The organism is Rhodovarius lipocyclicus (genome assembly GCF_009900765.1).
GTDB classification, from domain to species: Bacteria; Pseudomonadota; Alphaproteobacteria; order Acetobacterales; family Acetobacteraceae; genus Rhodovarius; species Rhodovarius lipocyclicus.
Genome location: NZ_JAAABL010000004.1, coordinates 55,437 through 111,143, shown reverse-complemented (window position 1 = coordinate 111,143; position 55,707 = coordinate 55,437). Strand labels below are relative to the sequence as shown.

Sequence of the window (55,707 nt, the reverse complement as noted above, 5' to 3'; positions counted from 1 at the left end):
TGCCGGGTGTAGCGAGGAGACGGACAAGAGCCATATTCTGATCAAAACAGTTCTCGGGGCTGATGGGGCGACGTTTGCGAAGACCTTTGCATCATGGGGAACCATCGTGCCGAGATCGAAGATCGAGCTACGCCATGTGCGTTACATCATCGCCGCTGCGGAAAGCGGCAGCTTCCGGCGCGCCGCGCAGGACCTCGGTGTCGAGCAATCGGCAATCAGCCGGCGCATCCGGGATGTCGAGGATGAGATCGGCGCCCAGCTCTTCCGTCGTCACAGCGCCGGTGTCCACCTGACCGAGATCGGCAGGCAGTTTCTCCGCCAAGCCAGCCCTGTCGCACATCAGATCGGTTCGGCGCTCGAAAGCGCGAGGACGATCGCGGCTGCAGGGCGACATCTCAGGATCGGCGTCTTCGGGCCATTGACCATGGGGTTTCTGTCGGAGCTCTTTGGAGCCTTTCGGCAAGACAGGCCGGGCACGCGGCTGCAGTTCAGCGAGGCAAGTTCGCCTGAGCTCATCGCAGCCGTGCGGCGCAGGCAGCTGGATGTCGGTGTTGTTGCCGAAGCTTCGCCCGGACGGGGCTATGCCATGACGCATCTGTGGAACGAGCCCGTCTACCTGGCGATGGCGGAGAGCGACCCGCTCGCCGATCGGAAGGCGGTTCGATGGTGTGATCTGCGCAATCATCACTTCGTGGTGACCGACTTGCCGACGGGCGACTTCGCGAAGGCTTATCTTGAGCGGCAGCTCATGGCTCCGCGCGATGCGCTGCGCATCGAGCAATTGTCCGTGACGCGGGAGTCGTTGATGCAAATCGTCGCCCATGGCGGCGGCGTCACCATCGCGGGCAGCGCGCATGTCCGTTTTGGCCTTTCTGGCATCACCTTCCGCCTGATCGAGGACGCCATGCTTCGCTATGGCGCGGTCCATCCGAGCGGGTCTCTGCCAAGGGATCTCGAACGTCTGCTGACGCTGGCGAAGTCCCTATCGGAGAGAGACCAGGCATGGTTCACCCGGCAGCGGCTCATCCGTCCTGAGCATCGGCGCGGGCCGCGCGTTGACCGCCTTCGCGGCGCGCGCGGGCGAACCCTCGATCGGTTGCAATGAAGCGCTCGAGCATGGGCACGATCAGCCTCAACGGGTCGCCGATGGTCTGGCCTTGTTCGCGGCCGAGTGCTGCGGCGTAGGCGACGAGGTCCCGATGCAGCGGCGCAGGGAGTTCAATCGTCACCTTCACCGGCTTGTCGTCGATGATCTGGCCGAGCTTCAGCTTACTCATTACAACCCTCCATACGGTTCGAGCACGAGGTCGCGGGTGACGATGACGCGGACGGGAAATCCCGGCCGGATCGTCAGGGTCGGCGCGACATTGAGCTGCCGACGGATGATCTGCTGGCCAGCATCGTTGATCGTGTCCTGTGCACCGTTCCGGATCGCCCGGAGCAGCCGATCCTGATCGTCAACGGCCAGTTCGGCGCCGACCGACAACAGGGTCGACAGGCCGGCAGCCTTGGCGAGATCCCACCAGTGATAATCAACGCCATCCTGAAGACCCGCATAGCCTTGCGCGTCGGCTCCGGGCTGACGTTCCAGGACGATCGAACGGCCGTTCGGGAGGATGAGCCGCTTCCAGACGAGCAACACCCGGCGCTGACCGAAGCCAACGTCGTTGCTGTACTCGCCGATCAGCCGCGTGCCCTGCGGGACAAGCAGGATGCGCCCGGTCGGGCTGTCGTAGACATGCTCCGTCACCTGCGCGGTGATCTGGCCCGGCAGGTCCGACCGGATGCCAGTGATCAGCGCCGCGGGTATGACGGCGCCGGTCTGAAGCACATAGGGCGATGCCGGACCCATCACGCGATCTGGCGAGACCGTGCGCCGGTCTACGCCCGCATTCAGGAACGCGAGCTGGCGATCCTGTGCCGTGGGCGCGCCTGGCTGGCCCGGAAGACCCAGCCCAGTCAGGTTCGGGCTGCCTGGTCCGCCGGCTGTCGCAATCGGAGCTGCGACGCGCGCCTCCGTCTGGAAGAAGACGCGGCTCGTTCGGGCAGCTTCTTCTTCCGCGCGCCTGCGCTGCTCGACCGGATCTACGGCGGGCGCTGCCGCCATCGGCGGCGTGACGGGCTGGCCACGATTCTGCGCTTCGAGGATGGGTCGCCCCAGATCTCCGGGCAGCGGAGGCCCGAGCACGGGACCGGTATAGTCGCGAGGCAGTCCGGCAAGGCCATCTGCGGTTCGCCGGTTTTGCGTGGAGTAAAGCTCCTCACTGGCCGGGCCGATATTGCGCGTCTGAAGCGCATAGATGAGCGCGCCACCGACCCCGAGTGCGGCGACGAGACTGATGCCGCCCAGCACCTTTCGTGAAAGCCGGGTGACCCGGGGTGGTTCGGCGCGCAGCCGCATGGGTGCAGCGGCGTCGCCTGTTGGTGTGCCGACCAGCGGTGCGTCGACTTCGCCCTGCGTATCGCGCTCGCTCATGACGCGGGCCTCCCATCGGTGCGAACGATCCGGACCGTCTGCTGGCGCTCGCCACTGCCGAGACGGAGCTCGGCGGCGCCGAACAGGCGGTCGACGATCAGGATGTTCTGGTGGATCCGGCTGTTGGCGATCTGCGGTTCGCCATCCGCGCCGATGACGAAGAGCGGCGGCATCTCGCCCTGAACGATCCCGCGCGGAAACTCGACATAGACGCGGCGCCCGTCGTCGTAGACCGAGATCGGTCGCCACGGCGGCGTGTCGCCCGTGAGGCCGTAGCGATAGTTCCGTGCCGCAACGGCCGGGATCACTGGCGTGGCGGGCACCGCCTGTCTCTGCGAGGCGGGCGGCTGCGGATAGGCCCAGGCGACGGCCGGCATATAGGGGCGTTCGCCTGAGCGCAGCTCGATCATGTAGGTGCGCCGGTCGGTGGTGATGACCAGGTTCGTCGTGATGTCCGGCCGTGTCGGCTTGACCAGCACGTGAACGCGGCGGGTGATGCCCGAGCCGCTCTCGGTGTCGCCGATGATCCAGCGTGCCGTGTCGCCCGCAGCAATAGGGCCGGCGCCGGTCAGGCTTTCGCCTGGTTCCAAAGCGATGTTGGTGATCTGCCCGGGTGCTGCATAGACCTGATAGAGCGCGCCCTCGCTCCAGGGATAGATCTGAATCGAGTTGTAATAGCCCTCGCGGCGTGGCTCGACGCGCGCGGCGGCATTGGCATTCTCCACACGACCGGCCGGCGTCCCGGCGGCAGCGCCACCGCGCGCGGGTGTCCAGGCTGGCGGCGTGTGAAGCGGCCGTGGTGGCGCCTCCGTGACGGCAGCCGGCACAGGGGGAAGCGGCGGCACTTCGGTGTCGTAGCTTATCTGTGGCGGTCGGTTGGTCGCGCAGCCGGCCAGCGCCAATCCGGAGATCAGCAAAAGCGCAGAGCCGGATAGGCGGAAGCCGCGGATCGCGGATCGGCGGAGATGAGCTCTCATTGCCCCAGCTCCCGCGACCAGTTGATGGCGTTGACGTAGATCCCAAGCGGATTGGCCCGCAGCCGCTCGGCGTCGCGCGGGGGTTGGATCACGATGGTCAGGATGGCGGTCCAGCGCTGTGTCGTGGAGAGCTGGCCGTTCTCGTACTGGCGTTCGGTCCAAGCGACACGGAAGCTGTCGGGCGAAGCGCGGATCACGCTCGACACCTCGATCGACACCTGCTGCTTGCCGACGCGGGTGAAGGGGTCATTGGCCCGGGCGAAGTCATTGAGTGCGGCCGCACCGCGATCGGTCGTGAACTCGTAGGCGCGCAGCCAATTCTGCCGCACGACGATGGCGTCGGCCGGGATCGAGCGAACCTGCTCGATGAACCGCGCCAGATGCCAGGCCACCTGCGGATCGGTGGGGCGATAGTCGGCCTGCGCTGGCGCGACCGCCTGCGCCTGGCCGAGATTGTCGACTTGCACCACCCACGGGACGATGGTCCCGCGCGCCGACTGCCAGACCAGCGCGGCGGCGAAGCCGGCGGAGAGGATCAGGCAGCCGAAGGCCATGAAACGCCAGTTTCGGGCCTGGACACGCGCCGATCCGATCCGATCGTCCCATATCTGCGCCGCGCGCTGATAGGGTGTCTCGGGCTCGGGCGTCTTGCCATAGTGGGTTGCGGGTCGCTTGAAGAAGCTCATGTGCGGTCGCCTCCGGAGAGATTGATGGAAGAGCCGCCGCCGTGGCTGTCGCCCGATCGGATCGCGTGTGCCGCGAGCGTGACGCCGTGGCTCATGGTCTGCCCACGCCGCATGCGCTGCGCCCACGCCGGCGGGCTGGCGGCAGCGCCTGTGGCTGGCGGTGCGGCATCATTGGCGACCGTGCCCATGCTCGAGGAGCCGCCGGTGGCGCCAAAGCCGGTCTTGACGCCGTCGGCGAAGCTGGAGCGAACGCTCTGCGCGGCCCGGCGCAGTGGAGAGGCTGCCGCGCCGCCGGCAGCTCGTGCGACGCCGCCGAGGCCCGACGCGACGCCGGCGGCGCCCGACTGGCCGAGGGAACCGAGACTGTAGGCCGCGGAGGCGGCTCCCGCTGCGCTGGCTCCGCCGCGCACGGCAGCGGCGCCGCCGGAAATGGCGCTCGCGCCACCGCGCAGGGCGAGCCCGGCCGCGCCGCCAGCAGCCATGGCCGCGCCCCCCGCCACAAGGCCGGTGCCGATGGCGGAACCGGCGCCGAGTTGCGGGCCACCGGACACGATGCCGTTGGCGATACCGGGACCGAAGATGCCGAGGCCGAGAAGAGAGAGTGCGGCCAGCACGACGGCCATAGCGTCGTCGATAGTCGGTGGCTGACCGCCGAAACCTGCCGTGAACTGACTGAACAGAGTCGAGCCGATGCCGATGATGACGGCGAGCACCAGAACCTTGATCCCCGACGAGATGACGTTGCCCAGCACGCGCTCGGCCATGAAGGCGGTCTTCCCGAACAGGCCGAACGGGATCAGGACGAAGCCGGCCAGCGTGGTTAGCTTGAATTCGATCAGCGTGATGAAGAGCTGGATCGCGAGGATGAAGAAGGCGAGCAGCACCAGCGCCCAGGCGAAGAGCAGGCAGGCGATCTGGATGAAGTTTTCGAAGAAGGCGATCCAGCCCATCAAGTTCGAGATGGATTCGAGCAGCGGCCTTGCCGCATCGAGGCCCGTCTGCGCGACGCGGCCCGGCCGCATCAGGTCCTGGATGGAAAAGCCCGTGCCGGAGGCCTGAAGGCCGAGGCCGGCGAAGCTTTCGAAGACGATCCGCGCGAGGTTGTTCCAGTTCCCGATGATGTAGGCGAAGACCCCCACAAACAGCGTCTTCTTCACCAGACGCGCGATGATGTCGTCGTCCGCGCCCCAACTCCAGAACAGGGCGGCCAGCGTGACGTCGATGACGATCAGCGTCGTCGCAATGAACGCCACCTCGCCGCCGAGCAGGCCGAACCCGCTGTCGATGTAGGAGGTGAAGACTCCGAGGAAGTTGTCGATGACGCCGCTGCCGCCCATGGCTCACCGCCCTTCGTCGGCGCGACGCGGCGCGGTGCGGGTGCCAAGGAAGCGGTCGCGGGTTTCGGCCCAGACGCGCAGGCACTCGCTGTCCCTGGCTGCGGCTTCCCCCATTTGCTGGCAGCGACGCTGGCCCTCGCGAAGCGGGTCCGGGGCATCCTCAAGCATGGGCGTCGGCCGAACCGCTGGCCTTTCCTCCTTCCGGGTCATCTCGATCGCCGTTGCCGTGATCGCAACGGAGACGAAGATGATTGCGCCCACGCGGGCCAGCGTCTTGCCGTCCATCCCGTCGCCCTCAGTTGCCGTTCGGGAACATTCGGGCGTTTCCGGGCTGATAGCCGGAGCCGGGCGTCAGGAACCGCCGGCGCTGTTCTCGGCCCTGTTCGGCGGCAGCGGCCCGCTCAGCATCGACAAGTGCCTGCGCTCGGCCGTTCGCGGCGACGACGGCGACCAGGTCTGCGAGTTGCTGCGCCTGCAGCGCGAGCAGCTGGTTGCCGGCTTGGGTGGCCTGAAGCGCGCCGGTCGCGCCCTGGCTCTGCCCGACCAGAGCCGCGATCTCGGCGCGGTTGGTGTCGATGTTGCCGACGACACCGGCCTGTACGCGGAGTGCGTCCTGAAGGCCGCCGACTGTGTTCTGCCAGCGCGAGCGAGCATCGGCCACGAGCCGCTGATCTGACGTCGACAGCGAGATGTTGCCGTATTGGCTCTGGAAGGCCTGATCGATCTGCTGCACGTCGAAGGCGATGCGCTGTGCCTGACCCAGAAGCGCTTGCGTGCGCTGCACCGATTGCTGGAGCTGCTGAAGCGAGGAATAGGGCAGGCTCGCGAGATTGCGGGCCTGGTTGATCAGCATCTGCGCTTCGTTCTGGAGGCTCTGGATCTGGTTGTTGATCTGCTCGAGTGCCCGCGCCGCCGACAGGACATTCTGGACATAGTTGGTCGGATCATAGACGACCCACTGCGCCGCTGCCGGGGAGACGAATACCGGCGAGAAGGCGACGGGCAGCGACAGGATGGTTGCGGCGCAAAGGGCCGCGCGAGAGCGTCTGATCATCATGATTTGGGCTCCAGGTTGGTGAGATCGGGGATAAGGTCGGCAGCCCAGCCGACATCGCGGGCGCGCAGCCAGGCGGGCAGGAAGCCGTCGCGGCCATGCTCGGCGAGGATCGTCTCGATGGCAGCCTGATCGGTTTTCGAGGATACCGCGCAGAGCGCGAGGGCGACTTCGGAGAGCCCCAGCTCGAACAGCCGGTTGCCGCGCCGCGACTGGCAGTAATAGTCGCGCTTGGGTGTCGCCCGGCTGAGGATCTCAATCTGGCGGTCGTTCAAGCCGAAGCGCCGGTAGATCGCCGTGATCTGGGGCTCGATCGCGCGTTCGTTCGGCAGTAGCAGACGCGTCTGGCAGCTTTCGATGATGGCCGGCGCGATCGCGCTGCCGTCGATGTCGGCAAGCGACTGCGTGGCGAAGACGACGGACGCGTTCTTCTTGCGCAGCGTCTTCAGCCATTCGCGCAGTTGCGCCGCGAAGCCGTCGTCGTCGAGCGCGAGCCAGCCTTCGTCGACGATCAGGAGCGTGGGCCGTCCATCCAGACGGTCGCCGATCCGATGGAAGAGATAGGCGAGGACCGCCGGCGCCGCGCCGCCGCCGATCAGCCCCTCGGTTTCAAAGGCCTGGACCGCGGCGCCCCCGAGCTGCTCGCCTTCCGCATCCAGCAGCCGCCCGTAAGGACCGCCCACGCAATAGGGTCTCAGCGCCTGCTTGAGATCATTCGACTGAAGAAGGACGGCAAGGCCGGTCAGGGTGCGCTCTGTGATCGGCGCGGACGCCAGCGAGGTCAGCGCCGTCCAAAGATGTTCTTTCACCTCCGGCGTGATCGTGACGCCCTCGCGGGCTAGGATGGCGGCGATCCAGTCGGCTGCCCATGCGCGTTCGTGGGTCTCGTGAACGCTCGCGAGTGGTTGGAGGGACACCGACGACGCGGCGCCGTCCGTCAGGCTACCGCCGAGGTCGTGCCAATCGCCTCCCATGGCGAGCGCGGCTGCGCGGATCGAGCCGCCAAAGTCGAAAGCGAAGACTTGGCTTCCCGGATAGCGCCGGAACTGAAGCGCGATAAGCGCGAGCAGCACGGACTTGCCCGCGCCGGTCGGTCCGACGACCAGCGTGTGGCCGACGTCGCCGACATGCAGCGAAAAGCGAAACGGCGTGCTGCCCTCCGTCTTGCCGTATAGCAGCGGCGGCGCACCGAAATGCTCGTCCCCTTCCGGCCCGGCCCAGACTGCGGAGAGCGGAATCATGTGGGCGAGGTTCAGGGTTGAGATCGGTGGCTGCCGGACGTTGGCATAGACGTGGCCGGGCAGCGAACCGAGCCAGGCATCGACGGCATTGATGGTCTCGGCCATCGCCGTGAAGTCGCGGCCCTGGATCACCTTTTCCACGAGGCGCAGCTTCTCGTCGGCGGTGCGCGGATCGGCATCCCAGACGGTGACGGTGGCGGTCACATAGGCCTGACCGGCAAAGTCGGCTCCTAGTTCCTGCAAGGCCATGTCGGCATCGGCCGCCTTGTTCGCTGCGTCCGTATCAACGAGCGCAGAGACCTCGTTGGTCATTACCTCTTTCAGGATTGCGGCGATCGACTTGCGCTTGGCGAACCACTGCCGCCGGATGCGTGTCAGCAGTTTCGTGGCGTCGGTCTTGTCGAGCAGGATCGCCCTCGTGGACCAGCGATAGGGAAAGGCGAGCCGGTTGAGATCGTCGAGAATTCCAGGCGTCGTCGCCGTCGGAAAGCCGTTGATCGTCAGCACGCGCAGATGGGCAGCGCCGAGCCGCGGCTCGAGGCCGCCGGTCAGCGGCTCATCGGCGAGAAGCGCATCGAGGTAGATCGGCGTTTCCGGAACGCGCACGCGGTGGCGCTTCGTGGACACTGTCGCGTGCAGGTAGGTCAGGGTCTCGGCGTCATCGAGCCACCGGCATTCCGGCATGAAACCGTCGACGAGCTGGAGAACCCGGTTTGTGCGGTCAATGAAGGCCGCGAGGGCTTCATGGGGATCGACGCCGGATTGTTGGCGGCCCTCGTAGAGCCAGGTCTCGGCCCGTGCGGCGTCCTCGGCGGACGGTGACGACGGCTTCCTGGATGAGCTGTTCGAGGCGGCGCAGCGCGCCGAGCGCAGTGCCGGCGTGGATCGTGCCGATCCCGCCGGGATGGCCAGTGCCCCAGGCCTTCAGGAGATCGAGCGCCTCTGACCCACGCACTTCGCCGATCGGGATCCGATCCGGCCGCAGCCGGAGTGAGGAGCGCACCAGGTCGGACAGCGTCGCAACACCATCCTTGGTGCGCATGGCGACGATGTTCTGCGCCCGGCATTGCAGCTCGCGGGTGTCTTCGATGACGATGACGCGGTCGGTCGTCTTCGCGACCTCGGCCAGCAGGGCGTTGGTCAGCGTGGTCTTGCCGGTGCTGGTTCCGCCGGCGACGAGGATGTTGGCGCGCGCTGCGACCGCCTGCCGGAGAATGGCGGCCTGGTCTGCCGTCATGATGCCGGCGGCGACATAGTCGTCGAGCGTGAAGACGGCGACGGCGGGCTTGCGGATCGCGAAGACCGGAGCCGTCACGACCGGCGGCAGCAGGCCTTCGAAGCGCTCGCCGGTTTCGGGGAGCTCGGCCGAGACGCGCGGCCGACGGTCATGCACCTCGGCGCCGACATGGTGGGCGACGAGGCGGACGATACGTTCGCCATCGGCCGCCGAAAGTCGTTCCCCCGTATCGGACAGTCCGTCAGAGAGCCGGTCGACCCAGAGCCGCCCATCCGGGTTGAGCATGACCTCGACGATCGCGGGGTCTTCCAGGAATCGGGCGATCGCAGGCCCCAACGCTGTGCGCAACATGCGTGCGCCGCGTGAGGCTGCTTCCGATTGCTGATGGTTGACCGCCACGTCGTCCCCGTTCGCTTGCGGATCCGCGCGACGCGCGGCCCTGGATCGGGGATGAGTAAGAAAGGCAGGAATTGGGGCGTTGCAACAACGCTCAGGGGGTCATCGTACTGTGGCGAATAAAGACAGGTGATCGGCGGAGCTGCGTCGAGCCACGGCAGCGTCTGGGTGAACCGATTTGGACGATTTCCCGAGCGGGAAAAATTCAGGCTAGGGAGCTAGCCTGAGGCACAAGCTTTCCCGAGCGGGAAATTCTTATAGACATTCTTCAGAAATCCATGATACTTTCCCGTTCGGTAAATATCATGGCCAGACGCAACCTCACTACCGCCGAGATCGGCGACATCGTCCGAACCACCCGCAAGGCCGCTGGCCTGCGGCAGGACGAGCTTGCGGGTGCAGCGGGCGTCGGCCTGCGCTTCATCGTTGATCTCGAGGCCGGCAAGCCAACCGCGCAAATCGGCAAGACGCTTCAGGTCCTGTCTACGCTCGGATGTTCGCTTGATATCACACCGCCGCCCAACCCCAAAGGAGCGCGGAAGGGATGACGCGCACCCTCGATATCTGGTGGGATGGGCGCCTGGTGGGCCAGTTGACGCAGGACCAGCATGGTGAACTCGGCTTTGCCTATGCGCCGGATTGGCTTGACGATGAGGCGGCGCAGCCCTTGTCCGCCTCACTGCCCAAGCGGGCGGAACCGTTCAGTCGCCGCGAGTGTCGCCCGTTTTTCGGCGGTCTCCTGCCGGAGGAAAGCCAGCGCGACGCCGCGGCTCAGGCACTCGGCGTGTCGCGCGCCAATGATTTCGCCCTTCTTGATCGCCTCGGTGGCGATGTTGCGGGCGCGCTCCAGCTTCTGCCACCCGGCGAGTCACCGACCGCTCTGGCCCCCGACCAGCAGCCAATCCCGCTTGCCGATGCCGGGCTGATCCGGGTGCTGGACGCGCTGCCCGTCCGCCCGCTGCTCGCGGGCGAGGAAGGGTTGCGCCTTTCGCTCGCCGGCGCGCAATCTAAGGTGCCAGTGGTGCTGGTGGACGGGGCGGTGGCGCTGCCTGCGCCGGGCCAGCCGACGACGCATATTCTCAAGCCCCCGATATCGCGTTTCACGGCCACGACCGAGAATGAGGCCTTTGTCATGCGCCTTGCGGCCGCAATCGGCCTCGATGTTGCGCCGGTCGAAGCGCGCACCGTTCAGGATCGGTCGTTTCTGCTGGTCCAGCGCTACGACCGCACCATCGGCGATGATGGCATTGTGCGCCGGATCCATCAGGAGGATTTCTGCCAGGCGCTCGGCGTGCCACCGGAGACCAAATATGCCAGCGAAGGCGGCCCAACCTTCAAGGATTGCTTCGCGCTGCTCCGCCGTGTCGCCGCAAGGCCTGCTGTCGACGTGCTGAAGCTTCTCGACGCGGTGATCTTCAATGTGATTGCCGGGAACGCCGACGCACACGGCAAGAATTTCTCGATCCTCTACGACGCCGAAGGCCCACGCCTCGCCCCGCTGTATGACCTGCTGGCAACCGTTGCCTATCCCGATCTCTCGCCGAAATTCGCCATGAAGATCGGGAAACGGGCGACGCTTGCCGAACTGGACGCGAAGGGGTGGGCAGCATTTGCGACGGACGCGGGACTGGGCCTGCCCTTGATACGACGGCGGGTTGCGGAGATCAGCAAAGGCATGATTGCGCGAACAGGCGAGGTTGCCGCCGAGTTGGTCCGCCCTGGCTTCGATCGGACGGCCATCGAAAGTCTTGCCGCGATGGTCCTCGAACGAGCGGAGCGCTGCGCGCTGACGGTGGCGGAATCCGGCCGCTCGGCCAGCCAACTGCGCGATGGAGGGAATGTCGAAGGGAGCAATGGCCAATGACATTTCTCTACTTCGCGTATGGTTCCAACATGTTGCCGGCTCGACTGCTTGGCCGCTGCCCGTCGGCGAAGGTCGTCGGGACGGGAGTTGCACGCGCTTGGAATCTTGCGCTCTCGAAGGCGAGTAAGGACGGCTCAGGAAAAGCGACCCTGGTTACCTCCCCGAATTCCGCCGTGCCGGGGGTCATTTTCGAGATTGATCTGGCCGAACGAGAGCAGTTGGACCGGCACGAGGGAGTAGGCTCTGGCTACCGGCGCGACGACGCTTTCGCCGTCGAGGGAAGCACCGTTCCGACGAGCAGCTATCTGGGCACCTCGTTGGACCACACATTACGGCCTTTCGATTGGTACCTCGCGACCGTCATTGCCGGCGCCGAATATCATGGGCTGGACACAGCTTATGTCGCCGCGCTGAGGGGCACGCGCTCCGTCGAGGATGCCGAATTGGGTCGAAGGACCCGCGTCGAAGCCATTAAGGCGATGCGGCAGCATGGCATTGACGATTACCGAACGCTCCTTGAAGCGCTCCGATAGGCCATTCCGACGGCTAACTTAGCCATCTGGTGCATCCATTCCGCTGATATCGTCCGGAATCTCCCTCAAGAAGCTCTGCCCCTTCTGCAGGCGCCGCCCCAGCGTTTCGATGAATCCCTCGTAGCGCTCACGCCCCTTGGCCTGCGCCGACGCCTGAGCATCGTTCGGTAAGGGCGGCGTGATCGTCAGCCAGAAGCGGACGAACAGGGCGAGTGTCTCTGCTGTGACGCCGAGGTCGCGCTCTAAGCGCTGGACCTGGCGCGACAGGCGATCGAGGCGGCGCGCGAACGCGGCCTCGCGCTTGTCCGCGCCATCGGGTGACAGGAATGACGCAACCGCTGCCTCGACGACCGCGGAGCGGGAGAGTTTCTTGCGGTCGGCGAGATCGGCGATCTGGCGGAGCATCTCGGGCGGGAAATAGACGTTCATCCGGTCGCGCATGGTTGCCTCACAGATCGATGCCGTCATTGGGATCGAGCGCGACCTGCCGCGCCACGCCGCGCATCTGCTGCCGCAGCGCCTGCCGCTGCCGCGCCGCGTCCTCTGGCTCATCATCGAGCATGATCGCGAACTCGTCGGCCGCAGCAGGTCCGGTTGTTTCCTTGGCGATCGCGACATGGTCGGGCAGCTCCGGCTCGCGCCGCAGCCCGCCATTGGCTGCGTCCTCCGCCTTGTCGAGCTCAGCTGCGAGCACCGCGTCGGGCCGCTGTGGCTTCAATTCGGACCAGGCGTCCTTTCGGGTTGAACGCCCGCATTTTGCCGGCTCGGGCGATGGCAGGATGCGCTCCTTGAAGCGGTGATCCTCGAAGTAACGGGCCTTCTTGGCTCGGATGGGATGGACCCCGGCGGCCATCACGATTTCATCCGTCGCCGGTAGCTGCATCACCTCGCCAGGGGTGAGGAGCGGCCGTGCCGTCTCCGAGCGCGAGACCATCAGATGACCGAGCCAGGGGCTGAGCCGATGCCCGGCATAGTTCCGCATCGCCTTCATCTCGGTCGCGGTGCCGAGCGCGTCGCTCACGCGCTTGGCGGTGCGTTCGTCATTGGTGGCGAAGCTCACGCGCACATGGCAGTTGTCGAGGATCGCGTTGTTCGGGCCATTGCCGCCGAGGGACAGGGCCTGGCGGAAGGTAAGCCAGCCTTGGCTTGGGAAACCATGAGAGATCACCGCGCCCCACAGGATCAGCACGTTGACCCCGGAATAGCCGCGCCCGGTTGCCGCGTTGGTCGGCATGGCGAGCGGCGCCTTGGCCGCTGTCGTCCCCCAGGGCTGGACCCAGGGAAGCCGCCCGGCTTCCAGTTCGGCCAGGATCTTGCCGGTGATTTCGTCATACAGGCTCGTCCGGTCGGCGTTCGGCCGGCCGCGTGGATCACGTTTCGACATCGCGGGTCTCCGCGACGGGTGCCGGAAGCCTCTCTCCCAGCCTTCAACCCGTCACGGCACAGCCGGCCTACACTCTCACTCTCGGGGGCGTTGCGGGGGGCACTCCCCGCAGAAGGGGTCGGCAGAGACAAGGCTCGGCCGCAGGGGAAGGCTTTCCCCTCGAGTGCCATATCACCCGCTGGCAATACCAATCAGCGGAGTGCAGACTACAAATCTGCCGATCCTTCAGATGACCTCTGGGTCGCTGCTCTTGAAGGAAATGTGGTTTCCGAAGCGCCTGCCCAATGACGCGAGATGGGATTCAGACGTGCATCATCGCGTTCATGAAGCAGCGGAAGGCGGCATGGTGCGGAAGCCGGTGGCTAGTTCAGAAAGGACCGGCTCGAGGCGGATTTGCAAGTCGCTGAGCAGACTGGCTTCCATGTCCTCGCCCGCCAGATTTTGCAGGTAGTTAAGTAGATCATCCTGGCGTGGCTGTCCGAATGCCAGACGATAAACGGTGAGACTGCGTTTTAGCCAGGCGAGACGCGCGACCTCCCGACTGAACGGCAACATCGGCACTCGCCGTTCGATCCGCACGGAACCTTCGTAGATCCAGTATGGGATGATATCGCTGTCGATCGACGCTTCGGATCGCGCGCGTTCAAACATCAGCTTCCACGGATCGTCAGGAGATTTCCCGCTTCCCCGAACCACAGAAGCTTGGCGCTCGGCGAGGTTGAGGCGCACCGCGTGGCCTTTGAAGCGGTGGACGCGGCCTTCCCGCTGTTCGAGGTCTACCGGGTTGCCTGGCAAATTCCAATGATAGACGCGATAGCAATAAGGATGGAAATCCAATCCCTCTGGCAAGCTTGCTCAAGTCTCTCGAAAGGCAGCAAGTGCCCAGGGCGGGCGGCGGCATCATCCAGCCAGAATGGTACGCACATCTGCGTCGGCGCGCAGTCGAAATCGAGGCGGCTCCCGAGGTCCTGACTTCCAACTGGCTCCGGATTTTAAGGATGCCGGACACGCTCAATCATCTTGTGCCGAACAATCGGGCAAATGAGGCAGTACTGCGCAAGCTTGGCGCGTCCTTCGAATACCCGATGGCCGAGTTCGGCGATGGATTCCTAACTTTCGCTGGCCCGATGGACCTGACGGAACATTTCGAGACGGTGGGGCCGTTTCGCGTCGAGCGTGACTTCGATGTTCTCGATCTCCTTGAGAACGGGTCACCAGACGCGGGGATCGAAAGTCGCGATGCCCGGTCGATCATGATGAATCTCTTGCGCCAGGCATGGGAGAAGCATTGCGCCCGCCAAGGGCTTCTTGCTCATTCGTTCTCGAGCGGACTGTCCTTCCACGTTGGCGAGAAAAGATTGGGCCTCAAGAAGCGCGTCTCATGGGGGCGCCAGGGTCAGAGCCGCAATTCAATGCTACGCGGTGTCGCCCGCAAGAAGATCTGGGAATACGGTGTAAGCGTCATTCCCAGCCTCTTTCCTTACCCTCATATGCGGCTCAAGGGTCGTGTGCTGTTCTCTGACATCGGCGAGCAAAACAAGCCGATCGCTATTCCAGACCCCAAGACTCAGTTTCGCCTTCGGCGTTCGATCTGTTCGGCTTGGCGTAACAAGGCTTGGCATGGGCGTGTGATGGCCTTCATGGAGCTGTTGGCTGGCGACAGCCCGTATGTCGACCTTGCCGTCGGCTCGGGCGGCAGCATCACTCTCGATGCGATGCCGATCCAGTTCACAGCGCCTGTGACCGCGCGCCAGACCAACAGACTGGGAGAGGATGCGGAAGAAGCGGATCCCACAACGCTAGGCGGCCACTTCGAGGAGGAGGACGCTTGATCGAATTTTCTGAGAAATCCGTTCCGGTTCTCTACATTCCGGAACCACCGCTGGGATTCGGGCATGGACAGGCTTCGGATCATCCGAAGGACGGCCTTACGCTTTACGGGCCTGCGTCAAAGCCTGATCGTCCGCAAATTACGATAGGTGCGGTTGGTACAAAACATGGCATAGACCTTCTTTGCCGCTGGCTCGATGCGATCAGCAACCCCGTCGCAATTCCGCCTCGGGGTCAGCGCGACAAAGAGTTTCGGCTTCATCTGTCTGATTTTCCCGGTCTCGAGGAGGCCTTCGGCATCCGCGCCGATCCCGGCGCTATGATTAAGTGCGAGATTGATCCTGCGGATATCCGTGCTGCGATTGCGATCGAGAACCATCACGAGGCGGTGGCCACCACAACTAAGCTTTTCATCGACCCTATTGAACGCCACGCGAAAAATGAGGAGCGGACGGTAGACGTTTGGGTCTTCGTTGTGCCGGAAATCGTCTTCGAAACCTGCCGCCCAGTTGCGGGTCAGCGTCGCAAGGTCGAGCTCCAAAAGGGGGAATTGTCTAGGCGCCAGAAGGGGCGCGTCGACCTCCCTCTACTGGCCGGGATTATTGATGACACGCTTGAAGCAGTGTTCGATGACATTCCCGACTTCCACCGTCAGGTCAAAGCGAAGCTTTTGAAGATGGGCATTACATCTCAGCTTATTCGCGAAACAACACTTGCTCCTGAAGAGTTCGTGAACAAGGCGGGATATCCGAAACGTGGCACTCAGGATTCCGCCACTGTCGCTTGGAACCTAGCTACAGGCCTGTTCTACAAAACGCAGGCGGAACCCCCGTGGAAGATCGCTCGCATGAGGCCAGGCGTCTGTTACGTCGGCTTGGTTTTCAAGCTCCTTCCCAATCACCCTGACAATCACGCTTGCTGTGCTGCCCAGATGTTCCTCAGCGAAGGAGACGGAGTCGTCTTTCGGGGGGCGAACGGGCCATGGCAGACCGAGAACAAAGAGTTTCACCTCAGCGAGCTGGCGGCCGGCAAGCTGATCAAGACCGTACTAGATACCTACAAGCAACGTTTCGGAACCTACCCGAAAGAGCTGTTCATTCACGGCCGAACCAAGTTCAACGACGCGGAATGGGAGGCTTTCAGCAAGGCTGCTCCCGAAGGGACCAACATCGTGGGCGTGCGTATCCAATCGACTCATGGCGACACCAAGCTCTTCCGCGACGGGGATTATCCGTGCCTGCGAGGCACGGCGATCCAACTCGGAGATAAAGACGCCTATCTGTGGACCACGGGATATGCGCCACGCATTGACACCTATATTGGCCCAGAGACGCCGAACCCGTTGTTCGTGACTGTGCTCCGCGCGAGCGGTGACTATCCCTCCATCGAGACGGTGCTGGCAGACATACTGGGTCTCACGAAAATCAATTACAACGCCTGCAATTTCAGCGACGGGTTGCCGGTCACCATTCGTTTCGCGGACAAGGTCGGCGAAGTGCTAACTATGGGCAGCGCTACGGGAGCAGAGCGACAGCCGTTCAAGTTCTACGTTTAGGGGCGTCGGACGTGCGCTGGCCACCTTTGCTGTTCCCGGGCTACTCGATCCGAAGACTGAGTCCTGTTATGGAGGAATGGCGGTACTTTCAGGCGGCCGCCGGAGTTGCGCTGGGCAGGCAAAAAACGGGTCTGAGGGGCGATTGACCTCGATAGATGCCGGAACCGCGAAAATATTTTTTCTAGCAGTTTTTTCAATGAAATCAAAAGCGTAGCATTTTAACGGCCTCACAGTCGGAAAATGACCGTCGGACCGAGTACTTACCATCGAGTTTTCAAACACTTATGCGAGATTCAGACAATCGAGTGGGAATAACCCTCCCGGCCCGTGTCGCGGCGTAGCCGCGCCATGGGCCCAGGCCCCCGCCGCAATGGCTGGCGACATCCCCCATTTGAATGATAAGTCATGCGCAGCTCCCCGCGCGCTTCCCAACCGGCGTGAGATGTCCCCTGACCTGAAAGACCGTGCCATGACGGCTGTCCTGTCCGCTTACCAATCCTTGGTGCTCAGCCTGCTGCGCGCCATCTCCGGCCTGCTGCTGCTGCAGCACGGCACCTTGAAGCTGCTGGATTTTCCCGCCGCCCACCCGCCCGCCGTCGTCTTCGGCAATCTCATGTGGTTCTCCGGGGTCATCGAGCTCGTCTGTGGCGTGCTGATCACGCTGGGCCTGTTCACCCGTCCGGCGGCCTTCCTGGCCTCCGGTTTCACGGCGGTGGCCTATTTCATGGTGCATGCGCCCCGCAGCTTCTACCCGATCCTGAATGGCGGCGAGCTGACAGTGCTGTACAGCTTCGTCTTCTTCTACCTGGTCTTCGCCGGGCCGGGGCCGATCAGCCTGGATGCCAAGCTGCGCGGCAAGTAGGGCAGGGGGGCTTCAGCCCTCTCCCCGCGCCAGCCGCTCCTCGATCTCGCGCACCGTCTGCGTCAGCGGCTCCAGGCAGCGGGCCACCCCGTCCTCCTGCCCCACCACCCGGGCCATCCAGATCACGGACAGGCCGCCCAGCACGCGCCCCTGGTGGCGGATGGGCAGCGCGACAGAGCCCGTATGCGGCCAGCGCGCGCCGCCCTGGCGCAGCCCATGCCCGCGCCGGCGCGCCACCGCCACGGCACGCCCTGCCGCCAGCGCCGCGCGCGCCCCATCGGCCAAGCCCGCCGTGGCCAGGCCGATCAGCTCCCGCGCCTCGTCCTCCGGCAGGGCGGCCAGATAGGCCAGCCCGGCTGAGCTCTCCAGCAACGGGATCTCGCGCCCGGCCATGTTGCGGTCGATCGAATAGGGCGCGATGCGGTGGGTGGTCTCGCGGATCACCAGATGCGTGCCCTCCAGCGTCATCAGGTCACAGGGCCAGTGCAGGCGGCGGGTCAGCGCCTGCATGGCGGGGGCCGCCACCGCGCTGATCCATTGCTCGTCCTCGAACCCGTCCGACAGGCCGCGCACCTTCAGCCGCGGCTTGAAGCGGTCGTCGGAGGGGCTGCGCGCCACATAGCCTTCCTCCAGCAAGGTCTGCAGCAGGCGGTAGATGGTGGGGCGGGGGATGCCCGTGTCGCGCGCCAGTTCCAGCGCGGTGGCGGCGCCGCGCCGGTTCAGCGCCTCCAGCGCCGCCAGGCCGCGCGCGAAGCCGCGCACGGGCTTGGGTTGTCGCATGGTTCCCTCCCTGTCCACTCAGTGGACATTCCGCAGCGAAGCTTTGCACCGCGCCCCGCTTCCTGGGAAGCATCCCCCCAACACAGGGAGGAAACCGCCATGGCGCCAGAAAGCGCGTGGGATGAGTTGCCGCGGGTGGATGTCGCCATCATCGGCTATGGCCCGGTGGGCGCCACGCTGGCGAACATGCTGGGCCAGCGCGGCCTGTCGGTGCTGGTGCTGGAGCGCGAGGCGGCGGCCTATCACCTGCCGCGCGCGGTGCATTTCGACGATGAGGTGATGCGCGTCTTCCAGTCCATCGGCCTGGCGGAGGCGATCGAGCCCACCACCCATGTCTCGCCCGGCATGCGCTTCGTGGACGCCACGGGGAAGCTGCTGCTGGACTGGCCGCGCCCCACCACGCGCGGGCCCCAGCATTGGTACGCGAGCTACCGCTTCCATCAGCCGGAGCTGGAGGAGGTGCTGCGCCAGGGCGCCGCGCGCTTCCCCAACGTGGCCGTGCGCGCCCGCACCGAGGTCTTCGCGCTGGACGATGCCCCCGGCCAGATGCTGATCCGCGCCGAGGATCTGGCCAGCGGCCGGCTGCTGCGCATCCCCGCCCGTTACGTGGTGGGCTGCGACGGCGCGCGCTCCACCGTGCGCCGTTTCATGGGCGCGGCCATGGAGGATCTGGGCTTTCACGAACCCTGGCTGGTGGTGGATGTGCTGCTCAGCCGCCCGCGCCCCGATCTGGGCGATGCCAGCGTGCAGCATTGCGACCCGGCGCGCCCGGCCACCTATGTGCGCGGCACCGGCAACCGCCGGCGCTGGGAAATCGCGCTGCTGCCCGGAGAGGACGCGGCCGCCATGTGCCGGCCCGAGAATGTGTGGCGCCTGCTCGCCCCGTGGATCACGCCGGAGGACGCGGCGATCGAGCGCGCCGCCGCCTATGTGTTCCATTCCGCCATCGCCACGCGCTGGCGGGCGGGCCGGCTGCTGCTGGCGGGCGACGCCGCGCATCTGACCCCGCCCTTCCTGGGGCAGGGCATGTGCGCGGGCATCCGGGATGTGGCGAACCTGGCCTGGAAGCTGGCCGCCGTGCTGGGCGGCGCGCCTGAGGCACTGCTGGACAGCTACCAGTCCGAACGCTCCCCGCATGTGCGCGCCTATATCGAGCAGGCAGTGCGCCTCGGCGGCTTGATCAACACCCGCGCGATGGAGGAAGCCCTGGCGCTGGGCGGCGGCACCGCCCGCATCGCCAGCATCAAGCCCCGGCTGGGCCCGGGCCTGGCCGCGGGCTGGGCCGAGGCCAGCGGCACCATCGCGCCGCAGCCGCGCCTGTCCTGCGGGCGGCTGCTGGATGAGGCGGTGGGCGGCGATTTCGCCCTGCTGGCCCGCCCCGGCGTCGAGGCGCCGGGCGCCATCACCGACCCCGCCGTGCAACCCTTTCTGGAGCAGGCCGGCGCCATTGCCGTGGTGCTGCGCCCCGACCGCTACATCCTGGGCGCCGCGCGCGATGCCCAGGAATTGCAGACCCTTCTCAACGCCATCCCGGCGGGTGCCGAGGCCCGCCGTCAGTTCGGAGACGCCGCATGAAACTTCTTTCCTACATCACGGCCGAGGGCCAGGCCGCCTATGGTGCCGTCAAGGGCGATGGCGTGGTCACGCTGTCGGGCCGGCTGGCCGCCCCCACGCTGCGCGCACTGCTGGCCCTGCCCGATGGGCTGGCGCTCGCCGCCGCCCTGGTGGCCGCGCGGCAGCCGGACGTGGCGCTGGCGGGGCTGACCTATGCCCCCGTCATCCCCGACCCCGACAAGATCATCTGCGTGGGCCTGAACTATCACGACCATGTGCAGGAGACGGGGCGCACCGTGACCGCCAACCCCGCCCTGTTCGCCCGCTTCGCCGGCAGCCAGATCGGCCATGGCCAGCCGCTGGTGCGGCCCCATGCCTCCAACGAGTTCGACTATGAGGCCGAACTCGCCGTCATCATCGGCAAGGGGGGGCGGCACATCCCGGCCGAGGCCGCGCTGGCCCATGTCGCGGGGTATTCCTGCTACAATGAAGGCTCGATCCGCGACTATCAGCGCCACACTAGCCAGTTCCTGGCGGGCAAGACCTTCGCGGGCACCGGCGCCTTCGGCCCCTGGATGGTCACCGCCGACGAGATCCCGGACCCCACCGCCCTAACCCTGGAGGGCCGGCTGAACGGGCAGGTGGTGCAGCACACCTCCGTGGGGCAGTTGATCACGCCCATCCCGCAGCTGATCGCCTATATCTCCACCGTGCTGCCGCTGCTGCCGGGCGATGTCATCGTCAGCGGCACCCCCGGCGGCGTGGGCGCCAAGCGCACCCCGCCCTTGTGGATGAAGCCCGGCGATGTGGCCGAGATCGAGGTCAGCGGCATCGGCATCCTGCGCAACCCGGTGGTGCAGGAGGGCGGCACATGAGCCCGATCGCCCTCGGCTATATCGGCATCCGGTCGGGCCATCTGGACGATTGGGGCGGCTTCGCCACCAGGCTGCTGGGCATGCAGGCGCTGGATAGCGCCGCCAGCAGCCGCGCCTTCCGCATGGATGACCAGGCCCAGCGCCTGATCGTCAGCCGCGACAAGGCGGAGGGGCTGGCCTTTCTGGGTTGGGAGATGGCCGACGCGGCGGCGCTGGACGCCTTCGCCGCCCGGCTGTCCGACCAGGGCGTGGCGGTGGAGCGCGGCAGCCGCGCCCTGGCCGCCGAGCGCCAGGTGGCGGACCTCATCGTGTTCCACGACCCGGCGGGCACGCGGCTGGAGGCGTTTCACGGCGCCATCCGCGCCGACACGCCCTTCGAGCCCGGACGCCCCATCTCGGGCTTCCGTACCGGGGCGCTGGGCATGGGCCATGCGGTGCTGCATGTGGCGGATGCCACGGCGCTGCTGCCCTTCTACCGCGACATCCTGGGCTTCCATGTCAGCGATTACGGGCTGAAGCCCTATCCGCTGTACTTCTTCCATGTGAACGGCCGCCACCACAGCTTCGCCATGGTGGGCTCCGGGCGCGTGGGCATGCACCATTTCATGGTCGAGCTGGGCATGCTGGACGATGTGGGCCAGGGCTATGACCTGGCGCAGCTGGAGGAAGGGCGCGTGGCCTACACGCTCGGCCGCCACACCAACGACCACATGACCTCCTTCTACGCCAACAGCCCCTCCGGCTTCTTCGTGGAATACGGCTGGGGCGGGCGGGTGATCGACCCCGCCACCTGGCAGCCGCACGAGACCTTCGACGGCCCGAGCTTCTGGGGCCACGAACGCCTGCACCTGTCCCCCGAGCAACGGAAGCCCCTGCGCGACATGCGCCTGGCCGCCGCCGCCAAGGGGCTGCGCGCGCCGGTGGAATTCGGCCCCGGCTGCGCCTGGCTGGAACAGGCCATGCGCCAGCACTGACGCGACCCGGCGCGGGGGCCGCGCCCGTCCAGGACAAGCAACAACGAGGAAACCTCCCTATGATCAACCACCGCATGCTGCTGGGGATCAACCGCCGCATTCTGCTGGGCGCGCTGGGCGCCGCCCTGGTCTCGCCCGCCTTGGCCCAGCCCATCACCGTCACCCTCATCGTGCCCTTCTCCCCGGGCAGCGTGATGGACATCATGGCCCGCGGCTTCGCGGACCCGCTGCGCGTGGCGCTCGGCACCGGTGCCAATGTACTGGTGCTGAACCGAGAGGGTGCGGGGGGCGGCGTCGGCGCCGCCGCCGTGGCCCAGGCCCGCCCCGATGGCAGCACCGTGGCCTTCGCGCCCTCCGGCATGATCACCACCCTGCCGCATCTGGTGCAGGGCCTGCCCTATCGCTTCGAGGGGTTCGAGGCCGTCTGCCAGAATTTCGAGAACATCTTCGTCCTGGCCGTCGGCGCCCAATCCCCCTACCGCGACACCGCCTCCATGCTCGCCACCGCCCGCGCGCGGCCAGAGACGGTGACCTGGGGCGATGCCGGCGTGGGCACCGTCGGCAACCTGATCGGCCGCCAGCTGGAGCAGCTGGGCGGCGTGCGCATGTCCCATGTGCCCTACCGCAACCAGGGGCAGATGATGCTGGATGTGCAGTCTGGCGCGCTGGACGCCGTGATCACCACCTGGGCGACCGTGCGCGACAGCGGGCTGCGCGTGCTGGGCGTGGCCGCCGACCAGCGCCAGGCCAGCATCCCCGGCGGCCCGACCTTCGCCGAGCTGGGCCTGAATGTGACCTCACGCGGCTTCGGCGGGCTGTGGGCCCCGCGCGGCCTGCCGCGCGACGTGGCCCGCCGGCTGGAGACCGCCTGCCTGGAAGCCGCGGGCAGCCAAGCCTACCGCGACGCGATGGAACGCATCGGCCAGGTGGTGGCGCCGCTGGGGGCGGAAGCCTTCGCCGTCAGGCTGAGGGAGGAAGAACGGGACGCGAAGGGGATGATCGAGAGGATGGGGCTGCGGGTGCCTTGATGGGGCGTATGAGGCCGAAGCGCCCATAGATTCCGCCTTTGGTGGGGGGGGCCGAGGGGGGCAAGCCCCTCTCGGTGGAGCCCCCCCTCACCACAACCCGGCCAGGATCTCGAACGACCGCAGCCGCGCCTGATGGTCCCAGATCTGTGCCGTCACCATGAATTCGTCCGCGCCGGTGCGCGCGGCCAGTTCCTCCAGCCCTTTGCGCACCGTGTCCGGCCCGCCCACCACGGAGCAGGCCAGCGCGTTCTCCAGCATGGAGCGCGCGTAGGGGTCCAGGCTCTCGCCATAGCCGGGCTTCGGTGGGGGCAGCTTGCCGGGGCGGCCGGTGCGCAGCCGCACGAAGGCCTGCTGCAGGGAGGTGAACAGCAGCCGCGCTTCCTCATCCGAATCGGCGGCGAAGACGTTCACGCCCAGCATCACCCGCGGTTCGGCCAGCCGTTCCGAGGGACGGAAGCGCGTGCGGTACACCTGCACCGCCTGGTGCAGCTGCGCCGGCGCGAAATGGCTGGCGAAGGCATAGGGCAGGCCCAGTGCCGCCGCCAGCTGCGCGCCGAAGGTGCTGGAGCCCAGGATCCACACCGGCACCTCCAGCCCCGCGCCGGGCACGGCCTGCACCGCCTGGTCCGGCTCGGCGGGGCGGAAATAGGACAGCAGCTCCACCACATCCTGCGGGAAGGCGTCGGCGTCGCTGGCCAGGTTGCGGCGCATGGCGTGGGCGGTGCGCTGGTCGGTGCCGGGGGCGCGGCCCAGGCCCAGCTCGATGCGCCCGGGGTGCAGGGCGGCCAGTGTGCCGAACTGCTCCGCGATCAGCAGCGGCGCGTGGTTGGGCAGCATGATGCCCCCCGCGCCGAGCTTGATCGTGCTGGTGCCGGCCGCGACATGGGCCAGGGCCACCGCGGTGGCGGCGCTGGCGATGCCCGGCATGTTGTGGTGCTCGGCCATCCAGAAGCGGCTGTAGCCCAGCGCCTCCGCATGGCGGGCGAGGTCGCGCGAATTGCGCAGGGCCTGCCCGGCATCGCTGCCTTCGGGCACGGGGGACAGGTCGAGGATGGAAAGGGGAACCATCCCTGCCATATGGGGCGCTGCGCCCGGCTGGGGAGGGGCCAAAAAAAGAAGCCCGCCTGACCCAGAAGGGCGGCGGGCGAAGTCATACAGGGAGGCTTCACGTCTGGGAGACGAAGGATCCGAAGACCCTATCGACCCGTAAGGGCCGATGACCACTGTGTAATGCCAATCGTTTGCATGCGGTTGTGACAAGGCCGGGCGCCTGCCATGCAGTGCGCGCATTGCAGCGCGAAAACGGCAACGGCCTGGAGCGTCATGCTCCAGGCCGTTGAATTTTCACCATTTGCTCGCGGCTTGGCGTCAGCTGCTGTGCAATTGGGCCAGTTCGGACATGAGGAAGTCCCGGAACACCGCCACGCGCTTCGAATTCCGCATTTCCTCGGGATATACGAAATAGGCGTTGACCTTTGGCGTCTTCAAGTCGGGCAGCACCTGCACCAGCCCGTGCAGATCGCTCCCCACATAATCGGGCAGGGCGGCCAGGCCCAGGCCGGACTGCACGGCGCGCATGATGCCGGTCAGGCTGTTGATCTCCACCGCCGGGCGGCGCGGGCCGCCGGGGCGGCGCCCCACCTCCGCCAGCCAGTTGATGCCGTCGATCGGCGGGCGGTAGTCGCCCCAGATCAGCACCCGGTGCGCGTCCAGATCCTCGGCGCGCTGGGGCATGCCGTGCTGCTTTAGATATTCGGGCGACCCGAAGATCTGCCAGTTGAAGCTGGCGATCTGGCGCTGGATCAGGTCCGGCTGCTTGGGCGCGTGCAGGCGGATGGCCACATCGGCCTCGCGCATCGCCAGGTCGAGGTCCGCGTCATCCAGCAGGACGGAGATGTTCACCTCCGGATGCGCGTTCAGGAATTTGTGCAGGCGGGGCGCCAGCCACGCGCTGCCGAAGCCCGCCGTGGTGGTGATCTTGAGCCGGCCGGCGGCTTTCTCGCGGCCCTCGGTCAGCAGCGCCTCGGTCATCGCGAGCTTGGCGAAGACGTCGCGCACGGTGCGGTTCAGCGTCTCCCCCGACTCGGTCAGGATCAGGCCCCGCGCGTGCCGGTGGAACAGCGGCACGGAGAGCGATTCCTCAAGCGCCTGAATCTGCCGCGAGACGGCGGATTGGCTGAGGTTCAGGCTCTCACCCGCGTGGGTGAAAGAGCCGGCTTCGGCGACGGCATGGAAGACGCGAAGCTTGTCCCAGTCGAGCGGCATCAGGCGGCCTGTCTTTCCCCACTATGAGCCGCGGCGAGGAAGCGTTCGGCATCCAGCGCGGCCATACATCCGGTACCAGCCGCGGTCACGGCCTGGCGATACGTCTTGTCCTGCACGTCGCCCGCGGCGAAGACGCCGGGCACGGACGTGCGCGTGCTGCCCGGTTCGGTGATCAGATAGCCCTCGGAATCCATCCCGATCTGTCCCTTGAACACGGCCGTGGCCGGATCATGCCCGATCGCGACGAACAATCCATCAACAGAAAGCTCTGAAAACGCACCAGTCACGGTATCGCGCAGCTTGAGCGCCCGCAGGGCGGGGCGCGCGGCGTCCGTCGGCAGGGCTTCCGCCACCTCGGTGTTCCACAACACGGAGACATTGGGCAGCGCGAGCAGGCGCTGCTGCAGGATCTTTTCGCTGCGCAGGCTGTCGCGGCGGTGGATCAGCGTCACGTGCTCGGCCAGGTTGGCCAGGTACAGCGCTTCCTCGGTCGCGGTGTTGCCGCCGCCGACCACGGCCACGCGCCGGCCCCGGAAAAAGAAGCCATCGCAGGTCGCGCAGGCGGAAACGCCGAAGCCGGACAATTGTTGCTCACCCGGAATGCCCAGCCAGCGCGCCTGCGCGCCGGTCGCGATCACGATGGTCTCGGCCACATACAGGTCGCCGCTGTCGCTTTGGCAGCGGAAGGGGCGCTGGCTGAAATCCACGGCGGTGATGATGTCGTACTGCATCGCCGTGCCCATGTGCTCGGCCTGGGCGCGCATCTGCTCCATCAGCCAGGGGCCCTGCACGGCTTCGGCGAAGCCCGGGTAGTTTTCGACATCGGTGGTGATGGTCAGCTGCCCGCCGGGCTGCAGCCCGGCCACCAGCATGGGTTTCAGCCCCGCGCGCGCGGCGTAGATCGCCGCCGTGTAGCCGGCAGGGCCGGCGCCGATGACGAGAAGCGGGGTGTGATGGGTGGTGGCCACGGAGGTTTCACTCGGCAGGAAGGGTGGGATCAATGAAACAGGATGAATCGTTGACCATCATCAATATTCTTCCTGCATGCCCGCCCTGCAAGGATTCTGGAAGCCGAATCGGTCGATCGGCTTGAACCGAAGTGCGTTCGCAAGGATATTGCGCCTGGATGCGCCGTGGCGCAACGAAATATGGTTGAACAATGGCGGACGCACCAGAAGCTGAACTCGACGACGTAGACATGCACATTCTCGCGGAACTTCAGCAGGATGGACGCATCACCAATGTGGAACTGGCCCGCCGCGTCGGCCTCTCGGCGCCCCCATGCCTGCGCCGGATGCGCCGGCTGGAGGAGGTGGGGATCATCCGCGGCTACCACGCCGATGTGGCCCCGGAACCGCTGGGTTATGAGATCACCTTCTTCGCGCTGGTCGGGCTCGACAGCCAGAAGCAGGCGGTGCTGGACGGCTTCGAATCCGAGGTCACCGGCTGGCCGGAGGTGCGGGAGTGCCACATGATCCGTGGCGGCGGGGATTTCCTGCTGCGCCTGGTCGCGCGCGACACCGCGCATGAGAACCAGCTGACCAGCCGCCTGACCGGCGCGCCCATGGTCAGCCGGGTGCAGACCCTGCAGACCATCCGCACCGCCAAGCAGAGCGCGGGCGTGCCCGTGGGGCCGGAACCGGTCTGATAGCACCGGTCGATTGCTCGACCGCCGCTATCAGCCTTTGCCCTGCCCTCAAACGCCGGGCGCGAACCTCCGGTTCGCTTGGCTTCGCCGGACTGCCGGCGGGCCGCATCCGCGGCCTTGGCACGAGTCCAGGCCTCGTGCCGTTGGTATGAGTGGCCCCAGCCTGCTCCGGGCCATCACCCCCGGCTGAAGAACGCCTGCACGCCGGCCGGGTCCACCGCTTCCAGCGTCGCGGGCTGCCAAGCCGGGCTGCCGTCCTTGTCCACCAGCACGCTGCGCACGCCCTCGCGGAAATCCGGGTGCTCGTGCACCACGCGGCCGGTCAGCAGCAATTCCTCATCCAGGCACTGGCGCAGCGTCATGGTGGCGCCGCGCCGGATCAGCTCCAGCGACACCGACAGGCTGGTGGGGGACATGCGGCGCAGGGTCTTCACCTGCTCGGCCGCCCATTCGCCGCTGTCCGCCTCCAGCGCCGCGATGATGGCCAGCATGGACCCCTGGGCGAAGGCATGGTCGATCAGGGCGCGGTGCGCGGCGAAGCTGGCGGGCGGCGGGCTCTCGGCGAATTGATCCAGTACGCTGGCGTCGCCGGTCCGCGTCAGGGCCTCCCGCAGCTCGGGCAGTTTCGCCGAGGGGACGTAATGGGTGGCCAGCCCCGTGTGCACGCCATCCGCGCCCCGCAGCCGCGCGCCGGTCAGCGCCAACCAGGTGCCCAGCTGCCCGGGCAGGCGCGGCAGCACATGGCTGGTGCCGACATCGGGGAACAGCGCGATCGCGGTCTCGGGCATCGCCAGCAGCGCCTTTTCCGTCACCACCCGCGGGCCGTTATGCACAGCGAGGCCGATGCCCCCGCCCATGCACACGCCGTCGATCAGGCTGATCCAGGGCTTGCCGAATTCGGCGATGCCCTGGTTCACGGCGTATTCCTCGGTGAAGAAGGCGCTGACCGGGGCGCGGTCGCCGGCGATCGCGGCCTCACGCACCGCGCGCACGTCGCCGCCCGCGCAGAAGGCCTTGCCGCCCGCGCCTTCGAGGACGACGAGCTTCACCGCCGGGTCATGCTTCCAGGCATCGAGCGCGCCCTGGAATTCGCGGATCATGCCGAGCGAGAGCGCGTTCAGCGCCTTGGGGCGGTTCATCAGCAGCGTGCCCGCCTGGCCTTCGCGCTTCATGATCAGTTCCGCTTCGGACATCCGGTCCCTCCTTGCTGGTTGGTGCTGGGGTAGCATGGGGGGGCGGGGGTGCAAACTTCGCGGTGCGGGGGGCTGCCAAAACTTCTCCCGAAACTTCTCTGGGAAATCCGGTGTCCGTGCCCATAATCCCGCTGATTCCGAAGGAGGAACCAATGCCTTTCACCTCGAACCGGCGCACCTTGCTGCTGGGTGCGGCCGGGCTGTCCGGCGCCGTCATGGCTGCCCCCCGCCGCGTCTTCGCCCAGGCAGCCGCCCCCACCGCCGCCCCCACCGGGCCACACAGCCTGGCGCCGCTGCCCTATGCCGCGAACGCCAATGAAGCCGCCATCGACGCCATGACGATGGAGATCCATCACGATCGCCACCACGCGGCCTATGTCGGCAACCTCAACACCCTGCTGCAAGGCCAGGACGCGCTGGCGGGGCTGGCGCTGGACGATCTGCTGCTGAACCTGTCCCGCGCGCCGGAGGCGATCCGCACCGGCCTGCGCAACAATGCGGGCGGGCATGCCAACCACACCATGTTCTGGCAGATCATGGGCGGGCAGGGCGGCGCGCCGAGCGGCGAGGTGGCCGAGGCCATCACCCGCGACCTCGGCGGTTTCGACAAGTTCCGCCAGGATTTCAACGGCGCCGGCCTGCGCGTGTTCGGCAGCGGTTGGGTGTTCGTGACGGTGACCAATGCGGGCCAGCTCGCGCTCGTCACCCGCCCGAACCAGGACACGCCGCTGATGGACGGCGTGCGGGTGCTGATGGGCAACGACGTGTGGGAGCATGCCTATTACCTGCGCTACCAGAACCGCCGCGCCGACTACCTCAACGCGTGGTGGAACGTGGTGAACTGGGCGAAGATCAACGAGCGCTACGCGGCGGCCAAGGCCGGCACATTGCGTATTTGATACCGGCGGTCGAATGCTTCGACCGCCGGTATCAGCCTTTGCCCGCCCTCAAACGCCGGGCGCGAACCTCCGGTTCGCTGGGCTTCGCCGGACTGCCGGCGGGCCGCATTCGCGGCCTTGGCGGCGGTCGATGCCCTGGGCCTTTGGCAGGATACCCTGCGCTCAACGGGCGGCGAGCCAGCGGCGCGCCGCCTCCTCCGACGCCAGCGGCGCGTGCGGGTCGCTGATCCAGGCCAGCACGTCGTGGGCCACCTGCCGGCGCACCGCGTCGCGCAGCAGCAGGTGCCAGCCGCTGGGGTAATGCAGGATGCGGCGGTCCGCGCGATCCGGCAGGCCGCGCAGGATGCGCCGCGCGATGCGGGTCGGGATCACCTCGTCGCGCCCGCCGGTCAGGATCAGGCTGGGCACGGCGCAGCAATCGGGCAGGGCGTCGCGGGCGGCGTCCATTGCGTCCAGCACGCCGGTCACCAGGTCCATGCGGGGCGCGCGGATGGTCAGCGGGTCGCGGCCGAAGCGGCGCAGCGCGGCCTCATTGTCGCTGGCCGACAGGCCGCCGGCGGTGGCGGGCATGCCCAGGGCGGGGGCGATGGCGGCCAGCCCATCCACCACCCAGGGGGCGATGGCCGGCAGCTCCCGCCGGGCCGCGATGGCAGGGGCGGAGGCGATGACGCCCTGGATCGGCAGCGCTTCCCGCGCGGCCACGATGGCCACGGCCCCGCCCAGGCTCTCGCCCAGCAGGAACAGCGGCACGCCGGGGTGGCGGGCGGCGATCAGCCGGGTGGCGGCGCGGGCATCGGCCACCAGCGTGTCCATACCGGGCCAGTAGCCGCGATGGGGCGCATAGCCGAAGCCGCGCTGGTCATAGGCATAGAGCAGCACGCCGCCGGCATTCAGCAGCGGCGCCGCCTCCAGCCAGGCATTGCCGCCATGGTCGCCGAAGCCATGGACGGCCAGGATGATGGCGCGCGGCGCACCTTCGGGTGTCCAGCTGCGCAGCGGCAGCTCCGCGCCATCGGCCATGACCAGCGCCTCGGTGGGGGTGGGGCCGGCGGGGCGTGGCGGGGGCGGCGCGGGCGCCAGCGCCCAGGGGCTGGGCGGCGAGGGCAGGGGCGGCGGGGTGAAGGCCCGCAGCGCCGGGGCCTGGGTGGCCGGTCCGGCCGGGAAGCGCTGGGGCGCGCAGGCGGCCAAAAGGAGCATGAGGAGCAGGGCAGGGCGGAGCATCCCCCCGGATATGGGCCGGTTCCCCGCCCGCCGAAACCCGGCTATGACCAGCGCAGAAGGAGAATCCCTCCATGCGTGATGCGCTCATGACGGGCTATGGCCCGAAGCTGATCCCCGGCGTGACGCCGGAGGACAGGATCACCGTCGCCACCCGGGTGGTGAATTGCGATGGCGGCGGCGGCACGCTGGGCCACCCGCGCGTGGCGCTGCGGATCGTGGACCAGCAGGTGACCTGCCCCTATTGCAGCCGTACCTATGTGCTGGCCGCCGACGCGGCGGAGGATCATGGGCACTGAGCCCCCAGCATCCGGGGCCAACAGCGCGGACGCCCCGCCCGAGCCCCCCAAGGGCCCGGCGGATGCCCCGCATCTGATCCTGATCGACGGCTCGGGCTATATCTTCCGGGCCTTCCATGCGCTGCCGCCGATGACGCGGCCGGATGGCGTGCCGGTGAATGCCGTGTTCGGCTTCTGCCAGATGATCGGCCGCTTCCTGGAACAGCATGCCGCCACGCATATCGCCGTGGTGTTCGATACCGCGCGGCAGACCTTCCGCAACGATTTCTACCCCGCCTACAAGGCCCACCGCCCCGACCCGCCCGAGGAGCTGATCCCCCAATTCGCCCTGATCCGGGAGGCCACCCAGGCCTTCGGCGTGGCCGGGCTGGAACTGGCGGGCTATGAGGCCGATGACCTGATCGCGGCCTATGCCAAGGCGATGGAAGCCCAGGGCGGGCGCGTGACCATCGTCTCCTCCGACAAGGACCTGATGCAGCTGGTGCGCGATTCCGTGCAGCTGCTGGACCCCATCAAGCAGAAGCCCATCCGCGCCCCCGAGGTGATGGAGAAGTTCGGCGTGACGCCGGACAAGGTGGTGGAAGTGCAGGCCCTGGCCGGCGACGCCACCGACAATGTGCCCGGCGTGCCCGGCATCGGCATCAAGACCGCGGCGCAGCTGATCACCGAATACGGGGACCTCGAAACCCTGTTGGCCCGCGCCGGCGAGATCAAGCAGCCCAAGCGGCGCGAGACCCTGCTGGAGAACGCCGAGAAGGCCCGTATCTCCCGCCGGCTGGTGCAGCTGGATGCCGACGCCCCGCTGCCCGCGCCGATCGAGAGCCTGGTGGCCCGCGCGCCCGACACCGGGCGCCTCGGCGCCTTCCTGCGGGAGCAGAATTTCCGCTCGCTGGTGGCCCGGCTGGGGCTGGGCGATGCGCGCGCCTCCATCCCCACCCGCGTGTCCTCCGGCCCCGCCCCGGTGGTGGAGGTGGACCCGGCGGCCGCCTCCTATGGCCCCTACGAGACCATCCTGACCGAGGAGGCGCTGAAGGCCTTCCTGGCGGGCGTGCAGGGCGTGCTGGGCTTCGACACCGAGACCGACAGCCTGGACGCGCTGAAGGCCCGGCTGGTGGGGATTTCCATCGCCTCCGCCCCCGGGCGCGCGGCCTATATCCCGCTGCGCCATGGCAGCAACGACATCTTGAACCCGGCCCCCGTCCAGCTCTCGCTGGAGGCGTGCCTGGCCCTGCTGCGCCCGGTGCTGAGCGATCCCGGCACGCTGAAGATCCTGCACAACGCCAAGTACGATCTGGAAGTGATGGCGCGGCCCGAGAATGGCGGCGTCATGATCGGCCCGGTGGATGACACCATGCTGATCTCCTACTCCATGGATGCCGGCCGCTGGTCCCAGGGCATGGACCCGCTGAGCGAGCAGCATCTGGGCCACACCCCCGTCAGCTTCGACAGCGTGACCGGCAAGGGCGTGAAGCGCATCACCTTCGACCTGGTGCCGCTGGACCAGGCCACCGCCTATGCCGCCGAGGATGCGGACGTGACGCTGCGCCTGTGGCTGAAGCTGAAGCCGCTGCTGCGCACCGAGAACGCCCTGGCGCTGTATGAGCAGGTGGAGCGCCGCATGGTGCCCGTCCTCGCCGCCATGGAGACGGACGGCATCAAGGTGGACGGCGTGGAGCTGCGCCGCATCGGCGACGATTTCGCCGGCCGGCTGGCGACGCTGGAGGCCGAGTGCCACCGCCTGGCCGGGCGCGCCTTCAACGTCGCCTCCCCCAAGCAATTGGGGGAAATCCTGTTCGACGAGATGGGGCTGAAGGGCGGCAAGAAGGGCAAGACCGGGGCCTATTCCACCGATGCCCGCGTGCTGGAGGACCTGGCCGCCCAGGGTGCCGAACTGCCCAAGGTGGTGCTGGAGCACCGCCAGTTGGCCAAGCTGAAATCCACCTATGTGGAGGGGCTGGCCACGGCGCTGGCCGCCGATGGCCGGGTGCACACCGATTTCTCCATGGCCGTGACCAGCACCGGCCGGCTATCCTCCACCGAGCCGAACCTGCAGAACATCCCGGTCCGCACGCCGGAGGGGCTGCGCATTCGCGAGGCCTTCATCGCCGAGCCCGGCCATGTGCTGATGAGCGCCGACTATTCGCAGATCGAATTGCGGCTGCTGGCGCATATGGCCGATGTGCCCGCCCTGCGCGATGCCTTCGAGAAGGGGCAGGACATCCACGCCCGCACCGCGTCGGATGTGTTCGGCATCCCGCTGGAGGCGGTGGACAAGGAATCCCGCCGCCGCGCCAAGACGGTGAATTTCGGCATCATCTACGGCATCAGCGCCTTTGGCCTGGGCGCCCAGCTGGGCCTGCCGCCCGGCGAGGCGCGGGCCATCATCGACGCCTATTTCCGCCAATACCCCGGCATCCGCGCCGAGATGGAGCGGCTGAAGGACGAGGCCCGGATCAAGGGCCATGTCCTCAGCCCCTTCGGCCGCAAGCTGTGGATCCGCGATATCGGCGCCAAGGACGCGATGCTGCGCCAGGGCGCCGAGCGCCAGGCGATCAACGCCCCCTTCCAGGGCGGCGCCGCCGAGATCATCAAGCGCGCCATGGTGCGGGTGCCGCTAGCGCTGCAGCGGGCCGGGCTGTCCGCCCGCATGCTGCTGCAGGTGCATGACGAGCTGGTGCTGGAAGTGCCGGAGGCGGAGCTGGACGCCACAGCCATGCTGATGAAGCATGTCATGGAAGGCGTGGCAGCGCTTCGCGTGCCCCTGGTTGTGGAAGTAGGCTCCGGCAAGAATTGGGCGGAAGCACACTAGGCACATGGCCTTCACAAGAACGGAGCGTGGAACGCTCGGCGTGATCGCCGGCGCGCATGCGGTGAGTCACATCCATCTGCTGGTCATCCCGCCGCTGTTCCCGCTGTTGCGGGACCTGCTGGGGGTGGGGTTCCTCGAACTCGGCTTCGCGCTGACGGTGGCCAATATCATCTCCGCCGCCACCCAGGCGGCCGTGGGGATGATGGTGGACCGGCTCGGGCCGCGCCGGGTGCTGATGGCGGGGCTGCTGCTGGGGGGCTCGGCCTTCGTCCTGCTGGGGCTGGCGCCCAGCTATCCGATGCTGCTGGTGGCCTCTGCCATGTATGGGCTGGCCAATGCCGTGTACCACCCGGCCGACTACGCCATCCTGGGCGCCACCATGGCCGAGGAACGGGTGGGGCGGGCGTTCTCCTTCCACACCTTCGCGGGCTATGTCGGCGGCGCGGTCTCTCCGGCGTTGATGCTGGGGGCGGCCTATGCGCTGGGCGTGCCGGGCGCACTGTTCCTGGCCGGGGCGCTGGGGCCGCTGGCGGCCCTGCCGCTGCTGCGCGGCGCGCTGGCCGAGCGCCCGCAGCCCCGGCCCGCCCGGGTGGCCGGCGCCCCCCGCCTGCTGAACGGTACGGTGCTGGCGCTGACCGGCTTCTTCATCCTGATCGCGCTGTTCAACAGCGGCATCCAGAATTTCGCGGTGCCCGCCTGGGCGATGCTGGATGGGCTGTCGCTGGCCGCCGGCAACACGGCCCTCACCGCCTGGCTGGCCATGAGCGCCGCGGGCGTGCTGCTGGGCGGCGTGGTGGCGGACCGCACGCGGCGGCACGGGCTGGTCGCGGCCGGGGGCTTCCTGGCGGCCGGGCTGCTGCTGCTGGTCGCGGGCTTCGCCGCCCTGCCGCCGGTGGCGCTGGCGCTGGTGATGGGGGCCAGCGGCTTCCTGTCGGGCATGATCATGCCGTCGCGCGACATGCTGGTGCGCGCGGCGGCGCCCCCGGGGCAGGCGGGGGCGGTGTTCGGCGTGGTCAGCACCGGCTTCAACCTGGGCGGCATGATCGGGCCGCTGGGCTATGGCTGGCTGCTGGACCGGGGCCAGCCCTCGATGATGTTCGCGGCGGCGGCGGGCTGCGTGGGCCTGGCCGTGGCGATGGCGCTGTGGCAGGAGCACCGGGCCTCGGCCCGGCGCGGCGCGCTGGTGGCGGCGGAGTAGGGTTTCAATAGCAGCTCAGCCGCGCCACCGCCCGCACCGTGCCGTCGGTCATGCCGGGCTTCAGCACATTCGCCAGCGCGATGGTGGTGCGCTGCCCGGCCGGCAGGCGGAACATCTGGCCCTCGACGAAGTTCTGCTGCACGGGCGGCGCCTGGAACCGCACGCTGAAATTCTGCTGCGCGGCCGACAGGTTGCGCACGGCGATGGAGATCGTGACCAGATCGGAACCGCGCGGGTCCCTCGGCACGCGCTGGGTGCCGGTGGTCACCTGATCGATGGAGAGCAGGCCGGCCTGCACGCAGTCGGTCTGCGCCAGCGCGGCGGCGGAGAAGCCCGCCAGGGCGGCCAGGGTCAGAATACCGGTGCGGATCATGGGATGGGCTCCTGCCTCTCAGGGACAGGCGGAGCATGACATGGCATGGGCGCCATGGGCGATAGGGCGGTGCCTATCGCGGCGATCGGGAGGGACAGGCCCTCCCGTCCGGTCTCAGCGCTGGCCGCGCCGGTGGGTGATCTGCTGCACCCGGGCCACCTGGCGGCTGGCCTGGGCGGCGGTACGGGCCGTGCCGGGGCGCTGCGCGGCGCCGCGGCCATGGTTCGCCGGGCGGGTGTAGCTGACGCGGCGGAAGCCATCGTCCAGGCTGGCATAGGCCGGGGCCTCGCCATTGTCCGGGCGGTTGTGGATGAAGCCGAAGGTCGGGTAGGCGCGACCGTGCAGCGAGGGGTCGTGGCCGACCTGCACCCGCACCTGGGTCCAGCTATTGTCGTCGGAGACGTCGATCACCGAGACATTCTGCATAACGGAGCCACGGCGGATGCCGGGGCCACCCCAATTGGCATGGTCGATCAGGATCTGGCGGTTGTTCACCACGCGGGAGACCACGGCGACGTGGCCGGAGCTCATCCCGCCCGAGGAGGCGAAGGCCAGCACGGCGCCGGCTTCGGGGCGGCGGCTGCGGGCGTAGCGGCCGGCGGCGTTGTGCCACCAGTCACGGCCATTGCCGCGCACATCCATGCCGGTGACCATGCGCACATAGGGAACGCAGGAAATGCCGCCCCAGTTGGTGACGCCGGCGCGGCGCACCGCGTTGCGGCCGCGCTGCTGGGCCGGGCGGCCATGCAAGGCGGCCTGTGGCCGGGCCGCGTTGCGGGAGGCCTGCTGCTGGGTGGTCGTCTGCCCGGACCGCGCAGCCTCCGCCGCTTTGAACGGCGTGGTGATGGCAAGCCCAAGGCAAAGGCTCAAAGCCAGCATAGAAACCCGCATGCAGCCCCCTTCTGAAGCCACGGACCAAACGGCCCGCTTCCCGGAAACGTGTTTGTGACAGGCGGCATCTGGGGGCAACCACGCACAATGATACAAGCCGAAATCCGTCGTGATTTGTCGGATCGCCCTGTGGATAACTTGCGGGGATAGGATCAATATCCTTACTGCGTCCGGACTAAACCCGAAGGCCACAGTGTGGTGGCGCAAATGCCACAGCTTCGGCGCGACTCACGTACCGCGCTGCAACATCAACGTCTCACCGACCTCCGGGATGCGGAAATCGGCGGAATTCTTGCACTTTTGTAAACGCTCCGCCGGTTCCTCCATCGCCTCCTGGGTCAGTTTGAACACGCCGTGGTGCATGGCGATGGCGGTCCGCGCCCGCAGCGCGCGCTGCGCCTCCACGGCCTGTTCGGGGGTGATATGCACCGCCTGCATAAACCAGAACGGCTCATAGGAACCGATAGGAATCAACGCTGCATCGAAGGGGCCCAGTGTCTCGCCGGTCACTGACAGATGCGACCCCCAGGCGGTATCTCCGACAAAACACAACCGGAACCCGCAGGGCAGTTCCAGCGCGAAACCGCCCCACAGGCTGCGGCTGTGGTCGAAGGGCGTGCGGGCCGCGAAATGCCGCGCGGGGGTGAAGGTGGCGCGCGCGCCATGGGGCAGGGGGGTGCTCTGGCCCCAATCCAACTCGATGGCGCCGGGGATGCCCCAGCGCGCCAGCCGCGCGGCATTGCCCAGCCCCGTGGCGATCACCGGCGCATCCCGCCGGTGCAGCGCGGCCAGGGTCGGCCGGTCCATATGATCGTAATGCGCGTGGGAGAGCAGCACGGCGTCGATGCGCGGCAGCGCGCCCCAGGCGATGCCCGGCGCCCGCACCCGCCGGGGCCCGGCCCAGCTGACGGGGGAGCACCGCTCGGACCACACCGGGTCCGTCAGCAGCGTCACCTCCGGCGTGCGGATCAGGAAGGTGGCGTGGCCCACATGGGTGATCGCCACCTCGCCCGGCCCGGGGTCCGGGCGCGGGTGGTCGCGGTTGGGCAGTTGGCGTGGCCAGGGCGTGCCGCGGCCCTCGGCCACCATGCGCAGCAGGGCGCGCAGGGGCTGACCGCCCCGGCTGCCATCGGGGTTCAGGAACCGCCCGTTCCGGCGCGGGGCGGGCCCCAGGGTCACCCCTTCACGCCCAGCCGGCCCGCCATTTCCTGGATGAACTGCCAGGCGACGCGCCCGGAGCGCCCGCCGCGCGTCACCGACCATTCCACGGCCGCGCGGTGCAGCTCCTCCTGCCCGATCGGCAGGGACAGCGCCGCCGCATAGCCGTCGATCATGGCAAAGAAGGTTTCCTGGTCCGTATTGTGGAAGCCCACCCACAGCCCGAACCGGTCGGACAGCGAGACCTTCTCCTCCACCGCCTCGCCGGGGTTGATGGCGGTGCTGCGCTCATTCTCCATCATGTCCCGCGGCATCAGGTGCCGGCGGTTGGAGGTGGCGTAGAACAGCACATTGGCCGGCCGCCCCTCGATCCCGCCATCCAGCACCGATTTCAGCGCCTTGTAATCGGCGTCCTCGCGCTCGAAGGACAGGTCGTCGCAGAACACCAGCGCCCGGCGCTCCTGCCCGCGCAGGATGTTCAGCAGCTCCGGCAGGGTGGAGATGTCCTCCCGCTGGATCTCGATGAGGGCCAGGCTGCCGGGGTAGGCGGCGTTCGCCTCGGCGTGGGCGGCCTTCACCAGCGAGGACTTGCCCGTGCCCCGCGCGCCCCACAGCATGGCGTTGTTGGCCGGGAAGCCCTGCGCGAAGCGCAGCGTGTTGGTCAGCAGAATCTCCTTCTGCCGATCGATCCCCTTCAGCAGCACGAGATCGACGCGCGACACCCTGGGCACCGGCGCCAGCCGCGCGGGCGGGCCCGGGTGCCATACGAAGGCATCGGCGCCGGTCAGGCTGGGCGTTTCCTCCTGGCGGGGCGCCATGCGCTCCAGCGCCTCGGCAATGCGGAGAAGAAGGGCGTCGTTCAGGCTGCTCATCCCCCTGCTTTGGCGGCAATCGGGCCATTCATCAAGCGGCCGCGCTTGACGGGGGCAGGCGTGCCGTTAGGTTCCGCCCAAATCTCCGGAGCCAAAAACCATGTTCATCTCGCCCGCCTACGCCCAGGACGCCGCACCGGGCGCCGCCGGGATGGTGATGCAGCTCGCGCCGCTGGTCCTCATCTTCGTGGTGTTCTACTTCCTGCTCATCCGCCCACAGCAGAAGAAGGCCAAGGAACACCGCGCCATGCTGGCCGAGCTGAAGCGCGGCGACCGCGTGGTGACCGCCGGCGGCATCGTGGCCGAAGTGAAGAAGGTGACCGAAGGCTCCGACGAGATCGAAGCCGATATCGCCCCGAACGTGCGCGTCACCCTGGTGCGTGGCACGATCCAGAGCGTGATCCGCCCGCAGCCGGCGAACGATACCAAGGCCTGATTGAGGGCGCTGCCCTCAAACTCCCGTTGAGGGGGAAATGACTTTCCCCCTCAAGCTCCCCCATTACTTTCCGTCAGTTTGGGGATGGCACTTGAGCCTGCGAAGGCATTTCTGATAAAATTATATAATAATATCAATTATATAAGATCAGATCTGGCCCCAAACTCCTCGCAGGGGCCTGGGGAGATCTTATCTCCCCAGCGGATGGGGTCTGGGGAAGGCAGAGCCTTCCCCGGTCCGCCTTCCCCGGTTATTCCGGCTGCCGCCTGAACATCCACAGCCCGATCGCCGCCGAGACCACGAACAGCCCTCCGGCCACCGCGATCTGCCAGAACCCATCCACCCGCACGCCTTTGCCCAGCAGCGCGAAGATCAGTGTCTGCGGCAGGTATCCCACGGCCGAGCCCGCCAGGAACGGCCACAGCCCCACGCTGGCCAGCCCCGCCACCAGGTTCAGCGCCAGGTTGTTGCCCACCGGCAGCAGTCGCAGCGCCAGGGTGGCGGCGAAGGCGTCGCGGCGCAGGCGGTCCACCAGGGGCCGCAGCTTCGGGCCGAAGCGCCCGGCCAGCCGCCGTTCCGCCCAGCCGCGCCCGACGGCCCCGGCCCACAGGAAGGCCAGCGCCGCCCCCAGCACCTGGGCGCCGAGGCCGAGCGCCGTGCCCAGTGCCGCGCCGAAGGCATAGCCGCCCAGGAAGGCGATGGATTGCCGCGGCACGCCCACGGCTGTCGCCAACCCGCCGGCCAGCAGGAAGATGGCCTCGCCCAGCAGGCCTTCGTCGCGGATGTAGCGATCGACCCAGGCGGCCCCCTGGGATGTGGCGGGCACGCTGGCCAGCAGCCGCAGCAGCAACCCCGCCGCCGCCAGCCCGCCGGCCAGCACCAGCAGCTTCAGCAGCGAGGACCAGACGCGGTTCATGCCTCGGAGGAGGTCTCGACCACCGGGCGCTTCCAGCGCCGCTGCAGCCAGGCCACGCCAATCAGGTCCATGAAAGCCACGGCCAGCCGGTCCAGCGTGCCGTAGTTGGACACGCCGCGCGTGCGCGGGCGGTGGTTCACGGGCTCGCTGACCACGCGCCCGCCCTGGCGCAGCACCAGCGCGGGTAGATAGCGGTGCATGTGATCGAAATGCGGCAGGTCCAGGAACAGGGCGCGGGGGAACAGCTTCAGGCCGCAGCCGGTGTCCGGTGTCGCGTCCTTCAGCAGCCAGGCGCGCACGCGGTTGGCGATGCGGCTGGAAAAGCGCTTCACCGCCGTGTCCTTGCGGTTCACCCGGTGGCCGGCGATCAGGATGGCCCCGCCATCCGTCTCGGCGCGGGCCAGCAGGCGGGGGATGTCGGCCGGGTCGTTCTGGCCGTCGCCGTCCAGCGTGGCGATCCAGTGGCCGCGCGCGGCCTTCACCCCCGTGATGACCGCGGCCGATTGCCCGCAGCTGCGCTGGTGGCGCAGCCAGCGCACCCCGGCGCGGACCAGTTCCTCGCCGGTGGTGTCGGTGCTGCCGTCATCCACGTACACAATTTCGTGAGCGACCCCCGCCAGCGCGGCCCTGATTTCGGCCACCAGGGGCGCGATGTTGGGGGCCTCGTTGCGCACGGGCACGACGACGGAGATGAGGGGCGCTGCGGCCGGGAGGGTCATGCGGGGGCGGGTAGCAGGCAAAGCGGCACTCCACAATCCGTGCCGCGCGCCGCCCCGTCCTGGCCGGGAGACAGGCAAGCACAGGCTGCACAACGCTCCGCAGTAATTTATATAATAGCGTCATGCCCTTCGATGCCCGTACCGCTCCCGCCCCCGCAACCTCGCTGCGCCCTGTCGCCTTCTGGCTGCTGGCGGTGGCCGGGCTGATCTGGGCCATGGTGGCGCTGGGCGGCGCCACGCGGCTGACGGGTTCGGGCCTGTCCATCATGGAATGGGCGCCCCTGCGCGGCGTGCTGCCGCCGATGAGCGAGGCCGAGTGGCGGCGCCTCTACGACCTGTACCGCACCATCCCGCAATATGAGCTGGTGAATGCGGGCTTCGGGCTGGAGGGGTTCAAGCGGATCTTCTGGCTGGAATGGGCGCACCGGCTGTGGGGGCGGATGATCGGCATGGCCTATCTGCTGCCCTTCCTGTGGTTCTGGTGGCGCGGCGCCATCCCGCGCACGCTGCTGCCGCGCATGGGGCTGCTGTTCCTGCTGGGCGGCGCGCAGGGCGGCATCGGCTGGTTCATGGTCGCCTCGGGCTTCGATGACGGCAACACGGCCGTCTCCCCCTATCGCCTCGTGCTGCATCTGGGCATGGCCTTCCTGCTGTATGGCGCCATTCTCTGGACGGCGCTGGGGCTGCTCTGGCCCGTGCCGCCCGCCCTGCCGGCGGCGGCCAGGCGCGGCTCCATCCGCCGGCAGGTGGGCTGGGCGTTCGGCCTGTCGGTGCTGACCATGCTGGCGGGCGGCTTCGTGGCGGGTATCCGCGCGGGCTTCACCTACAACACCTTCCCGCTGATGGACGGCGCGCTGCTGCCGCCCGATTACGGCTCGCTCAGCCCCTTCTGGCACAATCTGACGCTGAATGTGGGGGCGGTGCAGTTCAATCACCGGCTGCTGGCCACGCTGACGCTGCTGGCCGCGATCGGTGCCGGGGTCTCGGCGTTCAAGCGCCTGCCGGCCGGTGCCGTGCGGGGGGCGGTGCTGGGGCTGCTGGGCGCGGTGCTGCTGCAATACGCGCTGGGGGTGGTCACGCTGTTGCATGTGGTGCCGGTCGGGCTGGGCACGCTGCACCAGGGCGTGGCCGTGCTGGTGCTGACCATGGGGCTGGTCGCGCTGCACCGGCTGCGAGACCCGGCCGCATGAACGAAGGCGCCGCCGGACCCACGCCGCCGCTGCCCAGCCAGACCGTGGCGGAGAGCATCCTGGAGGCGCTGCCCGTCGGCGTGATCGTGTGGGGGCCGGAGCGGCGCGCCCGCTTCGTCAATGCCGCCTATAACCGGATCTACTCCGACAATCCCGTCCACCCGGGCGAGGCCATGGAGCCCAAGCTGTGGGAGCGCGCCCGGGGCGGGGAATACGGCCCCGGCGATCCCGCCGCCATCGTGCAGGGCATCCTGGATGCCATGGACCAGCCGGTGATGCTGGAGCGTCCCCGCCCCGACGGGCGCTGGGTCGCGGTGCGCCGCGCGCCGCTGCCCGATGGCGGGCACGTCATCACCGTCTCCGACCTGACGGAGCTGTACCAGGCCCGCCAGGACCTGGCCCAGCACGCCGACACGCTGGACAAGATGCTGAACGGCATCCGCCACGGCCTCGCGCTGTATGCCGAGGACGGCACGCTGATCGCGGCGAACCGCCTGGCCGCCGAGATCAGTGGCGTACCCCCCGAGGTGATGGTGCCCGGCACGCCCTTCCATCTGATCCGGGAGGCCCAACTGCGCGCCGGCGAGTTCGGCCGGGAGGAAGGGGAGAAGCAGGAATTCCTGGCTCGCCGGCCCGAGCAGCCCTGGCGCGGCCCCGAACGCTATCAGCGCCGCCGCCCCAATGGCCGCACCATCGAGATCACGACCGACCCGCTGCCCAGCGGCGGCTTCGTGCGCACCTATTCCGACATCACGGAAATGATGGCCGCCCAGCAGCAGATCGGCGAGCAGGCGGGGCGCATGCGCGTGATGCTGGAGGGCATGCGCCATGGCCTGGCCCTGTTCGACCAGACGGGGCATGTGGTGACGGCCAACCGGCTGGCGACCGAGATGTGCGGGCTGGGCCCGGGCCAGTTCGCGCCGGGCACGACCCTGCGGCAGCTGTTCATCATGCAGCTGGAGGCAGGGGAATTCCCCGACAACGAGGCCACGCGCGAGATGACGCGGCGGGTGGACACGGACTGGCACCTGAACATCGGCCGCTATGTCCGCCGCCGCCCTAATGGCCGCATCATCGAGGTGGTGAACGACCCGCTGCCCGATGGCGGCGTGCTGCGCACCTATACCGACATCACCGAGATCACCGAGGCGGAGGGCCGACTGACCGCCCAGGCCCGGCTGATGAACACGATGCTGGAAGGGCTGCCGCAATCGGTGGTGCTGACCGATGCCCAGGGCGTGGTGCTGGCGGTCAACCGGGTGGCCAACCGCTTCGCCCAGCTGACGGAGGAGGAACTGCACCCCGGCACCAGCATGCTGGATGTGCTGTGCCTGCAGGCCGAGCGCGAGCGCTTCCCGACGGAGGCGGACCGGCTGGCCTTCATCGAGCTCGGCCGCCGCACGGCGCTGGAGCCCGGGCATTATGTCCGCCGCCGCGCATCGGGGCAGGTGGTGGATGTGGTGGTGCAGCGGCTGGAGGGCGGGCAGTTGCTGCGCGTCGTCACCGACATCACCGACCTGCACAACGCGCAGGAGGAAGCGCGCGCCCGCGCCAACCTGCTGCAGACCATGCTGGAGAACATCCGCCATGGCGTGATCCTGTATGGCCCCGACCAGCGCGTTCTGGCCGCCAACCGCCTGGCCGCCGACATGACCGGCGTGCCCGACCTGCACATCAACCCCGGCCGCACCATGAAGGACGTGCTGGACGAGCAGCTGCGGCGCGGGGCCTTCGGGCGGCCGGATATCGCCCAGGCCCAGCATGCCTGGTTCCTGGCGCTGGACCGCACCGTCTCCCACGCGCTGCAGCGCGTCAGCCCCGATGGGCGGCTGCTGGAGATCACCTCCGACCCCACGGCCGATGGCGGCTTCGTGGTGTCCATGACCGACAGCTCGCGCCTCGCCCGGGCGGAGGCGGAGGCCAAGCGCCGCGCCGAGGTGCTGGGCGCCATGCTGGAGAATATCGGCCACGGCGTGTGCCTGTTCGACGGCGAGCACCGGCTGCTGGCGGTGAACCAGGCCCTGCGGGACATGCTGGGGCTGAGCGACGCGGTGCTGCAGCCCGGCACCCATTTCCGCGACTATGTGGCCGAACTCGCCGCGGCCGGGGCCTATGGCGAGGGCGAGGCGGCGGCGGCCATCGCCCTCGGCTACATCGCCGACGACCGCACCAAGCCCAGCCGCGTCGTGCGCGAAAGCCAGAACGGCCATACGCTGGAGGTGGTGAGCCAGCCCATCCCCGGCGGCGGCTTCGTGCTGACCTATACCGACGTGACCGAGGACCGGGCCATCCGCGGCGAGCTGGAACGCGCCCGCGACGCGGCCGAGGCGGCCAATGCCTCCAAATCCCGCTTCCTGGCCACCATGAGCCATGAGCTGCGCACGCCGCTGACCGCGGTGATCGGCTTCGCCGAGGCCCTGCAGCGCAATCCGGATGCCCCCCGGCGCGAGGAATACCTCTCCAGCATCCATGAGGCCGGCCGGCATCTGCTCTCCCTCATCAACGACATCCTGGACCTGGCCAAGGCCGAGCAGGGCAGCCTGCCGGTGCAGGAGGGGGTGGTGGACCTGCGCGAGCTGCTGCACAGCGTGGCCGGGGTGATGCGGGTGGAGGCCGAGCACGCCGGGCTGCAACTGCACACCCGCATGCCGGACAACCTGCCGCGCCTGCGCGGGGATGACCGGCGCTTCCGCCAGGTGCTGCTGAACCTGCTGTCCAACGCGGTGAAGTTCACCCCGACCGGCGGGCAGGTCACGCTGGGGGCGGAGCCCGGGCAGAGCGGCTCCTGGTCCATCTACGTGACGGATACCGGCATCGGCATGGACGACACCGACATCCCCCGCGCCTTCCAGCCCTTCCAGCAGCTGGATGACAGCCTGGCCCGGCGTTTCGAGGGCACGGGGCTCGGCCTGCCGCTGGCGCGGATGCTGACGGAGGCGCAAGGTGCCACCCTGACCTTGCACAGCAAGCGCGGAGAGGGCACGACCGCCGTGGTCCGCATCCCCGCCGACCGTCTGCTCAAGCCGGAGCCCGTATGACCGAGCCGCTCGCCGCCACCGATGCCCTGTTCTTCTCCCGCCTCGATCGCGCGGCGGCCGAGGCGCGGGTGGCCGAGGCGTTGCATGGGATGGAGGATGGCGAGCTGTTCCTGGAATACCGGGAAAGCGAGGCGATCAGCCTGGATGACGGGCGTATCCGCTCGGCCAGCTTCGACACCAGCCAGGGCTTCGGCCTGCGCGCCGTGGCCGGAGAGGCAGCTGGCTTCGCCCATGCCGGCGAACTGACCGAGGAGGCGCTGGCCCGCGCGGCCGAGGCGGTGGCCCCCGTGCGCGCGGGCTTTTCCGGCCGCTGGGCCGCGCCGCCACCGCCCACCCAGGCGCGGCTGTATTCCGATGCCAACCCGCTGGGCGAGATGGATTTCCCCGCCAAGACCGCGCTGCTGATGGAGCTGGACGCCTATGCCCGGGCGCGCGACCCCCGGGTGAAGCAGGTCAGCGCCTCCATCACCGGGGAATGGCAGGCGGTGCAGATCATGCGCGCCGACGGCGTGCGGGTGGCCGACCTCAGGCCGCTGGTGCGCCTGAGCGTTCAGGTGGTGGTCGAGCAGGACGGCCGGCGCGAGAGCGGCGGCCACGGCACCGGCGGGCGGTTCGGCTACACGCATATCCTCTCGCGCCAGGTCTGGACCGGCGCGGTGGAGGAGGCGCTGCGCCAGGCGCTGGTGAACCTGGACAGCATCCCCGCCCCCGCGGGCGAGATGGAGGTGGTGCTGGGCAATGGCTGGCCCGGCATCCTGCTGCATGAGGCGATCGGCCATGGCCTCGAAGGCGATTTCAACCGCAAGAAGACCTCGGCCTTCTCGGGGCTGATGGGCCAGCGCATCGCCGCACCCGGCGTGACGGTGGTGGATGACGGCACCATCCCCGACCGGCGCGGCAGCATCACGGTGGATGACGAGGGCACGCCCTCCGGCCGGACGGTGATGATCGAGGACGGCATCCTGACCGGCTTCATCCAGGACCGGCAGAATGCCCGGCTGATGGGCGTGCCCCCCACCGGCAACGGGCGCCGGCAGTCCCACGCGCATGCCCCCATGCCGCGGATGACCAACACCATCATGCTGGGCGGGCAGCACGCGCCGGCCGAGATCATCGCCAGCGTGAAGCGCGGCCTGTACGCGGTGAATTTCGGCGGCGGGCAGGTGGACATCACCAGCGGCAAGTTCGTCTTCTCGGCCGCCGAGGCCTATCTGATCGAGGACGGGAAGATCGGCGCGCCGGTGAAGGGTGCCACCCTGATCGGCAATGGGCCGGACGCGCTGACCAAGGTGGTCATGGTGGGCAATGACAGCGCCATGGACCCCGGCATCGGCACCTGCGGCAAGAACGGGCAGGGCGTGCCGGTAGGGGTGGGCCAGCCCACACTGAAGATGCTCGGGCTGACGGTGGGCGGCACGGCGGTCTGAGGCTGCGGTGGCTCAGGGGCCTTGCCCCTGAAACCCCAGTCAGGGGCTCCGCCCCCGACACCCCCGCCAGGACCGTGCTCGGTCCTGGACCTAGATCAGTTGGTGCTGACCTTGGTGTGGTATATCTTATTGATTTTTATAATCAAAATATCGGAGACCTTGCCAAGGTAAGGCGCCAAACTCCTGGGTTCCAAGGGCCTTTCGGCCTTTGGCGGAGCCCCTCGGTGGGGATTCGGGGGCAACGCCCCTGAGCCTGCCGGCCTGCCCTCTTGCCTCTGGGGCCGTCACGGTTCATGCCGAGGCCACGCAATGTCATACGGAAGCAACCGATGAACCTGTCCGGTGTCCTGTCCCATACCCGCATCCAGCAGACTGCCATGGTGCTGGGCGGCACGCTGCTGCTGACCCTCTCCTCGCGCGTCGAGGTGCCGATGATCCCGGTGCCGATGACCATGCAGACCCTGGCCGTGACCATGATCGGCGCGCTGTACGGCTGGCGCCTGGCCGCCGTGACCGTGCTGGCCTGGCTGGCGCAGGGCGCGATGGGCCTGCCGGTCTTCGCGGGCGGCGTGGGTGGGTTCGCCAAGCTGATGGGGCCGACCGCCGGCTATCTCTGGGCCTTCCCGGTGGCGGCGATGGCCACGGGCTGGCTGGTGCGGCTGGGCGCGCCCCGCCACGCGCTGGCGCGCGGCTTCCTGGCGATGCTGGCGGGCAATGCGCTGTGCCTGGCGCTGGGCTGGGCGTGGCTGGCGGCCATGCTGGGCGCCGAGCGCGCCTTCGCCCTGGGTGTGGCGCCCTTCCTGCTGGGGGCCGTGGTCAAGTCCGGCCTGGGCGCCGCCCTGCTGGGCGCCAGCCGGCTGATGCCGCGCCGCGGCTGAATCTTGGGCGAGGGGAGCGTTTTCCCCTCGCAACCTTTCGCGGCTTCTGGCGTTCATTCCGGTATCGGAAATCCAAGGAGTCGCTTCCGTGATCATTGAACGCCGTCATCTGGCGCGGCTGACCGGCCTGGTGGCCGCCGCCGCCCTTCTGCCCGCCATCCCCCACCAGGCCCAGGCGGCCACCGCCGCCGAGATCGATGCCGAGGTCGTGGCCGCCGAGGCCCGCCTGCGCGCCATGCCCAACGCCGCGCCGCTGTTCCGTGAGGCGCGCTCGGTGCTGATCTTCCCGCGCATCATCCAGGGTGGCTTCATCGTGGGTGGCCAGTTCGGAGAGGGCGCGCTGCGCCACAACGGCGCCACCGAGGGCTATTTCAACATCGCCGGTGCCTCCTTCGGCCTGCTGGCCGGGGCGCAGGTGGGCGGGCTTGCCATGTTCTTCATGAACGAGGCCGGGCTGCGCGCCTTGATGAACGCCGATGGCTGGGAAATCGGCACCGGCCCGACGGTGGCGGTGCTGGACCAGGGCGTGCAGGCCAATGTGACCAGCACCACCCTGCGGGAGCCGGTCTACGCCATCACCTTCAGCCAGTCGGGGCTGATGGCCGCGCTGGCGCTGAACGGCACCAAGATCACGCGCATCAGGCCCGCCGCGCGCTGATCCAGCTGACCGGGCCGTGAAGGCCCGGCCGAGCTTCAGGCGGCCCGCACCTCGGCCAGAAACTGCCCCACGGAGGCCTGGAGCGCGTCGCTGTGCCCGGTCAGCGCCGTGGCGGCGTCCCGCACCGTATCGGCCGCCTGGGCGGCGCTGCCGGCGGTGCCGCGCAGCTGCTGCATGTCCGACACCACGCGCTGGGTGCCTTGGGCCACCTGCTCGGCGCTGCGGGCGATTTCCTGGGTGGCGGCGCGCTGCTGCTCCACCGCGGCCGCGATGGCGCCGGAGGCCTCGCCCACCTCATGCACGATGTCCCCCAGGCTGCGGATGGCGTCGATCGTGGCCTGGGTGGCGTCGCGGATGGCCGAAACCTGGCTGCCGATATCCTCCGTCGCGCGGCCGGTCTGGGTGGCCAGCTGCTTCACCTCGCTGGCGACCACCGCGAAGCCCTTGCCGGCCTCGCCCGCGCGGGCGGCCTCGATGGTGGCGTTCAGCGCCAGCAGGTTGGTCTGGCCCGCGATATCCGTGATCATGCGCACCACATCGCCGATGCGGCCCGCGCGCTCGGACAGGGCGGTGATGGCGCTGTCGGTCTGGGCCGCGGTGTCGCTGGCGCGGCGGGCCACATCAGCCGTGCGCGCCACCTGGGCCGTGATCTCGCTGATGGAGGCCAGCAGCTGTTGCACGGCGGAGGCGACGCTGTTCACATTCTCCGCCGCCTCGGCGGAGGTGCTGGCCGCGCTTTCGGTCCCGCCCCGCGTGGTGGCGACAACATCCGCCATGGTGCCGGCCTGCTGGTGGACGGAGCCCGCGGTCTGCACCAGGGCGGTGATCACGCCCTGCACCTGGGCCTCGAAGCCATTGGCCAGCTGGGCCAGGCGCTTGTCGTAGCTCGCCTTGTTCTCATCCAGATAGGTGGAGATGGCGATTTCCATGTCCAGCATGATGGCCTGGTTCAGCGCCCGCATCAGCCGCGACAGGCGATCCTGCGCGGCGCGGGGGTTCAGGCGGCTGGCATATTGGCGCGCCGCGATGGCATAGAGCGCCGAGGCCACCTTCGCGTAGCCGCCGATGTACCAGCGCGGGTCCAGCCCGATGCGGCTGTGCGTTAGGCCGATGCGGCGGACGGAGGCATAATATGCCTCGTCGAAATGGCCGGAGAACAGCCGCGCCCAGTGCTGTTTCTGGTGATCCCGGGCGTGGTTCATCATCGCCGGGTCCCGGAAATAGACGTTGAGGACCGGGTGCTGCTTCACGCCATTGTAGAAATCACCGAGAATGGCATCGATGTTCCGCTGCAGGACTGGCAGGAACTCACGCAGGATCTGGCCCGTTTCGGCATCGATACCAAGTCCGGATAGACGTTCCTGAAGTATATTCCCGGTCATGAAGGCCTCCGACTGCTGCTGCTGACGCAGGAATGCACAGGCGGGGGTTAATCGGAGGTGATCCAGAAACGCTATTTTTCCAGAGGGTTGAGATAAATCAAGTGTCTGTGCATTCAATTCAAATGCAGTATTCTCAGGCGCCCGGGCGTGATCGGCAGGCGAGTGATGCTCACCCGGCCCTGCAACGCATCCTCCACCGCCGCGGCGATGGCGGCCCCGGCGGCGGTGATCCCGCCCTCGCCGGCGCCCTTCACCCCCAGCGGGTTGATGGGGCTCGGCGCATCCTCCAGCACCAGCGCCTCCACCATCGGCACCTCGTTCAGCGTGGGCAACAAGTAATCGGCGAAGCTGGCGGATAGCGGCTGGCCGTCCGCGCTGTAGATGAACTCCTCGAACAGCGCGCCGCCGATGCCCTGGGCGGCGCCGCCATGGATCTGCCCCTCCACCAGCATCGGGTTCACCGAACGGCCGACATCGAAGGCGACCACGAAGCGTTCCACGACCATGCCGAAGGTCTCGGCATCCACCCGCAGCACGGCCAGGTGCACGCCATAGGGATAGGTCATGTGGTCGGTGGTGAAGCTGGCCTCGGCGGTCAGCAGGGGGGTGCCGTCCTCCGCCGCGCAGGCGGCCGCGGCCTCGCCCAGCGGCACGGAGGCCTCCCCCGCCCGGATCAGCCCGCCCTCGAAGACGAGCCCCGTCGCATCGGCCTGCAGCAGCAGGGCGGCCCTGGCCCGCAGCCGGTCCTTCAGCGTCTCCGCCGCCATCGAGACCGCGGCCCCCGTCATGACCGTGACGCGGGAGGCGAAGGCCCCCATGCCGCGTGCGATGCGGTCGGTCTGGCCATGCACCACCGTGCAATCCGTGTGCGCCACGCCGAGCACGGAGGCCGCGACCTGCGCCATCACCGTCTCCACCCCCTGGCCCACGGAGGCGGCACCCGTCACGATCTCGACCCGGCCGGTGGCGGCGATGGACAGGATCACGTCGTCGAAGGGGCCGAGGCCGCTCTTTTCCACGAAATAGGCCAGGCCCAGCCCCACCTGTTCCCCCGCCGCGCGGCGGGCCGCGAGGCTCTCGCGCAGGGCCGGTAGGTCCACGCTGGCTTCCAGCTTCGCCAGCAGCCCGGCGAAATCGGCGGCGTCGTACACCACCTCCGTGCCCAGCGCGTCCAGCCCGCGCTTGAAGGGGATGGCCTCGGCGGGGATCAGGTTGCGGCGGCGGATCTCCACCCGGTCGATGCCGAGGCGGTCGGCGATCGCATCCATCAGCCGTTCCCGCACGAAGGTGCCCTCATACCGGCCGGGGGCGCGATAGGTGCCGGCGGGGGTCTTGTTGGTCAGCCGGATATGGCCCGCCGCCGCGAAGGCCGGGATGTGATAGGGGCCGGGCAGCATGCCCGCCGTCAGATCCGTGACCGTCGAGGCATGGGTGCGCACATAGCCGCCCTGGTCCACGAAGAACTCGTCCTCGAGGCCCAGCACCACGCCCTGGGCGTCCACCGCCGCGCGGATGCGGTGGTGCTGGTCGCGGGAATGGTTGGCGGCCAGCAGGTGTTCCTTGCGGTCCTCGATCCACTTCACCGGGCGCCGCAGCCGCAGGGCGGCGAGGCAGACCAGCACATCCTCCGGATACACCTCTCCCCGGATGCCGAAGCCGCCGCCGACATGGCCCTCGAACAGGTGCAGCTGCTCGGGCGGCAGATCGAGCATCTTGGCGATGGCCAGCCGGTTGGCGTGCGGCACCTTGGAGGCACCATGCATCTCCAGCCGCTCTTGCTCCGCGTTCCAGAAGCCGATGGCGCCGCGCGTTTCCATCGGCACGCCGGTGTGGCGGCCGATGGCGAATTCCAACTCGAACACATGGGCCGCGGCCTCGAAGGCGGCGGCGAGGTCGCCATAGGATTTGCGCACCACCCCGGCCTCGGTGGTCAGGCCCGGGGCGAATTCGCCGAGGGGCTGCACCGCGGTCATCACGGGCTCCAGCTCCTCGATATCGGCGAAGACCAGCTCGGCCGCGTCCTCGGCCTGATAGGGGGTTTCGGCGATGACCAGCGCCACCGGCTCACCCACATAGCGCACCATGCCCTGGGCCAGGATGGGCTGGCGGTAGTCGCCGAGCCCCGGGATGCGCATCTGCCGGAAGTCGATCGGCGGGATCTCCGCCACATCGGCGCCGGTCCAGACCGCCACCACGCCGGGGCAATCCAGCGCGTCGGCGATGTCGATCTGCTCGATGCGGCCATGGGCGATGGGGGATCGCACCACGCGCATGTGCAGCTCGCCAGGGAAGCGGATATCGGCGGCGAAGCGACCCTGGCCGCGCAGCAGCGGCGGGTCTTCCAGCCGCGTTACGCTGCGGCCGATTCCGCCCATTTGCCCATCTCCTTGGCCGCCGCCGTCACGGCGCGCACGATGTTGGTGTAGCCCGTGCAGCGGCACAGGTTGGAGGAGAGGACATGGCGCAGCCGCTCCTCCGTCACCGGTTCCGGCTGTTCCAGCATCCAGGTCGCCAGCATCAGGAAGCCCGGGGTGCAGAAGCCGCATTGCAGCCCGTGCTTCTCCCAGAACGCCCGTTGCAGCGGGCTGAGGGTCTCGCCATCGGCCAGCCCCTCCACGGTGCGGACCTCCGCCCCTTCCGCCTGGACGGCGAACATCAGGCAGGAGCGCACGGGCGCGCCGTTCACGATGATGGTGCAGGCCCCGCACACGCCGTGCTCGCAACCCAGATGGGTGCCGGTCAGCCCCGCTTCCTCCCGCAGCATGTCGGCCAGGGACATGCGCGGCACCACATCGGCCTGCACGGCCTGGCCATTCACGGTGCAGCGCACCGTGGTCTTGGGCTCGCTCATGGCGATGTCTCCTCTGCCGTCCGGATCGCGGCGCGGACGCGCTGCGGGGTCGCGGGCATGTCGAACAGCTGGATGCCGAAGGGTTCCAGCGCGTCGCAGATGGCGTTGATGACGGCGGCGGGGGCGGCGATGGCGCCACCCTCGCCGACGCCCTTGGCCTCCAGCACGCTGGCCCCGGTCAGGGTGGCCAGGTGGTGCACCTCGATCGGCGGGATCTCGGCCATGGTGGGCGGGATGAAATCCGCGAAGCTGCCGGTCAGGATATTGCCGTCGGCGTCATAGATGATCTCCTCCAGCAGGGCGTTGCCGATGCCCTGGGCGACGCCGCCCTGCACCTGGCCATCCACGATCATCGGGTTGATCAGCCGCCCGGCATCCTCGACCACGATGTAGCGCAGGATCTTCGTGCCGCCGGTCTCGGTGTCCACCTCCACCACCGCCACATGGCAGGCGTTGGAGAAGGTGCCCTCCGGGTCATAGGTCGCGGCCTCGTTCAGGTCGTAGCCGATCTTCTCGCTGATCGGCCCGGCCGAATGATAGACGGTGCGCGCGATGGCATCGAGGCTGATGGAGGCGCCGCCGGGCAGCAGCGCCATGCCGCCTTCCAGCCGCACCTGGCTTTCCTCGCCCTGCAGCAGCACGGCGGCGGCACGCTTCAGCTTCACGGCCAGCTTGGCGGCGGCCAGCTTGCTCGCCCCGCCCGAGATCACCAGTGAGCGGCTGGCGAAGGTTCCCCAGCCATAGGGCGTGCGGTCGGTGTCGCCATGGATGATGCGGATGCGCGCGACATCCACGCCGGTTTCCTCCGCGATGATCTGGGCCAGGGCCGTGCGCAGCCCCTGGCCGTGCGGGGAGGCGCCGATCCGCGCCTCCACCTCGCCCGAGGGCGTCATGCAGATCTCGACGCGCTCATAGCCGGGCGTGATTTCCATGCTGCGCGCGGCGAAGGCGGGGGTGCCATAGCCCGTGCGCTCATTGATCACGGAAAAACCGATGCCGAGATACCGCCCCTGGGCGTGGGCGGCCGCCTGCTCGGCGCGGAAGGCGGGCAGGCCGGCCACCTCCACCGCCTTTTCCATGGTTTCCAGATAGCTCGCCTCATCCAACATCATGTTGGTCGGCGTGCGGTGCGGGAATTGCGTGACCAGGTTGCGCCGGCGCAGCTCGATGGGGTCGAGGCCGAGGCGCTTGGCCGCCACCTCCATCAGCCGTTCCAGCGCGAAGCTGATGACGGGCCGCGACACGCCGCGATAGGGCGCCATCACGGCGGTGTTGGTGGTGATGCCGCGCGCATGGGCGCCGTATTCGGCCACCTTGTAGGGGCCGGCATATTCGGCCAGCGCCATCAGCGGCTCCACCCCGCAGGTGGTGGGATAGCAGGAGAAGGCGCCGATATTGGCCAGGATCTCCACATCCAGCCCGCGCATCACGCCCTGATCGTCGAAGGCGGCCCGCACCTTGTGGTGCTGGTCGCGCGAATGGGCGGAGGCGATGAGGTTCTCACGCCGGTCCTCGATCCAGGCGAAGGTGGAGCGGTATCGCCGCGCCAGCCACACCAGCAGCACGTATTCGGGGAACAGCGACATTTTCTGCCCGAAGCCGCCGCCCACATCGGGGGCGACCACGCGCAGATCGGCCTCCGGCATGCCGATGCAGTCGGTGATGCCGGTGCGCAGCATGTGCGGCATCTGCACCGAGGCATGCAGGCTGACCCGGCCGGAGGCGCGGTCATAGGCCGCATGCCCGCCACGGGTTTCCATCGGCGAGGCGTTCTGCCGGCGGGAGCGGATGTCGAGCTCCACCACCGTGGCGCCGGCGAAGGCCGCCTCCAGCCCCGGGGTGCGGATGCGCCCCTCCACGATGGTGTTGGTCGGCGCCATGGGGTGGACGATGGGCGCGCCCGGGGCGGCCGCGAGGTCGAGGTCCACCACCGCTTCCTCGGGCTCGATATCCAGGAAGATCTGGTCGGCGATGTCCTCCGCCTCGCGCTGGGTGGCGGCGACGATGGCGGCGACCGGCTGGCCCACATAATGCACGCGCGTGCGCGGCAGGATGGGCTGCTCGATCGGCACGTAGTTGAAGCGGGCCAGGCGCGGCACGATGGGCTTCAGCGTCGCCACGTCCTCGCCGGTGATGATCAGCGCGCCGGGGGGCAGTTCCGGCTTCTCGATGGCCTTGATGACGCCGGCCGCGACCGGGCTGCGCAGGAACACCACGGCGCGCGAGCCCACCGCGATATCGGCCACGAAGCGGCCCTCGCCGCGCACCAGGGCGGGGTCTTCCAGGCGCGGGATGTTGCGCCCGATCCAGGTGAGCGGGGCATCCATCACGCGAAGGCCTGCGTCAGCGCGCGGCGGATCATCGCGCGCACCAGGTCCTGGCGGTATTCGCCGCTGGCGTGGATGTCCCCATCCGGGCTGGTGGCGTCTGCCCCCGCCTGGCCGGCGGCCAGGAACAAAGCGGGGGAGGGCGCCTGGCCCAGCAGCACCGCGACAGCTTCAGGCGAGGTGACGGGGGTGGAGGCGATGCCGCCCAGCCCCACCCGCGCCTCGCGGATCACCCCGCCCTCGACCCGGCAGGCCACCACCGCCATGGCCAGCGCGAAATCCCCCGCGCGGCGGGCGTATTCCGCAAAACCGCAATGCCAGCCGGGGCCGAACAGCGGCAGGCGGATCTCGGTCAGCAGCTCATCGGGGCGCAGCGCGGTGGTGAAGATGGTCTGGAAGAACGCGGCGGCGGGGATGGTGCGGCGGCCGGTGGTGGATTCGGCCACCAGCTCCGCCTCCAGCCCCCGCGCGACGCAGCACCATTCGCTGGCCGGATCGGCGTGGGAGAGGCTGCCGCCGAAACTGCCCCGGCTGCGGATGGGGGTGTGGGCGATGTTCGCCGCCACCCGGCTCAGCAGCAGGCCGATAGGCGCGCTGGAGACCGGCTTCTCGAAGTGGGCGTGGCGGCAGCGGGCGCCGATGACGAGCGTGCCGCCTTCCTCGCGGATGTCGTCCATGCCGGGGATGGCGTTGATGTCGATGAGGATGGGCGGGCGGGCCAGCCGGAAGTTCATCGCGGGCACGAGCGATTGCCCGCCCGAGATGATTTTCGCCTCATCCCCGTGCTCGGCGAGCAGGGCCAGCGCCTGGGCGCGGCTTTCGGGGCGGTGATAGGCGAAGGCGGCTGGCTTCATGGAAACCCCTTCAGTGTCACTAGACGTTTTTTAGTATTGTTAAAAATTTTCCCTGCCGCAAGCCCTGTCGCGCGCCGATCACGCCTTGCGCAGATTGATCCAGATGGTGCGGGCCAGCCGCGTGCCGGTGTTGGTGAAGCGGTGCGGGTGCGGGGAGGGGTAGGAGATGATGTCGCCCGGGTTCAGCACATGGGTGCGGTCGTTCACCACCACCTCCAGGCTGCCATCCAGCACGATGCCGTATTCATACCCCTCATGCCCGGCGGGGCTGGGGGCGTTGCTGGTGCCGGGCTCATACTCGTTCAGCGCCACTTCCAGCCCCCGCAGCCGGTCCTGCTTCATGATGCGCCGGCGCACGCCGGGCTCGGTCTCGATCACCTGCTGCTCCGCGGCGCGGGAGACGATGTCCTCCTCCGGCACGCTGGAGCGGTCCATCAGCTCGCTCATCTGCGCGCCGAGGGCGGAGGCGATGACCACCAGCGTGCCGATCGAGGGGCCGGTCTTGCCGCGTTCCAGCAGCGACAGCATGGAGGGGCTGAGGCCCGTGCGCTCGGCCAGGCTTTGCAGCGTCAGCCCCTTTTCCGTGCGCAGCTGGCGGATGTTGTGGCCGATGGTGGACAGCACGCCGGCGGTCTTTTCCATCACGCGCTGTTCGTCGAACTGCTCCACAGCAACCCCCTCTCCGGGCCCCGGCCAGGATTTCGGGGCTTCATGCAGGCTCAAGCCGGGCGGGAACCCGCCCTGGGCTTTCCCATGCCATAGCCGAGGAGGTGCCGCCAGGGCGAGCATCAAGTGCCGGAACTCCTTGACGGAACGTCCCGGGCCTGTGGGTTGCCGTGCATGAATTTCAGTCCAATTGATGTCTTGCTTCACTCATGTTCAAAAGCTAGGTTTTCAGTGCTACTCAAGCACCCGCCCCTTCATAGGACCGGATCGCACAGCATTGGCAAAGGACAGGAATGGCATGACAGCCGACGCGGACGAGGTGCGTGTGATCACGCTGGATGCGGATTGCCCCGAACTGCCGCTGATCGAGGCAGGGCAGGGAGCGGGCGGGCGTGCCGTCGCCCTGGTCTGGCCGGGTACCGGCGCCACGCTGCGCTCCATGCACCACTTCCTGCTGGAGGCTGGCGGCCGCACCGTGACCCAGCGCCACCCGGGTGAGGCCGTGTATTTCGTCAAATCCGGCGCCGGCACCGTGACCGACCCCGATGCCGGCAGCACCGACCCGCTGATCACCGGCTCCATGATCCTCGTCGAGCCCGGCACCGCCTATGCCTTCACCGCCGGGGAGGAGGGGATGGAGCTGCTCGGCGGCCCCTCTCCGCATGACCCCGCCCTGTATGCGCATCTGACGAAGGCGGCCTGACCATGGCGATCAAGATCTTCCACCGCGACACGCCCAGCATGCGCCTGCCCCTGATCTCCAAGGACGCGCGCTTCGTGATCTGGCTGGGCGAGGGCGCCGAGACCGCCAACATGAACTACGTGGTCATGGAGGCCGGCGAGGCCAACGTGCCCCACATCCACGCCGAATCCGAGGACACCATCTTCATCCTCGAGGG

Annotated in this window: 52 protein-coding genes and 3 pseudogenes (1 of these 55 cut by a window edge); 24 read left to right on the top strand and 31 right to left on the bottom strand. The window is 68.3% G+C overall.

Annotated features, from left to right (window positions below; translation table 11 throughout):
• Positions 1–106: 106 nt before the first annotated feature.
• On the top strand, positions 107–1,105 hold the full coding sequence (locus tag GT007_RS06905) for a LysR family transcriptional regulator (protein WP_160120860.1): 999 nt from the start codon (positions 107–109) through the stop codon (positions 1,103–1,105).
• Here the strand turns inward: GT007_RS06905 and GT007_RS06900 are convergent.
• The 9 genes and pseudogenes from GT007_RS06900 to trbB all read right to left on the bottom strand — a co-directional run bounded on the left by GT007_RS06900 (position 1,023) and on the right by trbB (position 9,359).
• On the bottom strand, positions 1,023–1,277 hold the full coding sequence (locus GT007_RS06900; RefSeq protein WP_160120859.1) for a DUF2274 domain-containing protein: 255 nt from the start codon (positions 1,275–1,277) through the stop codon (positions 1,023–1,025). The genes GT007_RS06905 and GT007_RS06900 overlap by 83 nt on opposite strands.
• Entirely contained in the window at positions 1,277–2,476 is a 1,200-nt protein-coding gene (locus tag GT007_RS06895; RefSeq protein WP_160120858.1) for a TraB/TrbI/VirB10 family type IV secretion system protein, read from the bottom strand. Before GT007_RS06895 ends, GT007_RS06900 begins: the two co-directional genes overlap by 1 nt.
• The gene (gene trbG / locus GT007_RS06890; protein ID WP_160120857.1) at positions 2,473–3,453 is read right to left on the bottom strand and encodes a P-type conjugative transfer protein TrbG; all 981 of its coding nucleotides are present in this window, start codon (positions 3,451–3,453) and stop codon (positions 2,473–2,475) included. Before trbG ends, GT007_RS06895 begins: the two co-directional genes overlap by 4 nt.
• Complete coding sequence (gene trbF / locus GT007_RS06885) at positions 3,450–4,139, bottom strand: conjugal transfer protein TrbF (protein WP_137803565.1); 690 nt, start codon at positions 4,137–4,139, stop codon at positions 3,450–3,452. Before trbF ends, trbG begins: the two co-directional genes overlap by 4 nt.
• Positions 4,136–5,476 (bottom strand): P-type conjugative transfer protein TrbL, encoded by a 1,341-nt coding sequence (gene trbL, locus GT007_RS06880; RefSeq protein ID WP_160120856.1) that lies wholly within the window; start codon positions 5,474–5,476, stop codon positions 4,136–4,138. Before trbL ends, trbF begins: the two co-directional genes overlap by 4 nt.
• 3 nt (positions 5,477–5,479) lie before the next feature.
• Positions 5,480–5,761, bottom strand: coding sequence for a putative entry exclusion protein TrbK-alt (trbK-alt, locus tag GT007_RS06875; protein ID WP_160120855.1), 282 nt, complete (start codon positions 5,759–5,761; stop codon positions 5,480–5,482).
• A 10-nt stretch (positions 5,762–5,771) separates the two neighbouring features.
• Entirely contained in the window at positions 5,772–6,530 is a 759-nt protein-coding gene (gene trbJ, locus GT007_RS06870) for a P-type conjugative transfer protein TrbJ (RefSeq protein ID WP_457852338.1), read from the bottom strand.
• A pseudogene (trbE, locus tag GT007_RS06865) lies at positions 6,530–8,590 on the bottom strand (conjugal transfer protein TrbE); the annotation flags it as partial. The gene trbJ and the pseudogene trbE, both read right to left, overlap by 1 nt.
• A complete protein-coding gene (trbB, locus tag GT007_RS06860) occupies positions 8,514–9,359 on the bottom strand; it encodes a P-type conjugative transfer ATPase TrbB (RefSeq protein WP_408015534.1) in 846 nt (281 codons plus the stop codon). The gene trbB and the pseudogene trbE, both read right to left, overlap by 77 nt.
• Positions 9,360–9,709: 350 nt before the next feature.
• On the opposite strand from trbB, the gene GT007_RS06855 reads away from it, so the two are divergent.
• The 3 genes from GT007_RS06855 to GT007_RS06845 are packed head-to-tail and all read left to right on the top strand — an operon-like array spanning position 9,710 to position 11,801.
• Complete coding sequence (locus GT007_RS06855) at positions 9,710–9,952, top strand: helix-turn-helix transcriptional regulator (protein WP_160120853.1); 243 nt, start codon at positions 9,710–9,712, stop codon at positions 9,950–9,952.
• The gene (locus GT007_RS06850) at positions 9,949–11,268 is read left to right on the top strand and encodes a type II toxin-antitoxin system HipA family toxin (RefSeq protein ID WP_160120852.1); all 1,320 of its coding nucleotides are present in this window, start codon (positions 9,949–9,951) and stop codon (positions 11,266–11,268) included. The genes GT007_RS06855 and GT007_RS06850 overlap by 4 nt, the downstream gene beginning before the upstream one ends.
• Entirely contained in the window at positions 11,265–11,801 is a 537-nt protein-coding gene (locus tag GT007_RS06845) for a gamma-glutamylcyclotransferase family protein (protein ID WP_160120851.1), read from the top strand. The genes GT007_RS06850 and GT007_RS06845 overlap by 4 nt, the downstream gene beginning before the upstream one ends.
• Positions 11,802–11,819: 18 nt before the next feature.
• Here the strand turns inward: GT007_RS06845 and GT007_RS06840 are convergent, their stop codons facing one another.
• The 4 genes and pseudogenes from GT007_RS06840 to GT007_RS06830 form a co-directional block, all read right to left on the bottom strand.
• Positions 11,820–12,269, bottom strand: a complete 450-nt coding sequence (locus tag GT007_RS06840) for a CopG family transcriptional regulator (RefSeq protein ID WP_457852337.1) — start codon at positions 12,267–12,269, stop codon at positions 11,820–11,822.
• Positions 12,250–12,900 (bottom strand): annotated as a pseudogene (locus GT007_RS06835) (type IV secretory system conjugative DNA transfer family protein); the annotation flags it as partial. The pseudogene GT007_RS06835 and the gene GT007_RS06840, both read right to left, overlap by 20 nt.
• A 12-nt stretch (positions 12,901–12,912) precedes the next feature.
• Positions 12,913–13,185, bottom strand: a pseudogene (locus GT007_RS22345) (ArdC-like ssDNA-binding domain-containing protein); the annotation flags it as partial.
• Positions 13,186–13,506: 321 nt separating this feature from the next.
• Positions 13,507–14,022 carry a hypothetical protein gene (locus GT007_RS06830; protein ID WP_201451818.1) on the bottom strand — a complete coding sequence of 172 codons (516 nt, stop codon included), beginning with the start codon at positions 14,020–14,022 and terminating at the stop codon, positions 13,507–13,509.
• Positions 14,023–14,036: 14 nt separating this feature from the next.
• Here GT007_RS06830 and GT007_RS06825 point away from each other — a divergent pair, with 14 nt between their 5' ends.
• From GT007_RS06825 to GT007_RS06815, 3 genes are all read left to right on the top strand, one after another.
• The gene (locus tag GT007_RS06825; protein ID WP_160120850.1) at positions 14,037–15,017 is read left to right on the top strand and encodes a hypothetical protein; all 981 of its coding nucleotides are present in this window, start codon (positions 14,037–14,039) and stop codon (positions 15,015–15,017) included.
• Complete coding sequence (locus GT007_RS06820) at positions 15,014–16,570, top strand: argonaute/piwi family protein (protein WP_160120849.1); 1,557 nt, start codon at positions 15,014–15,016, stop codon at positions 16,568–16,570. The genes GT007_RS06825 and GT007_RS06820 overlap by 4 nt, the downstream gene beginning before the upstream one ends.
• 469 nt (positions 16,571–17,039) lie before the next feature.
• Complete coding sequence (locus tag GT007_RS06815; protein WP_160120848.1) at positions 17,040–17,432, top strand: DoxX family protein; 393 nt, start codon at positions 17,040–17,042, stop codon at positions 17,430–17,432.
• Between the two features lie 12 nt (positions 17,433–17,444).
• Here the strand turns inward: GT007_RS06815 and GT007_RS06810 are convergent, their stop codons facing one another.
• Positions 17,445–18,212, bottom strand: coding sequence for a helix-turn-helix domain-containing protein (locus GT007_RS06810; RefSeq protein ID WP_160120847.1), 768 nt, complete (start codon positions 18,210–18,212; stop codon positions 17,445–17,447).
• A gap of 99 nt (positions 18,213–18,311) precedes the next feature.
• Here GT007_RS06810 and mhpA point away from each other — a divergent pair, with 99 nt between their 5' ends.
• From mhpA to GT007_RS06790, 4 genes are read left to right on the top strand one after another with little or no spacing between them, the layout of a single operon-like run.
• Entirely contained in the window at positions 18,312–19,787 is a 1,476-nt protein-coding gene (gene mhpA, locus GT007_RS06805) for a bifunctional 3-(3-hydroxy-phenyl)propionate/3-hydroxycinnamic acid hydroxylase MhpA (protein ID WP_160120846.1), read from the top strand.
• Complete coding sequence (locus GT007_RS06800) at positions 19,784–20,641, top strand: fumarylacetoacetate hydrolase family protein (protein WP_160120845.1); 858 nt, start codon at positions 19,784–19,786, stop codon at positions 20,639–20,641. Before mhpA ends, GT007_RS06800 begins: the two co-directional genes overlap by 4 nt.
• Positions 20,638–21,615: a VOC family protein gene (locus GT007_RS06795; protein ID WP_160120844.1), complete on the top strand. Its 978-nt coding sequence runs from the start codon at positions 20,638–20,640 to the stop codon at positions 21,613–21,615. Before GT007_RS06800 ends, GT007_RS06795 begins: the two co-directional genes overlap by 4 nt.
• A 59-nt stretch (positions 21,616–21,674) precedes the next feature.
• Positions 21,675–22,643 (top strand): tripartite tricarboxylate transporter substrate binding protein, encoded by a 969-nt coding sequence (locus tag GT007_RS06790; protein WP_160120843.1) that lies wholly within the window; start codon positions 21,675–21,677, stop codon positions 22,641–22,643.
• Between the two features lie 87 nt (positions 22,644–22,730).
• Here the strand turns inward: GT007_RS06790 and GT007_RS06785 are convergent, their stop codons facing one another.
• The 3 genes from GT007_RS06785 to trxB form a co-directional block, all read right to left on the bottom strand.
• Positions 22,731–23,711 carry an LLM class flavin-dependent oxidoreductase gene (locus GT007_RS06785; RefSeq protein WP_160120842.1) on the bottom strand — a complete coding sequence of 327 codons (981 nt, stop codon included), beginning with the start codon at positions 23,709–23,711 and terminating at the stop codon, positions 22,731–22,733.
• A gap of 300 nt (positions 23,712–24,011) precedes the next feature.
• The gene (locus tag GT007_RS06780; protein ID WP_160120841.1) at positions 24,012–24,908 is read right to left on the bottom strand and encodes a LysR family transcriptional regulator; all 897 of its coding nucleotides are present in this window, start codon (positions 24,906–24,908) and stop codon (positions 24,012–24,014) included.
• Positions 24,908–25,876 (bottom strand): thioredoxin-disulfide reductase, encoded by a 969-nt coding sequence (trxB, locus tag GT007_RS06775; protein WP_160120840.1) that lies wholly within the window; start codon positions 25,874–25,876, stop codon positions 24,908–24,910. Before trxB ends, GT007_RS06780 begins: the two co-directional genes overlap by 1 nt.
• Positions 25,877–26,067: 191 nt before the next feature.
• Here trxB and GT007_RS06770 point away from each other — a divergent pair, with 191 nt between their 5' ends.
• Entirely contained in the window at positions 26,068–26,556 is a 489-nt protein-coding gene (locus GT007_RS06770) for an Lrp/AsnC family transcriptional regulator (protein ID WP_160120839.1), read from the top strand.
• A 176-nt stretch (positions 26,557–26,732) separates the two neighbouring features.
• Here the strand turns inward: GT007_RS06770 and GT007_RS06765 are convergent, their stop codons facing one another.
• Complete coding sequence (locus GT007_RS06765; RefSeq protein WP_160120838.1) at positions 26,733–27,749, bottom strand: enoyl-CoA hydratase/isomerase family protein; 1,017 nt, start codon at positions 27,747–27,749, stop codon at positions 26,733–26,735.
• Between the two features lie 152 nt (positions 27,750–27,901).
• Here GT007_RS06765 and GT007_RS06760 point away from each other — a divergent pair, with 152 nt between their 5' ends.
• Positions 27,902–28,648, top strand: a complete 747-nt coding sequence (locus GT007_RS06760; protein ID WP_160120837.1) for a superoxide dismutase — start codon at positions 27,902–27,904, stop codon at positions 28,646–28,648.
• Positions 28,649–28,810: 162 nt separating this feature from the next.
• Here the strand turns inward: GT007_RS06760 and GT007_RS06755 are convergent, their stop codons facing one another.
• Entirely contained in the window at positions 28,811–29,845 is a 1,035-nt protein-coding gene (locus GT007_RS06755) for an alpha/beta fold hydrolase (protein ID WP_160120836.1), read from the bottom strand.
• A gap of 95 nt (positions 29,846–29,940) precedes the next feature.
• On the opposite strand from GT007_RS06755, the gene GT007_RS06750 reads away from it, so the two are divergent.
• Genes GT007_RS06750 through GT007_RS06740 form a run of 3 tightly spaced genes read left to right on the top strand, consistent with a single transcriptional unit; the run spans position 29,941 to position 34,172 of the window.
• A complete protein-coding gene (locus GT007_RS06750) occupies positions 29,941–30,165 on the top strand; it encodes a zinc-finger domain-containing protein (protein ID WP_160120835.1) in 225 nt (74 codons plus the stop codon).
• Positions 30,155–32,974, top strand: a complete 2,820-nt coding sequence (gene polA, locus GT007_RS06745; protein WP_160120834.1) for a DNA polymerase I — start codon at positions 30,155–30,157, stop codon at positions 32,972–32,974. The genes GT007_RS06750 and polA overlap by 11 nt, the downstream gene beginning before the upstream one ends.
• Before the next feature lie 4 nt (positions 32,975–32,978).
• Positions 32,979–34,172 (top strand): MFS transporter, encoded by a 1,194-nt coding sequence (locus GT007_RS06740; RefSeq protein ID WP_160120833.1) that lies wholly within the window; start codon positions 32,979–32,981, stop codon positions 34,170–34,172.
• Positions 34,173–34,176: 4 nt separating this feature from the next.
• Here the strand turns inward: GT007_RS06740 and GT007_RS06735 are convergent, their stop codons facing one another.
• The 4 genes from GT007_RS06735 to GT007_RS06720 all read right to left on the bottom strand — a co-directional run bounded on the left by GT007_RS06735 (position 34,177) and on the right by GT007_RS06720 (position 37,466).
• Entirely contained in the window at positions 34,177–34,545 is a 369-nt protein-coding gene (locus GT007_RS06735; RefSeq protein ID WP_160120832.1) for a hypothetical protein, read from the bottom strand.
• 114 nt (positions 34,546–34,659) lie between these two features.
• Entirely contained in the window at positions 34,660–35,424 is a 765-nt protein-coding gene (locus tag GT007_RS06730; protein WP_160120831.1) for a CHAP domain-containing protein, read from the bottom strand.
• Positions 35,425–35,664: 240 nt separating this feature from the next.
• Positions 35,665–36,615 carry an MBL fold metallo-hydrolase gene (locus GT007_RS06725; RefSeq protein WP_236571537.1) on the bottom strand — a complete coding sequence of 317 codons (951 nt, stop codon included), beginning with the start codon at positions 36,613–36,615 and terminating at the stop codon, positions 35,665–35,667.
• Entirely contained in the window at positions 36,612–37,466 is an 855-nt protein-coding gene (locus GT007_RS06720; RefSeq protein WP_160120829.1) for an ATP-binding protein, read from the bottom strand. Before GT007_RS06720 ends, GT007_RS06725 begins: the two co-directional genes overlap by 4 nt.
• A gap of 100 nt (positions 37,467–37,566) precedes the next feature.
• Between GT007_RS06720 and yajC the strand changes: the two genes are divergently transcribed.
• Entirely contained in the window at positions 37,567–37,902 is a 336-nt protein-coding gene (yajC, locus tag GT007_RS06715; protein WP_160120828.1) for a preprotein translocase subunit YajC, read from the top strand.
• Between the two features lie 250 nt (positions 37,903–38,152).
• On the opposite strand, the gene GT007_RS06710 is transcribed toward yajC, so the two are convergent.
• Together GT007_RS06710 and GT007_RS06705 are read right to left on the bottom strand one after the other, a co-directional pair.
• On the bottom strand, positions 38,153–38,818 hold the full coding sequence (locus GT007_RS06710; protein WP_160120827.1) for a TVP38/TMEM64 family protein: 666 nt from the start codon (positions 38,816–38,818) through the stop codon (positions 38,153–38,155).
• Positions 38,815–39,537 (bottom strand): glycosyltransferase family 2 protein, encoded by a 723-nt coding sequence (locus GT007_RS06705; protein ID WP_160120826.1) that lies wholly within the window; start codon positions 39,535–39,537, stop codon positions 38,815–38,817. The genes GT007_RS06710 and GT007_RS06705 overlap by 4 nt, the downstream gene beginning before the upstream one ends.
• Before the next feature lie 122 nt (positions 39,538–39,659).
• Between GT007_RS06705 and GT007_RS06700 the strand changes: the two genes are divergently transcribed.
• From GT007_RS06700 to GT007_RS06680, 5 genes are all read left to right on the top strand, one after another.
• Positions 39,660–40,727 carry a COX15/CtaA family protein gene (locus GT007_RS06700; RefSeq protein WP_160120825.1) on the top strand — a complete coding sequence of 356 codons (1,068 nt, stop codon included), beginning with the start codon at positions 39,660–39,662 and terminating at the stop codon, positions 40,725–40,727.
• Positions 40,724–43,765, top strand: a complete 3,042-nt coding sequence (locus GT007_RS06695; RefSeq protein ID WP_160120824.1) for a PAS-domain containing protein — start codon at positions 40,724–40,726, stop codon at positions 43,763–43,765. Before GT007_RS06700 ends, GT007_RS06695 begins: the two co-directional genes overlap by 4 nt.
• Positions 43,762–45,192 carry a metalloprotease TldD gene (gene tldD / locus GT007_RS06690; protein WP_160120823.1) on the top strand — a complete coding sequence of 477 codons (1,431 nt, stop codon included), beginning with the start codon at positions 43,762–43,764 and terminating at the stop codon, positions 45,190–45,192. The genes GT007_RS06695 and tldD overlap by 4 nt, the downstream gene beginning before the upstream one ends.
• A gap of 329 nt (positions 45,193–45,521) precedes the next feature.
• A complete protein-coding gene (locus GT007_RS06685) occupies positions 45,522–46,070 on the top strand; it encodes a biotin transporter BioY (RefSeq protein WP_160120822.1) in 549 nt (182 codons plus the stop codon).
• Positions 46,071–46,158: 88 nt separating this feature from the next.
• Positions 46,159–46,728 (top strand): lipid-binding SYLF domain-containing protein, encoded by a 570-nt coding sequence (locus GT007_RS06680; RefSeq protein WP_160120821.1) that lies wholly within the window; start codon positions 46,159–46,161, stop codon positions 46,726–46,728.
• A gap of 35 nt (positions 46,729–46,763) precedes the next feature.
• Here GT007_RS06680 and GT007_RS06675 read toward each other — a convergent pair whose 3' ends face one another.
• The 6 genes from GT007_RS06675 to GT007_RS06650 form a co-directional block, all read right to left on the bottom strand.
• Positions 46,764–48,110: a globin-coupled sensor protein gene (locus GT007_RS06675; RefSeq protein ID WP_160120820.1), complete on the bottom strand. Its 1,347-nt coding sequence runs from the start codon at positions 48,108–48,110 to the stop codon at positions 46,764–46,766.
• Between the two features lie 113 nt (positions 48,111–48,223).
• Positions 48,224–50,485 carry a xanthine dehydrogenase family protein molybdopterin-binding subunit gene (locus GT007_RS06670; RefSeq protein WP_160120819.1) on the bottom strand — a complete coding sequence of 754 codons (2,262 nt, stop codon included), beginning with the start codon at positions 50,483–50,485 and terminating at the stop codon, positions 48,224–48,226.
• A complete protein-coding gene (locus tag GT007_RS06665) occupies positions 50,461–50,961 on the bottom strand; it encodes a (2Fe-2S)-binding protein (protein ID WP_160120818.1) in 501 nt (166 codons plus the stop codon). The genes GT007_RS06670 and GT007_RS06665 overlap by 25 nt, the downstream gene beginning before the upstream one ends.
• Positions 50,958–53,288: a xanthine dehydrogenase family protein molybdopterin-binding subunit gene (locus GT007_RS06660; protein WP_160120817.1), complete on the bottom strand. Its 2,331-nt coding sequence runs from the start codon at positions 53,286–53,288 to the stop codon at positions 50,958–50,960. Before GT007_RS06660 ends, GT007_RS06665 begins: the two co-directional genes overlap by 4 nt.
• A complete protein-coding gene (locus GT007_RS06655; RefSeq protein ID WP_160120816.1) occupies positions 53,288–54,142 on the bottom strand; it encodes an FAD binding domain-containing protein in 855 nt (284 codons plus the stop codon). The genes GT007_RS06660 and GT007_RS06655 overlap by 1 nt, the downstream gene beginning before the upstream one ends.
• Before the next feature lie 78 nt (positions 54,143–54,220).
• Entirely contained in the window at positions 54,221–54,865 is a 645-nt protein-coding gene (locus GT007_RS06650; RefSeq protein ID WP_160120815.1) for a cupin domain-containing protein, read from the bottom strand.
• Between the two features lie 241 nt (positions 54,866–55,106).
• Between GT007_RS06650 and GT007_RS06645 the strand changes: the two genes are divergently transcribed.
• Both GT007_RS06645 and GT007_RS06640 read left to right on the top strand, forming a co-directional pair.
• Positions 55,107–55,511 carry a cupin domain-containing protein gene (locus GT007_RS06645; RefSeq protein WP_160120814.1) on the top strand — a complete coding sequence of 135 codons (405 nt, stop codon included), beginning with the start codon at positions 55,107–55,109 and terminating at the stop codon, positions 55,509–55,511.
• Between the two features lie 2 nt (positions 55,512–55,513).
• Positions 55,514–55,707: the 5' portion of a cupin domain-containing protein gene (locus tag GT007_RS06640; RefSeq protein ID WP_160120813.1), read on the top strand. The gene runs 187 nt beyond the window's last position; the window shows 194 of its 381 coding nt (coding positions 1–194); it begins with the start codon at positions 55,514–55,516; its stop codon lies beyond the right edge, outside the window.

Coding starts and splice junctions, on each gene's coding strand:
- GT007_RS06900 (WP_160120859.1), bottom strand. CDS start 1,277: ATGAGTAAGCTGAAGCTCGGCCAGATCATCGACGACAAGCCGGTGAAG.
- GT007_RS06895 (WP_160120858.1), bottom strand. CDS start 2,476: ATGAGCGAGCGCGATACGCAGGGCGAAGTCGACGCACCGCTGGTCGGC.
- trbG (WP_160120857.1), bottom strand. CDS start 3,453: ATGAGAGCTCATCTCCGCCGATCCGCGATCCGCGGCTTCCGCCTATCC.
- trbF (WP_137803565.1), bottom strand. CDS start 4,139: ATGAGCTTCTTCAAGCGACCCGCAACCCACTATGGCAAGACGCCCGAG.
- trbL (WP_160120856.1), bottom strand. CDS start 5,476: ATGGGCGGCAGCGGCGTCATCGACAACTTCCTCGGAGTCTTCACCTCC.
- trbK-alt (WP_160120855.1), bottom strand. CDS start 5,761: ATGGACGGCAAGACGCTGGCCCGCGTGGGCGCAATCATCTTCGTCTCC.
- trbJ (WP_457852338.1), bottom strand. CDS start 6,530: ATGATCAGACGCTCTCGCGCGGCCCTTTGCGCCGCAACCATCCTGTCG.
- trbB (WP_408015534.1), bottom strand. CDS start 9,359: ATGTTGCGCACAGCGTTGGGGCCTGCGATCGCCCGATTCCTGGAAGAC.
- GT007_RS06855 (WP_160120853.1), top strand. CDS start 9,710: ATGGCCAGACGCAACCTCACTACCGCCGAGATCGGCGACATCGTCCGA.
- GT007_RS06850 (WP_160120852.1), top strand. CDS start 9,949: ATGACGCGCACCCTCGATATCTGGTGGGATGGGCGCCTGGTGGGCCAG.
- GT007_RS06845 (WP_160120851.1), top strand. CDS start 11,265: ATGACATTTCTCTACTTCGCGTATGGTTCCAACATGTTGCCGGCTCGA.
- GT007_RS06840 (WP_457852337.1), bottom strand. CDS start 12,269: ATGACGGCATCGATCTGTGAGGCAACCATGCGCGACCGGATGAACGTC.
- GT007_RS06815 (WP_160120848.1), top strand. CDS start 17,040: ATGACGGCTGTCCTGTCCGCTTACCAATCCTTGGTGCTCAGCCTGCTG.
- GT007_RS06810 (WP_160120847.1), bottom strand. CDS start 18,212: ATGCGACAACCCAAGCCCGTGCGCGGCTTCGCGCGCGGCCTGGCGGCG.
- mhpA (WP_160120846.1), top strand. CDS start 18,312: ATGGCGCCAGAAAGCGCGTGGGATGAGTTGCCGCGGGTGGATGTCGCC.
- GT007_RS06800 (WP_160120845.1), top strand. CDS start 19,784: ATGAAACTTCTTTCCTACATCACGGCCGAGGGCCAGGCCGCCTATGGT.
- GT007_RS06795 (WP_160120844.1), top strand. CDS start 20,638: ATGAGCCCGATCGCCCTCGGCTATATCGGCATCCGGTCGGGCCATCTG.
- GT007_RS06790 (WP_160120843.1), top strand. CDS start 21,675: ATGATCAACCACCGCATGCTGCTGGGGATCAACCGCCGCATTCTGCTG.
- GT007_RS06785 (WP_160120842.1), bottom strand. CDS start 23,711: ATGGTTCCCCTTTCCATCCTCGACCTGTCCCCCGTGCCCGAAGGCAGC.
- GT007_RS06780 (WP_160120841.1), bottom strand. CDS start 24,908: ATGCCGCTCGACTGGGACAAGCTTCGCGTCTTCCATGCCGTCGCCGAA.
- GT007_RS06770 (WP_160120839.1), top strand. CDS start 26,068: ATGGCGGACGCACCAGAAGCTGAACTCGACGACGTAGACATGCACATT.
- GT007_RS06765 (WP_160120838.1), bottom strand. CDS start 27,749: ATGTCCGAAGCGGAACTGATCATGAAGCGCGAAGGCCAGGCGGGCACG.
- GT007_RS06760 (WP_160120837.1), top strand. CDS start 27,902: ATGCCTTTCACCTCGAACCGGCGCACCTTGCTGCTGGGTGCGGCCGGG.
- GT007_RS06755 (WP_160120836.1), bottom strand. CDS start 29,845: ATGCTCCTTTTGGCCGCCTGCGCGCCCCAGCGCTTCCCGGCCGGACCG.
- GT007_RS06750 (WP_160120835.1), top strand. CDS start 29,941: ATGCGTGATGCGCTCATGACGGGCTATGGCCCGAAGCTGATCCCCGGC.
- polA (WP_160120834.1), top strand. CDS start 30,155: ATGGGCACTGAGCCCCCAGCATCCGGGGCCAACAGCGCGGACGCCCCG.
- GT007_RS06740 (WP_160120833.1), top strand. CDS start 32,979: ATGGCCTTCACAAGAACGGAGCGTGGAACGCTCGGCGTGATCGCCGGC.
- GT007_RS06735 (WP_160120832.1), bottom strand. CDS start 34,545: ATGATCCGCACCGGTATTCTGACCCTGGCCGCCCTGGCGGGCTTCTCC.
- GT007_RS06730 (WP_160120831.1), bottom strand. CDS start 35,424: ATGCTGGCTTTGAGCCTTTGCCTTGGGCTTGCCATCACCACGCCGTTC.
- GT007_RS06720 (WP_160120829.1), bottom strand. CDS start 37,466: ATGAGCAGCCTGAACGACGCCCTTCTTCTCCGCATTGCCGAGGCGCTG.
- yajC (WP_160120828.1), top strand. CDS start 37,567: ATGTTCATCTCGCCCGCCTACGCCCAGGACGCCGCACCGGGCGCCGCC.
- GT007_RS06710 (WP_160120827.1), bottom strand. CDS start 38,818: ATGAACCGCGTCTGGTCCTCGCTGCTGAAGCTGCTGGTGCTGGCCGGC.
- GT007_RS06705 (WP_160120826.1), bottom strand. CDS start 39,537: ATGACCCTCCCGGCCGCAGCGCCCCTCATCTCCGTCGTCGTGCCCGTG.
- GT007_RS06700 (WP_160120825.1), top strand. CDS start 39,660: ATGCCCTTCGATGCCCGTACCGCTCCCGCCCCCGCAACCTCGCTGCGC.
- GT007_RS06695 (WP_160120824.1), top strand. CDS start 40,724: ATGAACGAAGGCGCCGCCGGACCCACGCCGCCGCTGCCCAGCCAGACC.
- tldD (WP_160120823.1), top strand. CDS start 43,762: ATGACCGAGCCGCTCGCCGCCACCGATGCCCTGTTCTTCTCCCGCCTC.
- GT007_RS06685 (WP_160120822.1), top strand. CDS start 45,522: ATGAACCTGTCCGGTGTCCTGTCCCATACCCGCATCCAGCAGACTGCC.
- GT007_RS06675 (WP_160120820.1), bottom strand. CDS start 48,110: ATGACCGGGAATATACTTCAGGAACGTCTATCCGGACTTGGTATCGAT.
- GT007_RS06670 (WP_160120819.1), bottom strand. CDS start 50,485: ATGGGCGGAATCGGCCGCAGCGTAACGCGGCTGGAAGACCCGCCGCTG.
- GT007_RS06665 (WP_160120818.1), bottom strand. CDS start 50,961: ATGAGCGAGCCCAAGACCACGGTGCGCTGCACCGTGAATGGCCAGGCC.
- GT007_RS06660 (WP_160120817.1), bottom strand. CDS start 53,288: ATGGATGCCCCGCTCACCTGGATCGGGCGCAACATCCCGCGCCTGGAA.
- GT007_RS06655 (WP_160120816.1), bottom strand. CDS start 54,142: ATGAAGCCAGCCGCCTTCGCCTATCACCGCCCCGAAAGCCGCGCCCAG.
- GT007_RS06645 (WP_160120814.1), top strand. CDS start 55,107: ATGACAGCCGACGCGGACGAGGTGCGTGTGATCACGCTGGATGCGGAT.